The organism is Algicella marina, assembly GCF_009931615.1.
GTDB lineage: Bacteria > Pseudomonadota > Alphaproteobacteria > Rhodobacterales > Rhodobacteraceae > Algicella > Algicella marina.
Window position 1 is genome coordinate 1,996,309 of sequence record NZ_CP046620.1, and the last position, 56,895, is coordinate 2,053,203.

The 56,895-nt window shown below is 60.3% G+C and carries 52 protein-coding genes, 1 tRNA gene and 1 pseudogene (1 of these 54 only partly in view); 30 read left to right on the forward strand and 24 right to left on the reverse strand.

What is annotated here, in order from left to right; translation table 11 throughout:
- A protein-coding gene (locus GO499_RS09935) for a hypothetical protein (protein WP_161862046.1) crosses the window boundary here: on the reverse strand, nt 1-33 show its 5' portion. Its footprint begins 141 nt before the window's first position; only the first 33 of its 174 coding nucleotides appear in the window; the start codon lies at nt 31-33; the stop codon falls past the left edge of the window.
- Between the two features lie 355 nt (nt 34-388).
- On the opposite strand from GO499_RS09935, the gene GO499_RS09940 reads away from it, so the two are divergent.
- Nucleotides 389-1,306, forward strand: a complete 918-nt coding sequence (locus tag GO499_RS09940) for an MBL fold metallo-hydrolase (protein ID WP_161862047.1) — start codon at nt 389-391, stop codon at nt 1,304-1,306.
- A 47-nt stretch (nt 1,307-1,353) separates the two neighbouring features.
- On the opposite strand, the gene GO499_RS09945 is transcribed toward GO499_RS09940, so the two are convergent.
- Nucleotides 1,354-3,012 (reverse strand): NAD+ synthase, encoded by a 1,659-nt coding sequence (locus GO499_RS09945; RefSeq protein WP_161862048.1) that lies wholly within the window; start codon nt 3,010-3,012, stop codon nt 1,354-1,356.
- A gap of 260 nt (nt 3,013-3,272) precedes the next feature.
- Between GO499_RS09945 and GO499_RS09950 the strand changes: the two genes are divergently transcribed.
- Entirely contained in the window at nt 3,273-4,709 is a 1,437-nt protein-coding gene (locus GO499_RS09950) for an MORN repeat-containing protein (RefSeq protein WP_161863911.1), read from the forward strand.
- Between the two features lie 206 nt (nt 4,710-4,915).
- Nucleotides 4,916-6,682 carry a calcium-binding protein gene (locus GO499_RS09955; RefSeq protein WP_161862049.1) on the forward strand — a complete coding sequence of 589 codons (1,767 nt, stop codon included), beginning with the start codon at nt 4,916-4,918 and terminating at the stop codon, nt 6,680-6,682.
- Between the two features lie 36 nt (nt 6,683-6,718).
- Here the strand turns inward: GO499_RS09955 and GO499_RS09960 are convergent, their stop codons facing one another.
- The 4 genes from GO499_RS09960 to GO499_RS09975 all read right to left on the reverse strand — a co-directional run bounded on the left by GO499_RS09960 (nt 6,719) and on the right by GO499_RS09975 (nt 9,737).
- The gene (locus GO499_RS09960; RefSeq protein WP_161862050.1) at nt 6,719-8,230 is read right to left on the reverse strand and encodes a cryptochrome/photolyase family protein; all 1,512 of its coding nucleotides are present in this window, start codon (nt 8,228-8,230) and stop codon (nt 6,719-6,721) included.
- A complete protein-coding gene (locus GO499_RS09965; protein ID WP_161862051.1) occupies nt 8,224-8,898 on the reverse strand; it encodes an SDR family NAD(P)-dependent oxidoreductase in 675 nt (224 codons plus the stop codon). The genes GO499_RS09960 and GO499_RS09965 overlap by 7 nt, the downstream gene beginning before the upstream one ends.
- Nucleotides 8,899-8,971: 73 nt before the next feature.
- Nucleotides 8,972-9,418, reverse strand: a complete 447-nt coding sequence (locus GO499_RS09970; protein ID WP_161862052.1) for an SRPBCC family protein — start codon at nt 9,416-9,418, stop codon at nt 8,972-8,974.
- Nucleotides 9,402-9,737 (reverse strand): ArsR/SmtB family transcription factor, encoded by a 336-nt coding sequence (locus GO499_RS09975; protein ID WP_161862053.1) that lies wholly within the window; start codon nt 9,735-9,737, stop codon nt 9,402-9,404. The genes GO499_RS09970 and GO499_RS09975 overlap by 17 nt, the downstream gene beginning before the upstream one ends.
- A 258-nt stretch (nt 9,738-9,995) precedes the next feature.
- Here GO499_RS09975 and GO499_RS09980 point away from each other — a divergent pair, with 258 nt between their 5' ends.
- Together GO499_RS09980 and GO499_RS09985 are read left to right on the forward strand one after the other, a co-directional pair.
- Nucleotides 9,996-11,546 (forward strand): 2-isopropylmalate synthase, encoded by a 1,551-nt coding sequence (locus tag GO499_RS09980; RefSeq protein ID WP_161862054.1) that lies wholly within the window; start codon nt 9,996-9,998, stop codon nt 11,544-11,546.
- A 63-nt stretch (nt 11,547-11,609) separates the two neighbouring features.
- On the forward strand, nt 11,610-12,131 hold the full coding sequence (locus GO499_RS09985; RefSeq protein WP_161862055.1) for a GNAT family N-acetyltransferase: 522 nt from the start codon (nt 11,610-11,612) through the stop codon (nt 12,129-12,131).
- Between the two features lie 92 nt (nt 12,132-12,223).
- On the opposite strand, the gene GO499_RS09990 is transcribed toward GO499_RS09985, so the two are convergent.
- Nucleotides 12,224-13,027: a hypothetical protein gene (locus GO499_RS09990; protein WP_161862056.1), complete on the reverse strand. Its 804-nt coding sequence runs from the start codon at nt 13,025-13,027 to the stop codon at nt 12,224-12,226.
- 224 nt (nt 13,028-13,251) lie between these two features.
- Between GO499_RS09990 and GO499_RS09995 the strand changes: the two genes are divergently transcribed.
- Genes GO499_RS09995 through GO499_RS10020 form a run of 6 tightly spaced genes read left to right on the forward strand, consistent with a single transcriptional unit; the run spans nt 13,252 to nt 19,752 of the window.
- Nucleotides 13,252-14,292: a rod shape-determining protein gene (locus tag GO499_RS09995; RefSeq protein ID WP_161862057.1), complete on the forward strand. Its 1,041-nt coding sequence runs from the start codon at nt 13,252-13,254 to the stop codon at nt 14,290-14,292.
- A gap of 22 nt (nt 14,293-14,314) precedes the next feature.
- Entirely contained in the window at nt 14,315-15,232 is a 918-nt protein-coding gene (mreC, locus tag GO499_RS10000; RefSeq protein WP_161862058.1) for a rod shape-determining protein MreC, read from the forward strand.
- Nucleotides 15,229-15,750 (forward strand): rod shape-determining protein MreD, encoded by a 522-nt coding sequence (locus GO499_RS10005; RefSeq protein ID WP_161862059.1) that lies wholly within the window; start codon nt 15,229-15,231, stop codon nt 15,748-15,750. Before mreC ends, GO499_RS10005 begins: the two co-directional genes overlap by 4 nt.
- A complete protein-coding gene (gene mrdA / locus GO499_RS10010; protein ID WP_161862060.1) occupies nt 15,747-17,681 on the forward strand; it encodes a penicillin-binding protein 2 in 1,935 nt (644 codons plus the stop codon). Before GO499_RS10005 ends, mrdA begins: the two co-directional genes overlap by 4 nt.
- Nucleotides 17,678-18,817, forward strand: coding sequence for a rod shape-determining protein RodA (rodA, locus tag GO499_RS10015; RefSeq protein WP_161862061.1), 1,140 nt, complete (start codon nt 17,678-17,680; stop codon nt 18,815-18,817). The genes mrdA and rodA overlap by 4 nt, the downstream gene beginning before the upstream one ends.
- Entirely contained in the window at nt 18,814-19,752 is a 939-nt protein-coding gene (locus GO499_RS10020) for a 2-hydroxyacid dehydrogenase (RefSeq protein WP_161862062.1), read from the forward strand. Before rodA ends, GO499_RS10020 begins: the two co-directional genes overlap by 4 nt.
- A 2-nt stretch (nt 19,753-19,754) precedes the next feature.
- On the opposite strand, the gene GO499_RS10025 is transcribed toward GO499_RS10020, so the two are convergent.
- Genes GO499_RS10025 through GO499_RS10035 form a run of 3 tightly spaced genes read right to left on the reverse strand, consistent with a single transcriptional unit; the run spans nt 19,755 to nt 21,662 of the window.
- Nucleotides 19,755-20,525, reverse strand: coding sequence for an SseB family protein (locus GO499_RS10025; RefSeq protein WP_161862063.1), 771 nt, complete (start codon nt 20,523-20,525; stop codon nt 19,755-19,757).
- Entirely contained in the window at nt 20,515-21,126 is a 612-nt protein-coding gene (locus tag GO499_RS10030; RefSeq protein ID WP_284154673.1) for a uracil-DNA glycosylase family protein, read from the reverse strand. The genes GO499_RS10025 and GO499_RS10030 overlap by 11 nt, the downstream gene beginning before the upstream one ends.
- On the reverse strand, nt 21,105-21,662 hold the full coding sequence (locus GO499_RS10035) for a thioredoxin family protein (protein WP_284154674.1): 558 nt from the start codon (nt 21,660-21,662) through the stop codon (nt 21,105-21,107). The genes GO499_RS10030 and GO499_RS10035 overlap by 22 nt, the downstream gene beginning before the upstream one ends.
- A 222-nt stretch (nt 21,663-21,884) precedes the next feature.
- On the opposite strand from GO499_RS10035, the gene GO499_RS10040 reads away from it, so the two are divergent.
- The 6 genes from GO499_RS10040 (at nt 21,885) to kdsA (ending at nt 27,972) form a co-directional block, all read left to right on the forward strand.
- Nucleotides 21,885-22,229, forward strand: a complete 345-nt coding sequence (locus GO499_RS10040) for an ArsR/SmtB family transcription factor (RefSeq protein WP_161862064.1) — start codon at nt 21,885-21,887, stop codon at nt 22,227-22,229.
- Nucleotides 22,222-23,250 (forward strand): permease, encoded by a 1,029-nt coding sequence (locus GO499_RS10045; protein WP_161862065.1) that lies wholly within the window; start codon nt 22,222-22,224, stop codon nt 23,248-23,250. The genes GO499_RS10040 and GO499_RS10045 overlap by 8 nt, the downstream gene beginning before the upstream one ends.
- 75 nt (nt 23,251-23,325) lie before the next feature.
- Nucleotides 23,326-24,624: a Na+/H+ antiporter NhaA gene (locus GO499_RS10050; RefSeq protein ID WP_161862066.1), complete on the forward strand. Its 1,299-nt coding sequence runs from the start codon at nt 23,326-23,328 to the stop codon at nt 24,622-24,624.
- 175 nt (nt 24,625-24,799) lie between these two features.
- A complete protein-coding gene (locus GO499_RS10055) occupies nt 24,800-25,453 on the forward strand; it encodes an ABC transporter ATP-binding protein (protein WP_161862067.1) in 654 nt (217 codons plus the stop codon).
- Nucleotides 25,454-25,501: 48 nt separating this feature from the next.
- Nucleotides 25,502-27,136 carry a KpsE/RkpR family capsule polysaccharide export protein gene (locus GO499_RS10060; protein ID WP_161862068.1) on the forward strand — a complete coding sequence of 545 codons (1,635 nt, stop codon included), beginning with the start codon at nt 25,502-25,504 and terminating at the stop codon, nt 27,134-27,136.
- Entirely contained in the window at nt 27,136-27,972 is an 837-nt protein-coding gene (gene kdsA, locus GO499_RS10065) for a 3-deoxy-8-phosphooctulonate synthase (protein WP_161863914.1), read from the forward strand. The genes GO499_RS10060 and kdsA overlap by 1 nt, the downstream gene beginning before the upstream one ends.
- Before the next feature lie 30 nt (nt 27,973-28,002).
- On the opposite strand, the gene GO499_RS10070 is transcribed toward kdsA, so the two are convergent.
- Nucleotides 28,003-29,184, reverse strand: a complete 1,182-nt coding sequence (locus GO499_RS10070; protein ID WP_348520769.1) for a BaiN/RdsA family NAD(P)/FAD-dependent oxidoreductase — start codon at nt 29,182-29,184, stop codon at nt 28,003-28,005.
- A gap of 108 nt (nt 29,185-29,292) precedes the next feature.
- Between GO499_RS10070 and GO499_RS10075 the strand changes: the two genes are divergently transcribed.
- A tRNA-Gln gene (locus GO499_RS10075) sits at nt 29,293-29,367 on the forward strand.
- 202 nt (nt 29,368-29,569) lie between these two features.
- Nucleotides 29,570-29,917, forward strand: coding sequence for a hypothetical protein (locus tag GO499_RS10080; protein ID WP_161862069.1), 348 nt, complete (start codon nt 29,570-29,572; stop codon nt 29,915-29,917).
- Between the two features lie 319 nt (nt 29,918-30,236).
- Here the strand turns inward: GO499_RS10080 and GO499_RS10085 are convergent, their stop codons facing one another.
- Entirely contained in the window at nt 30,237-30,692 is a 456-nt protein-coding gene (locus GO499_RS10085; RefSeq protein ID WP_161862070.1) for an Lrp/AsnC family transcriptional regulator, read from the reverse strand.
- Nucleotides 30,693-30,809: 117 nt separating this feature from the next.
- Between GO499_RS10085 and rocF the strand changes: the two genes are divergently transcribed.
- Nucleotides 30,810-31,769 (forward strand): arginase, encoded by a 960-nt coding sequence (gene rocF / locus GO499_RS10090; RefSeq protein ID WP_161863916.1) that lies wholly within the window; start codon nt 30,810-30,812, stop codon nt 31,767-31,769.
- Nucleotides 31,766-32,818 (forward strand): ornithine cyclodeaminase, encoded by a 1,053-nt coding sequence (ocd, locus tag GO499_RS10095; protein WP_161862071.1) that lies wholly within the window; start codon nt 31,766-31,768, stop codon nt 32,816-32,818. The genes rocF and ocd overlap by 4 nt, the downstream gene beginning before the upstream one ends.
- A gap of 7 nt (nt 32,819-32,825) precedes the next feature.
- On the opposite strand, the gene GO499_RS10100 is transcribed toward ocd, so the two are convergent.
- Nucleotides 32,826-33,854 carry a hydroxyacid dehydrogenase gene (locus tag GO499_RS10100; protein WP_161862072.1) on the reverse strand — a complete coding sequence of 343 codons (1,029 nt, stop codon included), beginning with the start codon at nt 33,852-33,854 and terminating at the stop codon, nt 32,826-32,828.
- Between the two features lie 227 nt (nt 33,855-34,081).
- Here GO499_RS10100 and GO499_RS10105 point away from each other — a divergent pair, with 227 nt between their 5' ends.
- From GO499_RS10105 to GO499_RS10115, 4 genes and pseudogenes are all read left to right on the forward strand, one after another.
- Nucleotides 34,082-37,432, forward strand: coding sequence for a transglutaminase family protein (locus tag GO499_RS10105; RefSeq protein ID WP_161862073.1), 3,351 nt, complete (start codon nt 34,082-34,084; stop codon nt 37,430-37,432).
- Nucleotides 37,433-37,434: 2 nt separating this feature from the next.
- The gene (locus GO499_RS10110; protein WP_284154675.1) at nt 37,435-39,840 is read left to right on the forward strand and encodes a circularly permuted type 2 ATP-grasp protein; all 2,406 of its coding nucleotides are present in this window, start codon (nt 37,435-37,437) and stop codon (nt 39,838-39,840) included.
- Between the two features lie 74 nt (nt 39,841-39,914).
- A pseudogene (locus tag GO499_RS19860) lies at nt 39,915-40,037 on the forward strand (transglutaminase N-terminal domain-containing protein); the annotation flags it as partial.
- 42 nt (nt 40,038-40,079) lie between these two features.
- The gene (locus GO499_RS10115; RefSeq protein ID WP_348520810.1) at nt 40,080-40,727 is read left to right on the forward strand and encodes a transglutaminase-like domain-containing protein; all 648 of its coding nucleotides are present in this window, start codon (nt 40,080-40,082) and stop codon (nt 40,725-40,727) included.
- A gap of 2 nt (nt 40,728-40,729) precedes the next feature.
- Here the strand turns inward: GO499_RS10115 and GO499_RS10120 are convergent, their stop codons facing one another.
- Genes GO499_RS10120 through hmgA form a run of 6 tightly spaced genes read right to left on the reverse strand, consistent with a single transcriptional unit; the run spans nt 40,730 to nt 46,326 of the window.
- A complete protein-coding gene (locus tag GO499_RS10120) occupies nt 40,730-40,927 on the reverse strand; it encodes a DUF2783 domain-containing protein (RefSeq protein WP_161862075.1) in 198 nt (65 codons plus the stop codon).
- On the reverse strand, nt 40,927-42,537 hold the full coding sequence (locus GO499_RS10125; protein WP_161862076.1) for an FAD-dependent monooxygenase: 1,611 nt from the start codon (nt 42,535-42,537) through the stop codon (nt 40,927-40,929). Before GO499_RS10125 ends, GO499_RS10120 begins: the two co-directional genes overlap by 1 nt.
- A 9-nt stretch (nt 42,538-42,546) precedes the next feature.
- Nucleotides 42,547-43,065, reverse strand: coding sequence for a DinB family protein (locus GO499_RS10130; RefSeq protein WP_161862077.1), 519 nt, complete (start codon nt 43,063-43,065; stop codon nt 42,547-42,549).
- Nucleotides 43,062-44,012 carry an MBL fold metallo-hydrolase gene (locus GO499_RS10135; protein WP_161862078.1) on the reverse strand — a complete coding sequence of 317 codons (951 nt, stop codon included), beginning with the start codon at nt 44,010-44,012 and terminating at the stop codon, nt 43,062-43,064. Before GO499_RS10135 ends, GO499_RS10130 begins: the two co-directional genes overlap by 4 nt.
- On the reverse strand, nt 44,009-44,968 hold the full coding sequence (locus GO499_RS10140) for a fumarylacetoacetate hydrolase family protein (RefSeq protein WP_161862079.1): 960 nt from the start codon (nt 44,966-44,968) through the stop codon (nt 44,009-44,011). The genes GO499_RS10135 and GO499_RS10140 overlap by 4 nt, the downstream gene beginning before the upstream one ends.
- A complete protein-coding gene (hmgA, locus tag GO499_RS10145; protein WP_161862080.1) occupies nt 44,965-46,326 on the reverse strand; it encodes a homogentisate 1,2-dioxygenase in 1,362 nt (453 codons plus the stop codon). The genes GO499_RS10140 and hmgA overlap by 4 nt, the downstream gene beginning before the upstream one ends.
- A gap of 80 nt (nt 46,327-46,406) precedes the next feature.
- Between hmgA and GO499_RS10150 the strand changes: the two genes are divergently transcribed.
- The 5 genes from GO499_RS10150 to GO499_RS10170 all read left to right on the forward strand — a co-directional run bounded on the left by GO499_RS10150 (nt 46,407) and on the right by GO499_RS10170 (nt 50,728).
- Nucleotides 46,407-46,856, forward strand: coding sequence for a MarR family winged helix-turn-helix transcriptional regulator (locus GO499_RS10150; protein ID WP_161862081.1), 450 nt, complete (start codon nt 46,407-46,409; stop codon nt 46,854-46,856).
- Between the two features lie 116 nt (nt 46,857-46,972).
- Nucleotides 46,973-48,598: an FAD/NAD(P)-binding protein gene (locus tag GO499_RS10155; protein ID WP_161862082.1), complete on the forward strand. Its 1,626-nt coding sequence runs from the start codon at nt 46,973-46,975 to the stop codon at nt 48,596-48,598.
- 223 nt (nt 48,599-48,821) lie between these two features.
- Nucleotides 48,822-50,024: a cytochrome P450 gene (locus GO499_RS10160; RefSeq protein ID WP_161862083.1), complete on the forward strand. Its 1,203-nt coding sequence runs from the start codon at nt 48,822-48,824 to the stop codon at nt 50,022-50,024.
- 30 nt (nt 50,025-50,054) lie between these two features.
- The gene (locus GO499_RS10165) at nt 50,055-50,486 is read left to right on the forward strand and encodes an STAS domain-containing protein (protein ID WP_161862084.1); all 432 of its coding nucleotides are present in this window, start codon (nt 50,055-50,057) and stop codon (nt 50,484-50,486) included.
- Nucleotides 50,487-50,515: 29 nt separating this feature from the next.
- On the forward strand, nt 50,516-50,728 hold the full coding sequence (locus tag GO499_RS10170) for a DUF1127 domain-containing protein (RefSeq protein WP_161862085.1): 213 nt from the start codon (nt 50,516-50,518) through the stop codon (nt 50,726-50,728).
- Nucleotides 50,729-50,742: 14 nt separating this feature from the next.
- Here the strand turns inward: GO499_RS10170 and GO499_RS10175 are convergent, their stop codons facing one another.
- From GO499_RS10175 to GO499_RS10195, 5 genes are all read right to left on the reverse strand, one after another.
- Nucleotides 50,743-51,894: a glycosyltransferase gene (locus GO499_RS10175; RefSeq protein ID WP_161862086.1), complete on the reverse strand. Its 1,152-nt coding sequence runs from the start codon at nt 51,892-51,894 to the stop codon at nt 50,743-50,745.
- 151 nt (nt 51,895-52,045) lie between these two features.
- Nucleotides 52,046-53,218, reverse strand: coding sequence for a DegT/DnrJ/EryC1/StrS family aminotransferase (locus GO499_RS10180; RefSeq protein WP_284154676.1), 1,173 nt, complete (start codon nt 53,216-53,218; stop codon nt 52,046-52,048).
- A gap of 308 nt (nt 53,219-53,526) precedes the next feature.
- Complete coding sequence (locus GO499_RS10185) at nt 53,527-55,017, reverse strand: malonate--CoA ligase (RefSeq protein ID WP_161862087.1); 1,491 nt, start codon at nt 55,015-55,017, stop codon at nt 53,527-53,529.
- A gap of 10 nt (nt 55,018-55,027) precedes the next feature.
- Complete coding sequence (locus GO499_RS10190) at nt 55,028-56,344, reverse strand: TRAP transporter large permease (protein WP_161862088.1); 1,317 nt, start codon at nt 56,342-56,344, stop codon at nt 55,028-55,030.
- Nucleotides 56,344-56,892 carry a TRAP transporter small permease gene (locus tag GO499_RS10195; protein ID WP_161862089.1) on the reverse strand — a complete coding sequence of 183 codons (549 nt, stop codon included), beginning with the start codon at nt 56,890-56,892 and terminating at the stop codon, nt 56,344-56,346. Before GO499_RS10195 ends, GO499_RS10190 begins: the two co-directional genes overlap by 1 nt.
- Nucleotides 56,893-56,895 lie beyond the last annotated feature (3 nt).

The window sequence follows — 56,895 nt, forward strand, 5'->3', positions numbered from 1 at the left end:
GTTTGTTTTCTGCTCGTCTCTTACGTCACTCATAGCCATTCCTCCGGCCGTTACATAACGCGAGGCAGTTGCCGGGGTTCCGCCCCTAACTCGGTAAACAGTCCGAAACACCTTGTCTGGAGCATTCCGGCGGCCCTTCTCCGGCAAGATCGGGCCTGATCTTTACAGTACTCTACAACCGTCAAGATAACTGTTTACAAGATTACATTCTGTGAAGATTTGCACCGGATTATGGCTTAACTGGCACAAATACACGGCACGGTTGACTATTCGTTACCGTATATTTCAGCGCGAATATGATCCCGTGTGTACCGATCACGCCCCTGTCAGTGGAAATGCCGCCACCGCGGGTTATCCTTCCGGCCACCGTCAACAGGAGGATACGACCATGAAATTGTCCCGCAGAAACGCACTCATGGCCGGCGCTGCCGCGCCACTGCTCACCGGCCTGTCCGGCCGCACCGTCAGGGCGGAGGCCGAAATGAAGGGCGCCCAGCCGCCAAGCTTCAACCGCTTCACCCTCGGCACAATGGAAGTCACCGCCCTGCTGGCCGGCAATCGCACGGTCGAGGATCCGCAGGGAACATTCGGAATGAACGTGTCGGAAGAAGAATTTGCCGAGGTCTCCGAGGCCAATTTCATTCCGGCAGACAAGACGCAGTTTTTCTTTACCCCCACCCTCGTCAACACCGGGTCGGAACTGATCCTCTTCGATACCGGCCTCTCACCGGAAAGCATCACCGGGCCGCTGGAAGCTGCAGGCTACAGCGCCGATCAGGTCGACACCGTTGTCCTGACGCACATGCACGGCGACCATATCGGGGGCATTGCCTCGGATGCCGGGCCAACATTCGCAAACGCCGCCTACGTAACGGCTGCGCGGGAATTCGATCACTGGAAGACTGCAGGCAACGAGGGGTTCGACGCCAAGGTCGCCCCGCTCGCCGACAGGTTCACCTTCCTGGAGGATGGCGGCAGCGTTACCTCCGGCATTACCGCCATGCTGGCGCCGGGACACACACCGGGCCACACGACCTACATGATCGAGAGCGACGGCGAACAGTTGCTGCTCGCCGCTGATCTAGCCAATCACTACGTCTGGTCGTTGGCCTACCCGGATTGGGAAGTCCGCTTTGACATGGACAAGGCACAGGCCGCCGAATCCCGGCGCAAGGTGCTGGGCATGCTTGCCGCAGACCGCGTGCCGTTCATTGGCTACCACATGCCGTTCCCGGCCCTCGGCTTCGTCGCGGAACGGGATGACGGCTTCCGCTACGTGCCTTCCAGCTACCAGATGATGCTCTGATAACGCAGGGCGTCGGGTACATCCCCGGCGCCCGCCGCCGGCTTTCGTCAGCCGTTGTCGCGCCACCGATTGACGATCGGATAGCGTCGGTCCAACCAGAATGCCTTCTCCGTCAGTCGCGGCCCCGGTGCCGCCTGGAAGCGCTTGTACTCGGAAATGTACAACAGGTGCTCCACCTGCTTCACCGTCTCGCGTTCAAACCCGGCGGCGACAATCTCGGCAACACTGGCGTCTTCTTCGATCAGCATTTCAAGGATCACGTCCAATACCTCATAGGGCGGCAGGCTATCCTCGTCCTTCTGGTCCGGGCGCAGTTCCGCCGAGGGTGGCTTCTCGATCACCGTCACGGGAATCACCTCGCCCTCTGGTCCGGCCATCCAGCTTCGGTGGTTGGCGTTGCGCCAGCGGCATGTTTCGAAGACCCGCGTCTTGTAAAGGTCCTTGATCGGATTGTACCCGCCGGCCATGTCGCCATAGATCGTGGCATAACCCACCGCGACCTCGGATTTATTGCCGGTGGTCAGCAGCATCTCGCCAAACTTGTTGGAAATCGCCATCAGGAACAGCCCGCGCAACCGGCTCTGGATGTTTTCCTCGGTCACACCGGGGTCCGTACCTTCGAACAACGGTGCAAGCGTCTCCAAAATCGCGGCCCGTCCGGCCTTTATCGGCACCGTGTCCAACCGACAGCCGAGCGCCGACGCCACGGCCTCGGCGTCATCCAGCGATCCGTCGCTGGTGTACTCCGAGGGCAGCATTACACATCGCACGTTCTCAGGCCCCAGCGCATCGACAGCGATCGTCGCCACGAGCGCCGAATCAATTCCGCCGGAAAGTCCGAGCAGTACCTTGGAAAAGCCGGATTTGCCGAGATAGTCGCGCAAGCTCTCGACCATCGCGCGGTAATCCTGCTCATACGCGTCGGGCTGTGGTGCCCTCGTGCCCCGTCGGCAGCCCCAACCGTCCGCGTTTCGTTCCATCACTATATGTTCGATGCACTCGTCGAAGGGCGGCAACATCACGGCCAGTTCACCGCCCGGATTCAGCACGAAAGATGCACCATCGAAGATCTGGTCATCCTGCCCGCCGACCATGTTGAGATAGATCAGCGGCACGTCGTTCTCGACCACCCGCGCCACCATGTGACCCATCCGCAAATCCAGCTTGTCGCGATGATAGGGCGATCCGTTGGGCACCAGCAGGAACTCCGCCCCGCTTTCCACCATCGTCTCGGCTACATCCACGTGCCAAGCGTCTTCGCAGATCGGCGTGCCGATGCGGATACCATTGATCTGGAATGGCCCGGAAATTTCCGCGCTCGTATAAAGGCGCTTTTCGTCGAAAACCGCATCATTCGGCAATTCGTGTTTTCGCGCCACGATCTCCGCCGCGCCATCGCGCAGCAGGAAGTAGGCATTATAGTGCCTGTCGTCGTCCCATACCGGCCCGCCGATCAGCAGTGCCGGCCCGTCCCCCAGCCGCGCCGCCAGCTTCTCGACGGCAGCATGGGCATCGTGGGCGAATGCAGGTTTCTTCACCAGATCCTGGATCTGGTAACCGGTGATGAACATCTCCGGCAGTGCTACCAGATCGGAGCCCGCATCCCTGCCCGCTTCCCATGCCGCAAACGCCTTGTCGGAATTTCCCGCCAGATCGCCCACCACCGGGTTGAGCTGCGCAAGCGTAACTTTCAAGCTGTTAGACATGCAGCACTCCCCTTTTCTGCCTGAATGCGGTATAAACGATGGATCGGGGCGGGCAAGGGCGCGACTGCCGCACAAGGGTTGCCCTGTTGCCATTCACTGGCCACATTTGGATATAAAAGACATTGTCATGAAATTTGGTTGCCAATAGTCTCTGCGGCCAAAGGGTTGGATGAGTGAGATCGCGTATCTTTCGTAAATGGGGTGCCGAGCCGCTGTCTGGCCTGTCACCATAGGTGGAACTAGGAAACGCTGTGTTGAACATGAAAAAAATATCGTTTGTTTTGGGTGCAACCCTCGCGAGCACCGTTGCCGCCTCCGCACAGGAAGGTGAAATCCAGACCAAGCAATATGATACCGGCGGCGTCTACACCGGTGAATTCAAGGACGGGAAGCAGCACGGCACGGGCAAGTACACTCTGCCGAACGGCTACGAGTACGAAGGCGACTGGGTCGACGGCCGCATTGAAGGCAACGGCGTCGCGAAGTTCCCCAACGGTTCCGTCTACACCGGCGAATTCGTCAACGGACGTCCCGAAGGTCAGGGCAAGATCGTATTCGCAGATGGCGGCACATATGAAGGCGAATGGCTCGAAGGCAAGATTGGCGGCAAGGGTATCGCTGTCTATGCCAACGGCGTGAAATACGAAGGTGAGTTCGAGAACGCGGTGCACCACGGCACCGGCACGATGACCTCGCCCAATGGCTACGTCTACACCGGCTCCTGGATCAACGGTGTCAAGGACGGCGAAGGCAAGATCACCTATCCCGATGGCGCTATCTACGAGGGTGGAATTGCCCAGGGCGTCCGCGCCGGCACGGGAACGCTGACGATGCCAGACGGTCTCACCTACACCGGCGAATGGTCAGGTGGCCAGATCAACGGCACCGGCACCCTCATCCAGGCGAACGGCGACAAGTACGAAGGTACGCTCGTCAACGGTCAGCGTGAGGGCGAGGGTGTTGCCACCTATGCCTCCGGTGACGTCTACGAAGGCGCGTTCATCGCCGACCAGCGTCATGGTACCGGCGTCTTCACCGGCACGGACGGCTATCGCTACGAGGGCGAATGGGTCGAGGGCCGCATCGAGGGAACCGGCGTCGTCAACTATCCGGACGGCTCCACCTACGAAGGTCAGTTCAAGAACGACGTGGCACACGGCGAAGGCAAGATCACCTATGCCGACGGCTCCTCCTATGAGGGCGGCTGGGTCGATGGCGTCATCGAGGGCAAGGGCATCGCCCGGTACGAGAACGGCCTTGTCTACGAAGGCGAATTCAAGAACGCCCAGAACCACGGCTTCGGCACGATGACCTATCAGGATGGCTTCACCTACTCCGGCCAATGGCAGGAAGGCCTGCGCGACGGCGACGGCACCGCCACCTACGCCGACGGCACCGTCTACGAGGGCAGCTTCGCGCAGGGCCAGCGCGAAGGCACGGGCGTCATCACCATGGCCGACGGCTTCAAGTACGAAGGCGGCTGGAAGGCCGGCGAGATCGACGGTGAAGGTGTTGCCACCTATCCCAACGGCGACCGCTACACCGGTTTCTTCACCAAGGGCCAGCGTCAGGGTCTCGGCAAGATGATCTACGCCTCCGGCGACGAGTACGATGGCTACTGGGCGCGCGGCGAACAGGCTTCCAAGGAAGAGGCCGAAGCCGCCGAAGCGGAAGATCGGTCCAGCGAAAGCAACTGATTCCCGATCATCTATTAATTGCAGAAACAGCCGGGTCGCTCGATCCGGCTGTTTTCGTTCTTGCCATCCTCCATTCGGCCAAAATCCGCCGTCGTCCGATTTCCGCCGAAATCAGGGGGCATTTTGGTGGTTAGCTTGAACGCAACGAAAATCTGCTGTCTCGTCCCGACAATTCCACAAGAGCAGCAAACATCGGAGCAGCCCCCATGCCCCCCCTCCCCACCCGCGGCGACGATTCGATCTACGGCACCGACGATCCTTCCGTCGTCGATCGCCTCACCGGCCTCGAAGGCAACGATTACATCAACGCCGGCGACGGAAATGACTTCGTGTTTGAAGGTGCATGGAACTGGGGTGGCGGCCTCATCGACATGTTCGGCGACATCCCCGAACTCACACCGGGCGAACCGGTGGATTTCGGCGGCGGTGAAGACATACTCGACGGGGGCGCCGGCTTCGATGAACTGAACTATTACGGCTACACCCAGTCGGTCTACATGAACTTCCAGACCAACCGCATCATCCGCAACGGTGAGACCGACATCTTCCGCAATTTCGAATGGGTCGTGCTTTCCGACGCCGATGATGTCGTGATCACCAACGACAACGCCAAGGGCGTCCTGCTTCAGGCCGGAGATGACACGGTAGTCGGCTTCGCCGACATCAGCGAAATCTTCGGCGGCACCGGCATCGACACCGTCGATTGCTCCCAGATGCAGGTTAACATTCTGCTGGACGCCCGCAATGGCATCACCCGGATGGAGGGCGGCTGGGGCGGCACCATCGCCGAGTTCGAGATTTACATCGGCTCACGCAACTACCGAAACACGATCATCACCGATGACGTTTCCTCGACGGTCACCGGCGGGAATGTCCGCGACATCCTGCGCGGCGGCGCCGGCAACGACACGATCAACGGCAAGGGCGGCAACGACACGATCCGCGGCGGCAACGGCAATGATACCCTGCGCGGCGGCGACGGTGACGACAACATGATCGGCGGCGGCGGTCGCAATACCGTTCAGGGCGGCAATGGCGCCGACACGATCCTCAACGAGTCCGCCAATGGCACCATTTCCGGCGGCAACGGCAACGACTTCATCACCAGCAATGGCAACAACAGCACCATCAACGGCGGTGCGCACAACGATACCATCGCAAGCACCGGCGCCGATGTGACGATTGGCGGCGGCAACGGGGCCGATGACATCAGTTCGACCGGCGCAAGGGCCGTCATCCATGGCGGCAACGGCAATGACGTTATCGAGGCCATGGGCACCGGTGCGGAGGTGCGCGGCGGCGGCGGTAACGACGACATCTTCCTCTGGCGCGGGCGTGCCTTCGGCGGTGATGGCGATGATACGATTTCCGTCCACGGCAGCTACAGCGGCAGCACACTCAATCTCGGCGCGGGTGACGATGTCGCCCAGCTTCGCGGCACCGGCAACACCGTCTATGCCGGCTCCGGCGCAGATCTGATCAATGTGCGCGGGCAGGATCATCGCGTCTTCGGCGGTGACGGCGCGGACAGGGTCAACATCGGCACTCGCGGCGGCAACCAGAATCAAACCAATGCCACCGTCCAGGGCAACGGCGGCAACGACAATTTCTTCGTCTTCGCGGGCGCGGATGCCATCCTTGGCGGCGGCGGCGCGGATACCTTCAACTTCTTCACCAACAGCACCAGTCTCACCGGCATTGCCGGTGGCTGGGGTGCCGACCGGTTCAATTTCAACGAATTCGGCAACGACGCCACAGTACGGATATCCGATTTCAACACCGGCATGGACAGGCTCGACATTCGCGGCATCTCCGGCCTCGGGGATCTCGACAGCCTCACGAACCAGAACGGCAACGCCGTCCTGCGCTTCACGCAGGAGAGTCGAACCCTCGATCCCGGTAATGACGTACAGATCACCCTGACATTGGAAGGCGTCGCCGCCGGCACGTTGACGGACGATATCTTCCTCTGACGCACAGGAGGGCGCGCGCAAGCAAGCGTCGCGCCCTCACAGTCCGGCCAGCACCGCGCGCGCGCTGTCCAGTGAGGCTTCCTGCCGGTCTTCGTCCATCCGCTCCCAGGTCCTATACATCTGCCCCATGCGCGGGTTGTCTTCCAGTTTCGCGCGGTTGCGGATCAGGAAATCCCAGTACAGCGGATTGAACGGGCAGGCCCCCTCGCCAGTCTTCTGCTTCACGTCATATTTGCAGCCAGCACAGTGATCGGACATCCGGTCGATATAGACACCGGAAGCCGCGTAAGGCTTGGAGCCGACGACCCCGCCATCGGCGAACTGGCTCATGCCGAACGTATTGGGCAATTCGACCCACTCATAGGCGTCGGCATAGATCGCAAGATACCACTCATGCACAGCCTGCGGGCGCACACCCGCCAACAGCGCAAAAGTACCTGTCACCATCAGCCGTTGAATATGATGGGCATAGCCTTCCCGCAGTGTCTGGCCGATGGCCTCGCGCAGACAGGCCATTTCCGTCTCACCCGTCCAGTAGAAGTCCGGCAGGTCGCGTTCTGCCCCCAGGAAGTTGCCCTCACCATACTCCGGCCCCTTGAGGTCATAGACGCCACGCACGAATTCCCGCCAGCCGAGGATCTGGCGAATGTACCCTTCCACAGCGTTTAGCGGCGCATCCCCCGCTGCGTAAGCCGCCGCCGCCTGCGCGCACAATTCCAACGGGTCCAGAAGGCCGGCATTCAGGTAGACTGACAGCACCGAGTGATACAGAAAGTCTTCGCCTGTCAGCATCGCGTCCTGATAGTCGCCAAACCGCGGCAACGCCTCTTTCATGAATTTGCTTGCAGCACGCCGCGCCCCGCGTCGGTCCACAGCAAACCAGAAATCATTCAGATCTCCCGGATTTTCCGCAAATTCCCGCCTGACCAGCGCCAGCACCTCTTCGGTAATGTCATCATGCGCGTGCCGCATCGGCTTTGGCATGAACAGGTCAGGTTCCGCCGGCTTGCGGTTTTCCTTGTCGTAGTTCCATTCGCCGCCTTCCGGCTCACCGTCTTCCATCAGCAGGCCAGTCTTGCGACGCATCTCGCGGTAGAAATATTCCATCCGCAACTGCTTGCGTCCTTCGGCCCAACCAGCAAATTCCTCCGCGCTGGCGATGAACCGGTCGTCAGGCAGCACCCGAATTTTCACAGGGCAATTTTCCAACGCCTCCCGCAGCCGCCACTCTCCGCACCGGGTTGCCAGCACTTCCTCCGCACCGGTCTCCCGTGTGCGCCGCATCAGCTCCGCGCAAATCGACCGACCCGTCTCCGCATCGTCGTAACGGCTGTAGAGCACCTCCCAGCCATCATCCCTCAACGCCTCGGCGAAGTGCCGCATCGCACTGAAGATGAACGCAATCTTCTTCTTGTGGTGCCAGGCATAACTGGCCTCGTCATGCACCTCCGCCATGACCACCGCATCGCGGCTCCTGTCGGCCTCACGCAGCGCCGACAGATCCATCGTCAACTGGTCGCCCAGCACCAGAACCAGCCGCTTCACCACGCGATCTCCTTGCCGGCCCAATCGTAGAACCCGCCCGAATGTTCCGGTCCCAGCCCCGCCAGTACCCGCAGCAGGTTCCCTGCCGCCTCCTCCGGCGCTACTGAACGGTGTCGTCCGAGGTACTTGCGTGTCAGATCTGTCGCCACCGTGCCGGGATGCAAGGCCACCACCACGGCTTGCCGGTTCCGGCGCCGCAGTTCGACTGCCGCTGTGTGCAGGATCTGGTTCTGCGCCGCCTTTGCCGCCCGGTATCCATACCAGCCGCCGATCCGGTTATCGCCGATGGAACCCACCCGCGCCGAAAGTGACGCGAAAATCGCCGGGCCTTCCTGCCGCAAGAGTGGAGCAAAGTGTTTCAGCAACAGCGCCGGCCCGATGGCGTTGAGTGCAAACTGCGCCGCCATCGCCGCCGGGTTGATATCCGACAGCGCCTTTTCCGGCCCCTGCCCATCGATCTCCAGCGCCCCGGTCGCATCGAAGATCAGGTCAAACGCTCCGGCAACTCCCGCCGCCGCTCGCGCGACGCTGTCCTCGTCTGTCACATCGAGCCCGTCGCGGGAACGGCTCAGCCGCACCAGTTCGCCGGCCTCCAGCGCCGCGCACAATGCCCGGCCAATCCCGCCCGACGCCCCGATCACCAGCACCCGCTTGTCTGAATTTACCTTCATGATCAGCGGAACTAGCGCCCCCGCCGCTCATGGCCAGTACCCGACGGCGAGCGGTGCCGCCGTCGGGGTCGGATCAGGCCTCTTCCGTGCAGTGCGCGGTATCTGCTCCCAGCTTGCGGAGGTCGCCCAGATGCTGGTCCCACCCTGCATCCAACGGCGGAAACAGCGAACCGGCGCCGTCGGGAATATCCGAATGCGTCACCGTCAGCCGTGTGCCCTCCTCGGTTGCCACCAATTCCCAGAGTACCCGCGTCACGGCGCCGTCCAATGCGCCCACTTCGAAGGTCGTCTCCATCAGGCGCGGCGGCTCCCACCGCACAACGTTGCCCCAGACGACGGCGGAGCCGTCTTCCCTCAGCAGCGTGTAGTCCGAGCCGGCGGCAAGATCGGCCTTCACCCTGTTCCACCATTTGTCGAGATTTTCCTTCCGGGTCAGAAAATCCCATACCACCTCCACCGGCGCCTTGATGAAGACAGTCTTCACCATTTCCAGTGTCTTCGTCTCAACCATCGCGTCCATGCTCCATCTCCTTTTCCACTTCTGCTTTCAACCGTGCCAGCCGGACATCCCAGTAGCGATCCAGGTCCGTCAGCCAGCCCTTTACCGCGCGCAATCCCTCGGGTCGAAAGCGGTTCACCCGCTCCCGACCGCGCACTTCCACGCGGATCAGGTCTCCTTCTTCCAGCACCTTCAGGTGCTTCTTCACCGCCGGGCGGGTCATCGCAAAGTTCTCTGCAACCCGCCCGATCGTCATGTCCTCCTCCGCCAACAGCGCCAGAATCGCCCTTCGCGTCGGGTCTGCCAGGGCGCGAAACGCACCCTCGCCTGCCATGTTCATACCGTCATTTTCCCTTCATGAAACCTTTTGGTACTCTTTAATTAGATACCATTTGGTTTCATGGCAAGGTTTTTTCGCAAGTTTCGCGGCTTTTTTCTTGGCCCCTCCCCGCAGCGGCCCTATAACAAGCCCCATGTTCAGCGCCAGCACCCTACGTCTAACCGGTCTCCTTACACGCCCCTGAGCGTGCCGGGACACGGTGCGCGCGCTCAGGGGAGCACGTCCGCACCGCCCAACCAAAGCTGACAGGACATACCCATGACCAACCGAGTCCAGATATTCGACACCACCTTGCGTGACGGCGAGCAGAGCCCCGGCGCAACCATGACCCTCAAGGAAAAGCTGGAGATCGCCACACTCCTCGACGAGATGGGCGTCGACATCATCGAAGCCGGCTTTCCAATCGCGTCCGAAGGCGATTTCGAGGCCGTAAGCAAGATTTCAGCCCAGACGCAAAACGCTGTCATTTGCGGCCTCTCCCGCGCCAACATAGCCGATATTGACCGCTGCTGGGATGCGGTGAAACACGCCAAACGCCCGCGCATTCACACATTCATCGGCACCTCCCCGCTTCACCGCGAATTTCAGGTGAAGCTCGACAAGGAGGCGATGGCCGAAAAGATCCACGCCACCGTCTCACACGCCCGCAACCTCTGCGACAACGTGCAGTGGTCGCCGATGGACGCCACCCGGACCGAGGATGATTACCTCGCCCGCGTGTGCGAAATCGCCATCAAGGCTGGGGCGACCACAATTAACATTCCCGATACCGTCGGCTACACCGCGCCGCGCGAAAGCGCCGACATCATCCGTATGTTGCTGGAACGTGTGCCCGGCATGGACGAAATCGTCATCGCTACCCATTGTCACAACGATCTCGGCATGGCGACCGCCAACTCCCTCGCGGCAGTCGAGGCGGGCGCGCGTCAGATCGAATGCACGATCAACGGTCTCGGTGAGCGCGCGGGCAACACTGCGCTCGAGGAAGTCGTGATGGCCATGAAGGTCCGTCACGACATCATGCCCTATGACACCGGCGTCGATACTCGCAAGATCATGGCCATCTCCCGCCGCGTCGCGTCCGTCTCCGGCTTCGCCGTGCAGTACAACAAAGCCATCGTCGGCAAGAACGCCTTCGCCCACGAGTCCGGCATCCATCAGGACGGCATGCTGAAACACGCAGGCACGTTCGAGATCATGTCGCCGGAAGATGTTGGCCTGACAGAATCCAACCTCGTCATGGGCAAGCATTCCGGCCGCGCCGCCCTCCGCTCCAAGCTGGAGGCACTGGGCTTCCAGTTGGGAGACAACCAGCTCAATGACGTCTTCGTCCGCTTCAAGGCGCTGGCCGATCGCAAGAAGGAAATCTACGACGAAGATCTGCTCGCCATGATGGCCGATAGCACCACCAGCGCTGGCCACGATCATATTCGCGTCAAGTTCCTGCGCGTGATCTGCGGAACCGAAGCACCGCAGAGCGCCGATCTGACACTGACGATCGACGGCACCGACCACCAGATCACCAGCCAGGGCGACGGACCTGTCGACGCGACCTTCAACGCCATCAACAAGCTTTTCCCGCACGAGGCGGAACTGCAACTCTATCAGGTTCATGCCGTTACCGAGGGCACGGACGCGCAAGCCACAGTTTCTGTCCGGATGGAAGAGAAAGGCCGCATCGTCACTGGCCAGGCGTCGGAAACGGACACCGTCGTCGCCTCCGCAAAGGCCTATGTCAACGCACTCAACAAACTCGTCGTCCGCCGCACGCGTGAGGTCGAGAATGCGATGGAGGCGTCGGCAGGTTGATCTGGTCCGGCCGGGCGCCTGCCCTTGGCAAAGCCCGGCCCGCTCTTCAAGGGATCCATCCACATGACCGAGCGCACCGTCTCGATCCGCGCCTTTGAGCCGGAGGACATAGACGCCATCACCGCCATCCTGAATTTGCCCGGAACGCTTTCGGGCACCATGCAATTTCCCTTCAGATCGGTCGCCGAACGCGCCGAACGGCTCACCGGTTATCGCCCGGAGCTCTACCTCGTTGTGGAGAAATGCGGCGGGGTTGTCGGCTTCCTGACGCTGGACAGATACAAAGGGCGGCGCGGCCATTGCGCCGGGCTCGGCCTGTCCGTGCATGACGATCACATTGGTCAGGGCGTTGGCTCTGCACTCATGGGCGCCGGACTCGACAGTGCCGACAATTGGCTAGGCATCCATCGGCTCGAACTTGACGTCTTCGTCGATAATACTCGCGCTGTAGCACTCTACGAGCGGTTCGGCTTTGACGGCGAAGGCGTCGCACGTGCGCGTGGATTACGCGCGGGTCGCTATGTTGATACGCTCTCCATGGCCCGTCTCCGCCCCGGCTGCCCCCCCGCCGCAATGCGTAACTGACGCTTACGATCGGCCGCACGGGCCTCCAGCTCACAGGTCAGAATTCCCTCCTGACGCACGTGCAGGCATGATGTGTCGGCTAAGTCAAAGTCTCAGGTGCGGGGTACGCCGTTGGCGTCGTATCCCGCATCTTCCAGAAGATCGGTCCGCTCAATAGCCCGCAGGTGGACGGCCAGTGCCTCCCAGTTCGACACCCGCTCCGCCAGCGTGCTGGCAGATTGCGGCAACATCTGGCTGGACAGTTCCTCTGCCTTCGCCTCCGATCCCAGAAACGCCAGCAGCCTGTTCAGCGGCTCCGCCTGCAATGTCTCCCGGTAGTCTATGTCGAAGGTTTCGATACCTTCGTCCTTGCGCAACTCTCGGCATATCCGCCGGTGGCGGTTCGTGAAGCCGATCGCGTCCTGCACATGTTTCGGCAGGATCTCCACCTTCTGCTCCCGCAGTGGCTGACCTTCCCGACGCACATACTGCCCCGTCATCTGTGCAGCCACATGCGACACGCAGACTTCCAGCAGCGCCCGCTGCAACAGCACCACTCGGTATCGGCCGGAGAACAGCGCCTTACGCAGGAATTTCCGACCGTCGAGATGCCGCGGAAACAGCTTGAACCCTGTCGCAGCGGGTTTGTTCCGGTCCGCCAATGTATTCAACAGTTCCTCGCCGCGCGCGTCCCTCGCCTCGACTTCCCCCCGTTTCAGTCCGACATCCGCCAATACCTCGGGCGGCAACTCAACCGACTTGCCCTTGTAGATCTCCCCGTAGCACACCAGATCCGGGGCCGAGTTCAGCAGGCTCACGAGGTTGTAGGAGCCGGTCCGTATGGTCGCGGCGATGATGAAGGGACGGCCCCTTTCGGCCGCGAATTCGCCATTTGAACCTGACACCCCATTGCTCATTTCACCACTGCTCCTCGATTCCCATCGGCAGATCGCCGCTGATTTTCCGCGTTTTCGCAGGCTGCAATCCATTCATCTCAAATTGACACGCGATTACGCAACTTCAACCCTGATTCAGCCTGCGTGCACCCCTTTACGGCCCATTTGGGGCGGGATATGAACGCTCAATGGCAGTGATGGGCCAATAATCCCAGACAAACAAGCAGGCACAAGGGCGACAGAGTATGTTCGGAGCACTTAGAAGCTTCATTTCAGCGGATATGGCAATCGACCTCGGGACAGCCAACACCCTCGTCTACGTCAAGGGCAAGGGCATCATCCTGAACGAGCCATCGGTCGTCGCCTACAAGACGAAAGACGGCAAGAAGGAGGTGCTGGCGGTCGGCGAAGACGCCAAGCTAATGCTTGGCCGCACCCCCGGCTCCATCGAGGCAATCCGCCCGATGCGCGATGGCGTGATCGCCGACTTCGGCGTCGCCGAGGAGATGATCAAGCACTTCATCCGCAAGGTCCACAAGGCCGGCAACTGGGCCAAGCCCAAGGTCATCGTCTGCGTCCCCTACGGCGCCACCCCGGTGGAAAAACGCGCCATACGCGACAGCGTCCGCCAAGCTGGCGCCAAGAAGGTCGGCCTGCTGGCCGAACCCATCGCCGCCGCCATCGGTGCCGGCATGCCGATCACCGACCCCACAGGCAACATGGTCGTCGACATCGGCGGCGGCACCACCGAGGTCGCCGTCCTCTCGCTGGGTGATATCGTCTACGCACGCTCCGTTCGCGTCGGCGGCGACCGCATGGACGAGGCAATTATTTCCTACCTCCGCCGCCAGCATAACCTCCTGGTCGGCGACACCACGGCCGAGCGGATCAAGACCTCCATCGGCACCGCCCGCATGCCCGACGACGGCCGCGGCCAGGTGATGGAGATCCGCGGCCGCGACCTGCTGAACGGCGTGCCCAAGGAAACCGAGGTCACCCAGGCGCAGGTCGCCGAAGCCCTCGCCGAGCCGGTGCAGCAGATCTGCGAGGCCGTGATGACGGCGCTCGAATCCACGCCCCCCGATCTCGCCGCCGACATCGTCGACCGCGGCGTCATGCTTACCGGCGGCGGCGCCCTCCTCGGCGACCTCGACCTCGCCCTGCGGGAGCAGACGGGCCTCGCCATCTCCGTTGCCGACGAGACGCTGAACTGTGTCGCCCTCGGCACGGGCAAATCTCTCGAATATGAACAGCAGCTGTTGCATGTTATAGATTTCGGGAGCTGAGAGAGCGAGGCAGTGAAACGGCATGGCCAAGGGCGACGATCAGGTCTCCGCCATGTGGCGCACCATCCGCCGGATCCTGATAACCGGGATCTCGGTGCTTCTGCTTGCCCTGTTCCTGCTCTGGCGCATCGACAACCCGCGGGTTGAGAACATCCGCATCGCCATTCTCGACCGCGTCGTACCCAACGTCGAATGGTCGCTGAACCCGATCACCTATCTCAATCGGATGATCGGCGATTACCAGACGATGGAAGAAGTTTACGCCCAGAACCGCGAACTCCGCCGTGAGTTGCAGCGGATGAAGGGTTGGCGAGAGGCCGCCCTCCAGCTGGAGGAGAAGAATGCACGCCTCCGCGCCCTCAACAACGTCCGCCTCTCGCCCCGCCTCCGTTTCGTTGCCGGAGAGGTGATCGCAGACAGCGGCAGCCCCTTCCGCCAGTCCGGCCTGCTGAACATCGGCCGCATCGACGGCGTGAAGGATGGCTGGGCAGTGGTCGATGGCCTGGGCCTTGTCGGCCGTATTTCCGGCGTCGGCGAAAGCACCAGCCGCGTTATCCTGCTGACAGACATCAATGCCCGCGTCCCGGCGATCATGCCCGAATCCGGCCAGCGCGCCCTCGTCTCCGGAGACAATACCAACGCGCCCTTGCTCGAATTCGTTGAAGACACGGAGACAGTGCGTCCCGGCGACAGAGTCATGACATCGGGTGACGGCGGTCTCTTTCCCGCCGACATCCTGATCGGCACCGTCGCCGCCGGGCCGGACGGCCGCCTCCGCGTCCGTCTCGCTGCCGACTACCGCCGCCTCGAATTCATCCGCGTCCTGCGGGAGGCCCCGACGGAGGAGATTGTTGGCCCCGGTGCGCTGATCACGCCCCCCCAGCCTGCCGACGCCCTTGAATCGATCGAGGAGAGCAACGCAGGGGAGCAGACACAATGAAGAACGCCGCTCTCCAGTCCGTCCTGTTCACGCTGATCGCCGCGACAATCACCTTTCTCCACCTGTTGCCACTGGAGCTGCGGGCCGACGCGGGAGTCTGGCCCGACCTGCTCTTTGCCCTCGCCGCGGCATGGGTGCTCCGCCGACCGGACAGCACACCCGTGGCTCTGATCATCGCGATATTCCTGGCCGCCGACTTCATCCTGTCACGCCCGCCCGGCCTCTGGACGTTTCTGGTACTCATGGCCACCGAGTTCCTGCGCGTGCAGTCGCGCGGTCACCATGAGCGGCCATTCCTGTTCGAATGGATCACCTTTGCCGCCGTTTTCGCTGTGATGCTGCTCGTTCAGTCCCTGATGCTGGCGCTGGCTCTGGTGCCGAACCCGCCGACAGGCCGGATGCTCACCCAGTACGGCCTTACCGTGGGCCTCTACCCGCTCGTCACGTTCACGCTCTACGGCATCCTTCGCGTCCGCGCCCCAGCTGCGGAACATCGCGGCCTCGGAGGTGTGGCATGAGGCGCCCGAACCCAGCTTCCGCCGCCAACATCACCCGTCGCGGCCTTATGTTGCTCGGCATCCAGGGCCTCGCCGTCGGCGGTCTCGGCTACCGGATGCGCCAGTTGCAGGTCGAACAGGCCGACAAGTTCCTGCTGCTGGCCGAAGAGAACCGGATCAACATCCGCCTGCTACCGCCCGCCCGCGGCCTGATTTTCGACCGCAACGGCAAACCCATCGCCGTCAACCAGCAGAACTACCGCGTGACCATCGTCCGTGAACAGGCCGGCGATCTGGAAGAGACACTCTACAACCTCGCCCGCCTCATCCCGCTGCCGCCCGACCGGCAGGAGAAGATTTTGAAGGAGTTGCGTCAGCGGTCCGCTTTCGTACCGGTAACCGTCACCGAGCACCTGACGTGGGAGGAAATCGCCCGCATCGCCGCCAACGCCCCCGCGCTCCCCGGTGTCACCACCGAGGTCGGCCTGACACGCTATTACCCGGAACTGAAGGATTTCGCCCACATCGTCGGTTATGTCGGCCCGGTCAGTGACCGGGACCTGAACAATGTCGAAGACGCCGATCCGCTGCTGCAAATTCCCGATTTCCAGATCGGCAAGACCGGCATCGAACAGAGAATGGAGCGCGACCTGCGCGGCGGCGCCGGCAACTCCCGCATCGAGGTCAATGCCGCCGGCCGCGTCATGCGCGAACTCCAACGCACTGAAGGCACCGCCGGACAGGACCTGCACCTGACTCTCGACAAGGATCTTCAGCGATACGCACTGGAGCGGATGGCCGGCCAGAGTTCCGCCGCCGTCGTGCTCGACGTGAACACCGGCGATATTCTCGTCTCCGCCTCCTCTCCCAGCTTCGATCCGAACTCCTTTGTCTTCGGCATTTCCAGCGGCGATTGGAACCAGTTGCTGAACGATCCTTATCGCCCGCTGTCCAACAAAGCGGTCTCTGGTGCCTATCCACCGGGTTCCACCTTCAAGATGGTGGTGGCGCTGGCCGCGCTCGATGCAGGTGTGATCGGCCCGGAAGAAACCGTCTACTGCCCCGGCTTCTATCAACTCGGTAAGCGTCGTTTCCATTGCTGGCGGCGTGGTGGCCATGGCCACACCAATCTCAACGAGAGCCTGCAATTCTCCTGCGACGTCTACTACTACGATGTCGCCCGCCGCGTCGGCATCGAGCGGATCAGCGCCATGGCCAACCGCCTCGGTATCGGCATCCGCCACGATCTGCCGCTGCCCGCGATCACCGAGGGCCTGACCCCGACCAAGGACTGGAAGCAGCGCGTCCATGACAAGGCATGGCTCGTCGGCGATACGCTGAACTCCGGCATCGGCCAGGGCTTCACCCTCGCCAGCCCGCTGCAACTCGCCCTGATGACAGCCCGCATCGCCAGCGGTCGCAGCATCGTGCCCCGCATCATCCGCGCCGTTGAAGGCAAGCCGGAACCGGCGCCGGAAGCGCCGGACCTCGGTCTCTCGGATGTCCACCTCAACTATGTCCGTCGAGGCATGTACGATGTCGTCAACGCCCAGCGCGGCACCGCTCGTCGTTCCCGCATCACCGACCCGGAAAACCGCATGGCCGGCAAGACCGGCACCAGCCAGGTACGTATCATCACGGCCGAGGAACGTGCGCGCGGTGTCTTCAAGAACGAGGATCTGCCGTGGGAGCGGCGCGATCACGCGCTTTTTGTCAGTTTCGCGCCCTACACCAACCCTCGTTATGCCAGCGCCGTGATCGTGGAGCACGGCGGCGGCGGCTCCACCGCGGCGGCCCCGATCGCACGCGACATCATGATGCGCTGTCTCTATGGACCTGCCCCCCCGCTGGAGGCATACCCAGCCGAGGAACGCGACAAGATCAGGACGTTGCGCGAAAGCACGCCCCCCGAAGCCAGCGACAGCCCCGCACCGGGCAGCGATCGCGCATGACCTTCCTCGATCAGGCCAACCGCGGCATTCCCTCGGGCTTTGCCAAGATCCTGCACATGAACTGGGCGCTGACGCTGCTGCTCTGCACCATCGCGTCCGTTGGTTTCCTGATGCTCTACTCCGTCGCCGGCGGGTCCTTCTCGCCCTGGGCGGAGCCGCAGATCGTCCGCTTTGCCATGGGCCTTGCCGCGATGTTTGCCGTCGGCATGATCCACATCCGCTTCTGGCGCGGCATGGCCCCCATCGCCTATGTCGGCGGCCTCGTTCTCCTGCTGGTCGTGGAATTTTTCGGCTCCGTCGGCATGGGCGCCCAGCGCTGGATCGACCTCGGTTTCATCATGCTCCAGCCCTCGGAACTGATGAAGGTCGCGCTGGTGATGATGCTGGCACTCTATTATGACTGGCTCCCGCGAGAGAAGGTCTCCCGCCCGTTCTGGGTGGCAATCCCGCTGGTACTGACGCTCATCCCCATGGGGCTGGTCCTCCAACAGCCAGACCTCGGCACCTCGATCCTGCTGGCGGCCGGCTCCGGCGTGGTCATGTTTCTTGCCGGCGTGTCGATCTGGTATTTCATTGCCGCCATCTCCGGCGGTGTCGGGCTGGTCACCGTCGTGCTGGAAAGCCGGGGCACCTCCTGGCAGATCCTCAAGGACTATCAGTACCGCCGCATCGAGACTTTCCTCGACCCGTCGCTCGACCCACTCGGTTCGGGCTACCACATCACCCAGTCGAAGATCGCGCTCGGCTCAGGCGGCCTTTCCGGGCGCGGCTTCATGGAAGGCACGCAAACCCGCCTGAACTTCCTCCCCGAGAAACACACCGACTTCATCTTCACGACCCTGGCCGAGGAGTTCGGCTTCGTCGGCTCCGTTTCGCTGCTGACGCTTTACCTTTTGGTGATCGTTTTCTGTTTGGTGTCAGCCATGCGCAACCGTGACCGCTTCGGCGCACTCCTGACCGGCGGAATCGCCGCCACATTCTTCTTCTTCTTCGCCGTCAACATGGCGATGGTGATGGGTCTCATTCCCGTCGTCGGCGTGCCACTGCCGCTCGTCTCCTACGGGGGCTCGGCGATGCTCGTCCTCATGGCCGCCTTCGGCCTGATCCAGTCCGCACATATTCACAGGCCAAGATGACCATCGAAATTCTCTATGACGCAAACCCACGTGAGTGGCCTGCCTACAAACAGGCAATACCCGCAGCGCTCAAGGCACGGGGCATAGATCACAACTTCAGCCGCGCCGTTCTGCCGTCCGATGCGGATTACGTCGTCTACTCGCCGTCGGGGGGCATCCACGACTTTACCCCCTTCACCCGCGCTCGCGCCATTGTCTCCCTCTGGGCCGGGGTGGAAAAAATCGTCGGCAACGAAACCCTCACCCAACCACTCACCCGCATGATCGACCCGGGGCTGACACAGGGCATGATCGAATGGGTCACAGGCCATGTCCTGCGCTATCACCTCGGCATGGATGTTCACCTCGCCAGTCAGTCGGGCGACGTCTGGGCGGAGGACGTGATCCCACCCCTGGCCTCCGAACGTCCGGTCTCCATCCTCGGGCTTGGCGCTCTCGGCGCCGCATGCGGCCAGTCCCTCGCCCGCCTCGGCTTTCCCGTTATGGGATGGAGCCGCAGCCACAAGTCCATTCCCGGCATCGCCTGCACATCCGGTGCCAACGGCCTGAAGAAATGCCTGCAGGGTGCGGAAATCCTGATCCTGCTGCTGCCGGAAACGCGCGAAACCCACAATATCCTGAATGCCCAGACGCTGAAGCTCATGCCCCAGGGTGCCCGTATCCTGAATCCCGGCCGCGGCGGCCTCATCAACGATGATGCCCTTCTCGCGGCGCTCGACAGCGGCCAGATTGCCCACGCCACGCTCGATGTCTTCCGGGAAGAACCGCTGCCGAAACCGCACCCTTACTGGGCGCATCCGCAGGTCACCGTCACGCCGCATATCGCATCGGCCACCCGCACCAGCACTGCCGCCATCGCCGCCGCCGAAACCATCGCCGCGTTTGAGCGGGGCGAGACGCCACCCAATCTGGTGGATCGCAACCTCGGCTACTGACCTCAGATCAGCCGCGGCGGCCTGTTCACGTCGCGTTGCACCGGTGCTGCCAGCTCCGGCTCGGGAATGTCGAACCGCAATCCGACCGTCTCCAGCCGTTCGGCCATTGCCGTGCCGTCGAGAAACAGGATATCCAGCGCCGCCGCCTCCGCGCCCGAATAGGCCAGCGCCTCCGCCACCACGTCGGCCACGGCCGCCTGCCCTTCGTCCAGCACACCGCCAATGGCCAGCAGCACGCCGCGTTGCCCGCCGGCGTAGCGCGCGCCGACCAACCAAGCTGCTCCCGCCAGTCCGGACAACCGCGCAAGGCCTGCGTCCAGTGCCCGCAGCACCACTTCCGGCACCTCCGGGCGAAAGATCTCTTCCGGCACGGCATCGACCACGTCTGGTGCCGACGGTGCCGTTTCGGCAATCCAGTCCACCCCGTCCGCGCCCAGCAGACTGGAGGAGGATGCAACTCCAAGGTTCACCCCCAGCGCCACACCCTGCCCGGCCAGCATTTCCACCAGCTTGCGCCCCGAAAGGCCCAGGTAGGGTGTCGGCGCCTCAACGAACTCCGCCATCCGTGCTTCGGTGTCGAAGGCCAACCCCACCGGCCCGTCCTCCGTTTCCATCACCAGCAATTCCGCCTTGTCACCGACCGGCTCGGCCTCCAGCAGCACGAAAAGTTCCGCCGCCCTCAGGGCAGCATAGAACGCCATCCGCGCCGCCTCGCTTTCCTCGTCCGCCATCATCGCGGCGTGGGCGCGGTCCAGCGCCGTCTCATCCGTCATTCAGTATCTCCGCCACACGGTCCCGCAACCACGGCACCAGTTCGGCCTCGAAGGCCGGATTCTTCTTCAGCCATGCCGTATTGCGCCACGACGGATGAGGCAAGGGCACCTTGTCCGGCGCATGGTCGCGCCACCGCGCCACCGTGGCCGTCACTCCTTTGGCGCCCAGATGCCATTCCTGTGCATAACCACCGATCAGCAGCATCAACCGAACACGGGGCAGCGCCGCCATCACCCGGTCGTGCCAGTTCTGCGCACAGACCTTGGGCGGGGGCAGGTCCGTCCCCTTGGCGTCATAGCCGGGAAAGCAAAACGCCATCGGCAGCACCGCAAATTTTTGCCGGTCATAGAACGCCTTCCGGTCAACGCCCAGCCAGTCCCTCAAACGGTCGCCGGAGCGATCATCGAACGGGATGCCGGAGGCGTGCACCCGCGCCCCAGGTGCCTGCCCGCACACAAGGATCGGCGCATTCGACAGCCACGGCACAGGCCGGGGTGCATGGCCCGTCGCCGTGACCGCAAACCGATCGGCGCAGATCCGGCAGCCTTCAATCTCCCTTGTCAGCGCCGCCAGCGCCGTCATGTCCACTTGATCGAGCATCCCAGCGAAGGCACCTGATCCTGCGGCCCCGTACCTTTCGTCGCGATCTGCCGCATCGCCTCCACCAGTTCCCGAGTCCGCCCATGGGCGTCGCCCCTGCCAGCGTCGTCCAGCCGCCCACGGTACTGAAGTTCGCCATCCGCGTTGAAGCCAAAGAAATCCGGCGTACAGACGGCCCCGTATATCTTGCCGACAGTCTGCGCCTCATCGACAAGATAGGGAAACGCCCAGCCGTGTGCCGCCGCGAAGCGTTTCATTTCCGGCGGGCTGTCAGCCGGATATTCAGCATAGTCATTGGACATCACCCCAAGCACACCGATTCCCTCTGCCATCAGATCCGCCGTATCCTCGGCCAGCCGCTCCGCAATCGCCCTCACGTAGGGGCAATGGTTGCACAGGAAGGCGATCAAAAGCGGTTTCTCGCCGAGATAGTCGCTCATCCGGAACGTCTGCCCGTCCGGATCGCACAGCGTGAACTCCGCCGCCTTCCACCCTAAATTGCAAACGGGAGTATCCAGCAGCATCGTGTCCTCCATTCCATTCGCCCGACGACGCACTTCCCGCGCCGATCACTCGTTCTGATGACAGATGTAGTACTGCCCGCCGCCGGTGACCACGTGTCGAGCAGGGTGATGACTGTCCGAAACCTGATCGAAACAGTCGCAATACGGTTTCCATACCAAAACCATACCCAATCCATATTCGGCAGCGCCATCAAAACGATTGACTCATTTCGACATTTCTCTAATTATAGAATCATGGAAACGAAAACACATCTCCCGCTCGATATCGAGGAAGCCGCGCGGGCCTTCGCCGCGCTCGGCTCCGGTCAGCGACTGGCCGTCCTGCAGGCGCTGGTAGCAGCCGGGCCGGAAGGTCTGGCGGCCGGTGATCTTGCTCAGCGCACCGGTATCGGTGGCTCAACCCTGACCCACCACCTCCGGTTTCTGACACAATCTCAGTTAGCTACGCAACGGCGCGAGGGGCGGTCGATCATCTCTACCGCCGCGTTTGGCCGCGTGGAAACTCTCTCGAACTACCTGCTTCTCAACTGCTGCGCCGAACCGGCCGGCTGCGTCCACAAGGAACATCGCAATGGCTGACACCACGGCCCACGACGTCGCACCCAGTCGCTTCAAGCCAAGCCGCGTCTGGCTTGTTTTTGTTGGCATAATCGCCGTTTGCCTCGTGGCAGTACCGTCGCAGGTGCCCGGCATACTCACCGACACCGCCGGCGCACTGCTGCACACTGCCCCCTTCATCCTTTTCGCCGTTTTCGCCGTCGCCTATCTCAAGGCCACCGGCGCCGAAACCCTTCTGGCCAAGGCTTTCGAAGGCAACCAGACCCGCATGATAATCATGGCAGCCCTCCTCGGCGGCCTCTCTCCTTTCTGCTCCTGCGAGGTCATTCCTTTCATCGCCGCCATGCTCGCCCTCGGCACTCCCCTCGCTGCAGTCATGGCCTTCTGGCTGGCGTCACCGCTGATGGATCCGGCAATGTTTGCCATCACCGCCTCTGCTCTCGGCTTCGACTTCGCCGTCGGCAAGACCGTCGCGGCCGTAGGCCTTGGCCTGCTGGGAGGCTTTGGCACTCGCCTGCTCATCCACACTCCCGCTTTCAGTGACCCGTTGCGGGAAAAGCCACAGATCGGCGGATGCTGCGGCGTCAAAAAACCTTTTCAAGGCAAACCTTTGTGGAAATTCTGGCAGGAAGACGCTCGCCGGGAGACCTTCCGCCAAACGGCGCTGACCAACACGCTCTTTCTCGTCAAATGGCTCTCTCTCGCGTACTTGCTGGAGGCTTTGATGGTCCGGTTCATTCCTGCCGAGTTAATTGCCGGGGCGCTTGGCGGCGACGGTTTCGGCACCATTTTGCTGGCATCGCTCGTCGGTGGACCTGCCTACCTCAACGGGTACGCCGCCGTGCCCCTGCTTGCAGGACTTCTGGAACAGGGCATGGCTCCGGGCGCCGCAATGGCCTTCGTCGTCGCCGGTGGCGTCTCGTGCATCCCCGCAGCCATCGCCGTATGGGCTCTCGTCAAGCCTCGCGTTTTCGCGGGCTACCTCACATTTGCCTTCGTCGGATCACTGATCGCCGGCACGATCTGGGGCGCGATAGTTTGAAGCAGGGACATTATTGTCGCACGTGTTAACCTCCTCTAAAAAAGAACATAACGTCGGCTTCTGGGGAGAACATGCATGTACCGTGTCTGGGGATTTTTGGCGGACTACTCACTACTTCTGGTGATAGGCGCTCTGATCGCGCTCGTCTGGGCGAACGTCGATCCCTACGGATACCACCATTTCGTTGAAACCCCGCTCTGGGCAAACGATTTGGTCGGCGCGCCCTACGATTACTGGGCCAAATCCTACGGTTCCGGTGCGAAGGAGATTATCGCCCCCGGGCCGGAACGCGTGCTCTCGTTGCACTACCTCATAAACGACGTCCTCATGGCTTTCTTCTTTGCCATCGCCGGCAAGGAAGTCTGGGAGGCGGTAGCCCTCAAGTCCGGAAGTTTGCGCGGTCGAAAGGCACTGACGCCACTGGTTGCCACATCCGGCGGCATGTTCGGCCCGATCGCTGTCTACCTCGGTCTCGCCGCCGTCATGGGCTCCTCCACCTTCGATGCCGTCGCGAATGGCTGGGCGATTCCGACGGCTACCGATATTGCCTTTTCATACCTCGTCGGACGTTTGATCTTCGGTGCGGGGCATCCGGCGGTCCGCTTCCTCTTGCTGCTGGCCATCGCCGACGATGCTGCCGGGCTCATCATCCTTGCCATTTTCTATCCTTCCGGCGATCTGGCACCCCAATGGCTGCTCGTATCGTTCGGTGCGGCGGTGGCGGTCTACGTTCTCGCAAACTGGCTGCCTCGGCGGCTGGATCGGGGCAAACAGGACAGGCCCAATTCTACGTTCATGCGCGATAAACTCGGCTTCTGGCCCTACCTGGTTGCCGGAGCGATCTGCTGGTATGGCTTTCAGGAAAGCGGTATCCACCCCGCACTAGGTCTGCTGCCTATCGTCGCCACCATACCCCATGCGGACAAGGCTTTCGGCATTTTCGCCGCTGCCGAGGAACATCTGACAGACCTTCTCAACCACATCGAGCACATGTTGAAATACCCGGTGGAAGTTGTCCTGTTCTTCTTTGGCCTCATGAACGCCGGCGTCGAATTCTCGTCGATGGGATCCGCGACGTGGCTCGTTCTCGCCGGTCTGATCATCGGCAAACCTTTTGGAATTCTTCTCATGGGCTGGTTGGCGGCCGGACCGATGAAACTCGGCCTACCCGAGGGTATGCGTATCGTCGATCTCTTCATCCTCGGATGCGTCGCCGCGATCGGCTTCACCGTATCGCTGTTCATCGCGTCGGTGGCATTCGAAGCCGGTCCTGTTCAGGATGCAGCCAAAATGGGAGCTCTGCTCAGCTTTGCTGCTGCGGGAATATCCTTTGCCGTGGCCAAGGTGATCGGGGTAACCAAACAGGAATCTTAAGAAAACCGGTCATTTTGGCCGATTTTTGCTAATTTTCGCGGCCTTTCTTGCCAAATTGGCCGCGAATTGTTATATGCGCATCAACCCGGACATCAGGTTTTCCGAGAGTGGATTGGCCTGACCTCGGCGGCCGTAGTTTCCGAATAGCGGGACTGGCAGAAACGTACAGCGCAGCATGATAGAATTCACCAACGTCTCAAAGTCGTTCTGGACAGGCAAATCCCGCAAGGTCATTCTCGACAGGGCGACTTTTCGCGTCGATCTCGGCAAGAGCCTTGGTATCCTGGCCCCGAACGGCACTGGCAAGACCACGATCATCAACATGATGGCTGGCCTGGAAAAGGCTGACGAAGGGCGGATTACCCGCACCTCCAAGATTTCCTTCCCACTTGGTGTGGTCAGCGGCGTCAACATGAAACAAACAGCTCAGGAGAACGCCCGTTATATTGCGCGTCTCTACGGCCTCGATCCTGACTATGTCGAATCCTTCTGTCGCTATTTGGCGGATATCAAAGAGTATTTCACGATGCCCGTCGGCACCTACAGCCAGGGCATGCGCTCCCGCTTCACATTCGCTCTGATGCTAAGTCTCGATTTCGATATCTACCTTATCGACGAAGGCATGCCCTCGACCATGGACGCGGCATTCAACAAACGCGCTGGTGCGATCCTGCATGAACGTCTGACGACGGGAACGGTCGTCATCGTTTCGCACAGCCCCAAGATACTCGAAACATACTGTCGGCAGGCCGCCGTGTTGAAGGATGGCCGCCTGCACATGTTCGAAACCCTCGAAGAAGCCAAAGAGCTTTACAACTACGCCAATTGATGGCCTTTGCAGATGCGCGGGCATCACCCCCGGTAAACAGGAAGCTTTATGGCTGACAACGACGACAATCGCGGCGGCACGGGCCGGGGCAATAGTGGCTCCGCCGGCGGCGAATCCTACCCACCTTACGTCGATCCGAAAGGTCGAAAGGTCATGCCCCGTCACCGCAAGATGGCGATGCGACGCGCGCGTGAACTTGGGCTGGAATTTTCCTCACCCAACGAGGCAATGCACCTGGCAGCCAAGCACGGCATCAATGTATTTGCCAACGACGAGTCGATCCTCGACATCGCGAAGACCGACGACGGCAATAATCAGGGTCAGCAAAAAAAGGCTCAGGCAAAACGTTCGGGCGGCGACCAGGCGTCAGCGTCGGCTGCGAACGCCGGTGGCGGTGGCGGTGGCAATCAACTTGTGAAGGCACGTTCGCAGGAGGTTTCCGCAAACGAGGCAGGCTCCTCCGTCATGCGCAGCCCGGATGAGGACAACGCCCTCGCCGCGCCGATGGACCGAATGGACGTGGAGAAGCAAAGGCGCGACACCGAGATCGCCAAGATCCAGAGGGACCTCGTTCGTCGCCGCCGCGCTCGCTTCTGGGCAATGATCCTGCGGATCGCCGTATTCGTCTTTCTGCCCACCACTCTCGTCGGTTACTATTACGTCGCTGTCGCGACGGACATGTACGAAACAAATAGTCAATTCGTGATCCAGACTACGGAAAACCCGGCTGCCGGCGGCGGCCTCGGTGGCCTCCTCGCGGGCACCGGTCTGGCAACTGCGCAGGACAGCACCGTCGTACAGGGCTATCTTTCCTCACGTGAGGCGTTCCTGAAACTTGAGGAAGAATTCGGGTATTCGGCGCACTTCAAGGATCCGAAGATCGACCGGATCCAGCGTCTGCCACAGGATGCCACACTGGATGCCGCCTACGATCTCTTCACCAAAAACGTGACCATCGGATATGATCCGACCGAAGGCATCATCCGCATGTCCGTCATCGCCTCCACCCCGGAGGACAGCCAGCAATTTTCCGAAGCACTGGTAGAATACGCCGAGGAAAGAGTGGACGGGCTGTCTCTGGAAGCTCGTGGTGACCAGTTGAAGGAAGCGCTGGCGCGCCTCGCCACATCCAGGCAGGCTGTAGAGGACGCAACTCAGGAGATCGTCGACCTGCAACAACAACTGGAAGTGCTTAGCCCCGAACTGGAAGTTCAGGGCAAGATGGCGATCATCCAGACCTTGGAACAGGAACGCGAAGTCAAGCAGCTCAACCTGCTCGAACTGGAAGCGAACCCCGCCCCTAACCAGTCCCGCGTCAACATTCTCCGCCGGGAAATCGCGAGGCTTTCCGACCGTATCTCGGTACTGCGTCGCGAACTCACTCAGACCACGGGCGAAAACGAGTCCCTTGCCGGCATCACCTCCGAATTGCGCTTGGCCGAATCCCGGCTGGCGATCCGCCAGCTCATCCTTCAAGAGGCCATTTCATCGGCAGAAACTGCTCAACTGGAAGCCAGCCGACAGACCCGCTACATTTCCATCAGCGTTGCTCCTGTCGCACCGGTGGAAGCCACTTATCCTAAGAAGTTCGAGGGCACGCTGCTTGCATTCATCGTATTCTCGGGCATCTACATCCTCGTCTCCTTGACGATCTCGATCCTGAGGGAGCAGATCAGCGTATGATGAAAACCATAAGTATCGGCGAAACTCTCGCCGTTTCCAATGATGCCCCTCTTACGGTTATCGCCGGCCCCTGCCAGTTGGAGGGACGCGAGCATGCGTTTAATATCGCCCGGCAAATGGTTGAAATCTGCGCGGACAGCGGCGCTGGCTACGTTTTCAAAGCCTCGTATGACAAGGCAAACCGAACGTCTCTGAAAGGAAAACGCGGGCTCGGCATCGAGGAAGGCTTGCGTATCCTTGAAGACGTAAGACGGGAGTTCGGGTGCCCGGCTCTCACTGACATCCACGACGCCGAGCAGGCACGCAGCGCTGCCGAAGTGGTCGATATCATCCAGATACCGGCATTCCTCTGCCGACAGACGGACCTTCTCCTCGCAGCTGGTGAAACCGGGGCTGTGATCAATATCAAGAAAGGTCAGTTCCTCGCACCATGGGACATGCCCAATGTCGCAGCCAAGGTTGCGTCGACCGGCAACGAGCGAATTCTTCTCACAGAGCGCGGCGCATCCTTTGGCTACAATGCGCTCGTGGCCGATATGCGCAGCCTGCCGACCATGGCCAAGACAGGCTACCCTGTCATCATGGACGCCACCCATTCGGTACAACAACCCGGTGGACTGGGCGGCGCATCCGGCGGTCAACGAGAGTTCGCGCCGGTAATGGCGCGCGCAGCCGTATCACTCGGTATTGCCGGGGTCTTTATCGAAACGCATGAAGACCCTGACAACGCTCCCTCAGACGGGCCTAACATGATCCCGCTCGATCAAATGCGAACGCTCGTATCGACACTGATGGACCTCGATAGGATCGCCAAGGCTGATCCAGTCAGGATTTGAACCGGGATCGAGCAGTAAGGTAAGGCTGACTCAACAGACCTGCCCCGCAGCCCAGCCCGAGGACCAGGCCCACTGGAAGTTGTACCCTCCAAGCCAGCCGGTGACATCAACGACCTCGCCAATAAAGTACAAGCCGGGCACGGATCTGGTTTCCATCGTTTTTGAATCCAGCTCCGCGGTGCTTACGCCCCCCACAGTTACCTCTGCCGTTCGATAACCTTCAGACCCTGCAGGCAAAACCCACCAGTGCGCCAGCATGGACGCGAGTTCCGCCAGACGTCTGTCTGACATGTCTCCGATCCGACCTGTCACCGACATTTGTGTCAGCAGGCTGTCGGCCAGCCGCTTCGGTAAAAACTCAGCCAGGGCGCGGGCGACAGACAGTTTTCCGTTGGCCTGCCGCAATGATCGCAACCCTTCAAAGGCCGCTGCTTCCTCCAGCCACTCGACCTGAACCTCCTCACCCTCGCGCCAATAGGACGACACCTGAAGGATCGACGGACCGGAAAGGCCCCTGTGCGTGAAGAGCAACCCCTCTCTGAACGACGCGCCCCCGGAAGAGACGACCGCATCCGTCGACAAACCGGCCAGCGCTTTCATGTTTTCCAACGTCGGTCCGCTGAACGTCAGGGGCACCAGCCCCGGGCGAGTCGGCTCCAGCTTCAACCCATGGGCTTCCGCAACCCGGTAGCCGAAACCTGTAGCCCCCATTTTCGGAATGGACTTTCCACCGGTTGCCACCACAGTTGTCTCACACTCAAGTTCCTGCCCCTCCACGCGGATCAGAAAGCCCCGTTCCGTGCAAACCGGAACACTGACATTCTGTCCTAACCGCAGAACGACCCCCGCATCGCTCATATCGCGCATCAGCATGTCGATGATATCCCGGGCGGAACTGTCGCAAAACAGCTGCCCAAGCGTCTTCTCATGGTAGGCGATGCCCTCTGCCTCTACCCTCGCAACGAAATCCGAAGCGGTGAATCGCTTAAGTGCGGACGTCGCAAAGCGAGGATTGGCCGAAATGAAACGTTCCGGCTCACAAAAAATGTTCGTAAAATTGCACCGGCCGCCACCTGATATCCGGATTTTCTCACCCGGTGCCCGAGCATGATCAAGCACCAGAACCCTGCGCCCGCGCCGTCCGGCCTCGATAGCTGCGAACATTCCTGCGGCACCCGCGCCAATGACAATGCAATCCCATTTCTCCAGCACACAGAGCCCTCCCGTTCCAGCTTGAACTACTGGATGCAGAAGGCCACGAACAAGCGCCCATTCCCCCTTGCAGCCCATTTTCCGAAATTGTATGACCTTCGCCACTGCTGGGGTGTAGCCAAGTGGTAAGGCAACGGTTTTTGGTATCGTGTACCGTAGGTTCGAATCCTACCACCCCAGCCACCTTACTCCGCGCAATGGATGGAAACCCGTCGAAGCCAGCGCGTCCACTGCGGTCGCGGCGGCGGACTTTTTCCAAAGTTAAAGAGTGGGCGATGAGATGATTAGCCCTGAAAGTTGTCTAATACCCAATTTCGCCTTATCCTGAATGTAGGAACAGAACTTATACCGCTCTACGTTTTGTGGGACTGTAAAGGTAGAAGACTTGGACACCGCCCGCACATCACTGGCCGCCGAATTGGCACTTGGCCTGCTTCACGGCAGAGAGAGGGATGAAGCGCAGCGGGAAATGGCGTCCGATCCAGAAATGCAGTTCGATTTCGTTTGTTGGCAGGAAAGCCTTGTAACGCTGCTTTCCGCTACCGAAGCGCCGGCTGTGAAGCCGGCACCTGCGGTCTGGCGTAGCATTCAGGCGGAACTGTTCGGCAGATCCCCGTCGATCTGGCAACAAATTCTGGATTCGGCGAGGGACCCGCACAACCGGGGCCTGCTCGTCATCGTGGCGCTGGCCAAGCTCGCCCTACTGGCCTGGATCATCTACCTGTTTTTTTGATATCTCAGTCGACGGTTTGTTGCATCGACCCGCTGCCCAGCACTCGACCGATATAGGGCACGATAAGAACCGTTGCGAAAACGGTCGAAATCAGCCCGACGAGCAATATGCCTGAGTGTCGGCTAAAGCCTTCAGACAATGCGTAGGCCGCAATTGCCACCAAGGGGATATGCAATAATACAGCGCACACAAATTGTACGCGGAGCTTTATGTTCCGGTTAAACATTGAATTCCTCATTCCGTGACCGTGTTGAAAATTGACCCTTCTGCGCACATTTGACCAACCCAAACGGACATTTTTTAGACAGGCTCGCCCGATTTAGTCCACGCTAACCAAGCGTTCCGGCACACGTGTCGCCATCTGCGTCGCCAAAAGCAGGTTCGTCTCGCTGGTGGTCACTCCGTCGAATTTGCGAATTCGCGTGAGCACCCCATCAAGATCATACAGAGTCTGGGTGCCCAGTTCGACGATCAGATCCCATTTGCCGTTGGTTGAATGCACAGCCTGAACTGCCGGTACGTTGCTCAGCAACCGCGTGATCTTGTCCGCGCCACGCCCCTCGATGCCAAGCATCATCAGGCCTCGCACCGGATGATGCTGCATATCCTCGGCAAGTACCACAGTGTATCCGACAATGACGCCGCTCTCCCGTAGCCTGTTCAGTCTCGCACGAACCGTCACACGCGAAAGCCCGACTTCCAATGCGAGGTTTGAGAGTGATATACGCGCGTCGCGCCTCAAGGCTCCGATAATTCTGGTGTCAAAACTATCCACTTTGATCAGTTTTCCCTTCGTTTTGTATATTTGCCCGATCAATTTATCAAATTGATCGCTTCTCGTCGTACGGTTTCGGAAAGTATCAGTAATAAAGAATTCCCAGAGGATACCCGTATGAAACCGAAAAGATGTCTGTTGATCGGCGCACCAGTTGACAGCGGCAAGCGTCGTCAGGGTTGCATGATGGGACCTGACGCCTATCGCACCGCCAAGCTCGCCGAAACCGTCGCAGCTCTTGGACATGAGGTAAGCGATTTGGGCAACATCAGCCCTGCAACCATCCGTCAGGTCAGCAATTCCAATAAGCAGGTGTATGCTCTGCCTGAAACGGTCGCTTGGGCGGAAGCCATTGCCGCTGCCGGGCAGGAAGCCGCAATGCATGGCTTCCCGATTTTCCTCGGTGGCGACCATTCCCTCTCGCTCGGCTCCGTTGCAGGAATGGCGGCACACGCTTCATCGCAATCCCGCCCTCTGTTCATTCTCTGGCTCGACGCTCATACGGACCTGCACACACCATTGACCAGTGGTTCCGGAAACCTCCACGGTACACCGCTTGGCTATATTTCAGGCGCCGCCGGTTTCGATGCATTCCCACCGATGCCGAAACCGGTCCCAGCGCACCAGATCTGCATGATCGGCTTGCGCTCGGTAGATGCCGCCGAAAAGGCCATGCTGCAGGACAGCGAGATGACGGCGGTGGACATGCGCACCATCGATGAACAGGGCATCGCCCGCCCGCTGGCCGAATTCCTCGGTCGGGTCGCCGCTGCCAGCGGCCTATTGCATGTCTCGCTCGATGTAGACTTCCTGGATCCATCCATCGCTCCGGCGGTCGGAACAACGGTGCCGGGCGGCGCCACTTTCCGTGAGGCCCATCTCGTGATGGAAATGCTGGGCGACAGCGGGCTTGTCAGTTCTCTCGATCTTGTGGAACTCAATCCATTTCTGGATGATCGCGGCCGGACCGCGTCCCTGATGGTCGATCTTACCGCGTCCCTGCTTGGCCGCCGTGTTTTTGACCGTCCGACACAGTCGTTTAATGCCCGAATAACGGGTTTGGAAAACCAATCATGAGCGCACCAGCACCCTCCGACCTCGCCTTCGTGCCGTTTGTCAGTGTCGAGAACATGATGAAGCTTGTTCATCGCATCGGCATAGAAGACATGCTGCGCGGCCTCGCCTCAGCCATCGAAGAAGATTTCCGCCGCTGGGAACTGTTCGACAAGACGCCGCGCATAGCCTCTCATTCACGGGACGGCGTCATTGAGCTCATGCCAACCTCGGATGGCCAAGTGTACGGTTTCAAATACGTCAACGGCCATCCCGGGAACATGAAGGAGGGACTTCAGACAGTCACCGCGTTCGGCCTGCTCGCCACCGTGGATACCGGCTACCCTGTACTGCTCAGCGAAATGACGGTCCTCACCGCTCTGCGCACCGCAGCGACTTCGGCCATGGTCGCGCGCCATCTCGCCCCGCGCGATGCCCGCACCATGGCGATAATCGGCAACGGTGCACAATCGGAGTTCCAGGCTCTGGCCATGAAGGCCATTTGCGGCATCACACACCTTCGCCTCTTTGATATCGACCCGCGTGCAACGGAAAAGACCATGCGCAACCTCGATGGCCTCGGCCTGTCACTGTCCGCCTGTTCAACGCCCGAGGAAGCGATCGAAAGTGCAGATATCATCACTACCTGCACCGCCGATAAGCAGTATGCCAACATACTCACCGACAACATGGTTGGTGCCGGTGTCCACATAAACGCCATTGGCGGAGACTGTCCCGGCAAGACTGAACTCCACCGGGATATTCTGTCGCGTTCAACCGTTTTTATCGAATATCCGCCACAGACACGCATCGAAGGGGAAATCCAGCAGATGCCCGCCGATTTCCCGGTCACCGAACTCTGGCAGGTGATCACTGGCACGGCTCCCGGACGAACGAGCGATAGCCAGATCACCCTGTTTGATGGCGTCGGTTTCGCCATCGAGGATTTCTCGGCCCTCCGCTTTGTCCGCGATCACTTGCAGAGCACAGGCCTTTTTCAAAACCTCGACATGGTTGCGGACCCGGATGACCCGCGCGATCTTTTTGGCATGTTGCAGCGCGCCCGGATCTGAGGCCGCGTCAATTTACGTCCACGGGGCGCGAACGCATCCGCCGCGCCGTCTCGCGCTCCGCCCGCTTGCAGCGGACGGGCGGCAGCCCCCGGTCCATGAGCGCCATATCTTCCAACACCATGTCTCCCATCTCCCTGAAGGCAGTATCCAGTGCCCCGGCCCGATGGGCAGACCGTAGAAACCCATCCAATGTTCGAACCCGGTGGTCCAATGGCATCGGTTCTTCCGGATAAACATCGCTCGCCGCCACAATCTGTTTTGCGGCCACTGCATCCAACAGCGCTTCGAAGTCGACAACATCGGCCCGCGAGAGCAGGATGAAGACCGAACCCTGCCGCATTGACGCGAACTCTTCTGAGCCGAGAAAACCCCGGTTCTCTGAAGTCACCGAGGACACCACAAAGATGAAATCGGATTCCGCCAGCACTTCTCCGAGGTCGGCTGGAGAGACGCCGTGCTCGCGCAGCAGCGAAGGAGGCAACCACGGGTCGAAGACCTTGATATTGCAACGAAAACCTTCGAGAAGCCGTCGCAAGGCCTTGCCAAGATCACCAAAGCCGATGATTCCGACGTCGGATCCGCTCAAGGTACGCGATCCTGAATTGCCATCGCCGCCCCATAGTTCGCAGCCCGCACGAAAGTCATTGTCCGCCGAGACGATACCCCGCGCCAGATTCAACGCCATCGCCAACCCCATCTCCGCCACCGGCAGGGCAAAGACGGCACCGGTCGTCAGCACATGAATACCGCGACGGAAAATTTCCTCATAAGGCATGTTGTCGATCAGGTTGGATTCGACGTTCAACACCGACCGCAGTGCCGTCATGGACGCCAGCGTTTCCTCTGCAATCGGGGGCTGGCCCAGAATATACCGTACCCGCTCGAGCACCTCCCGGCCCATGCTGGCAACTTCATCGGCTGGCACTTCCAGTACTTCGTATCGCGTGTGCAGTTCTTCCAGCTTTTGCGGCTTGAAGATCAATTCCAGAGTTCGCGGCTCCGGTGCGGCCAGCACAAGCGGTTTCGATTCTGGCATCAAAGCAATCCTCCCGGTCTCGAGCCTAAGCCGAAACAAACTGTCCGTCGCGCGATTTCGTTAGCCGAAGCCGTCCGCCACTTTACACGTCGCGACCTTTCCGACTTGCCACAACTGCATCAGAAAGCGGCTTTTTTTTCGTCAGCGTGCACCATTTGCTCTATCGCGCCGTTCTTGGTTGCTGCGTTGCAACAGTTGCGCCATGCTGAACGCGGAGGTACCTGCCATTGTCCATTACAGCCGGAATTTATCACCTTACCCACTACCAATATGATCGCCCGGTCACGCTCGGACCACAGGTCATCCGCCTCAGGCCAGCGCCGCACTCCCGCACAAGGGTCATATCCCATTCTCTGCGGGTGACGCCCGAAAATCACTTCGTGAACCATCAGCAAGACCCATATGGCAACTGGCTGGCTCGTTTCGTGTTTCCAGAACCGGTGCGCGAATTGAAGATCGAAGTCGATCTAGTTGCGGACATGTCGGTCTACAATCCGTTCGACTTCTTCGTCGAGGAAGAGGCTACCGAGTATCCATTCGCATATCCGTCAGATTTTGCCACCGACCTCCGAATCTACATGGAACCGGAACCGGTGACACCTCTCCTTGAGCGATTCATCGCTTCGATTCCCAGGGAGATGAAAGGTACGGTCGACTTCCTCGTTGCTCTGAACAGCTACGTTTCCGACAGGATCAACTACGAAATCCGCATGGAACCAGGCGTTCAGACTCCCGAAGAATCCCTGCAACGCGCCGCTGGCTCGTGTCGCGATTCCAGTTGGCTGCTTGTTCAGGTGCTTCGCAACATCGGCTTCGCCGCCCGTTTCGTTTCCGGATACCTGATCCAGTTGAAACCGGACCTCGTAGCTCTTGATGGCCCCGCCGGCACCGATCATGACTTCACCGATCTGCACGCATGGGTAGAGGTCTACCTTCCCGGTGCAGGCTGGGTAGGGCTCGACCCGACATCCGGCCTCCTCGCGGGCGAGAGCCACATTCCTCTGGCCGCAACGCCACACTACCGCAACGCTGCGCCCATATCCGGCGTCGCCAGCGCCGCGCAGGTCGACTTCAACTTCGACATGCAAGTGACACGCACCTCCGAACATCCCCGCATAACAAAGCCCTTCTCGGATGCGTCATGGGATGCCCTCAACGCGCTGGGCAAGAAGGTTGACGAGAAACTGAAGGCAGGAGACGTCCGCCTGACCATGGGCGGCGAGCCAACCTTCGTTTCCATTGACGACTTCGAGAGTGAGGAATGGAACTCGGAGGCTGTCGGCCCGACCAAACGCAAACTCGCAGACGTCCTCATCCGCCGACTGAACGACAAGTTCGCGCAGGGAGGTTTGCTGCACTACGGGCAGGGGAAATGGTATCCAGGTGAAACCCTGCCACGCTGGACCTTCTCCCTCTATTGGCGCAAGGATGGCAAGCCGATCTGGCACGACCCGGAGCTTCTCGCCCGCGAGGACACGAACGAGGATGTCGGGCCGGAAGACGCGCAAGCGCTCTTGCAGGGCATTGCCGAAGCCTTGGAAGTTCCTCGGGAAAACGTCGTGCCCGCTTTCGAGGATCCGGGCGAATGGATCCTCAAGGAAGGCAAGCTGCCCGATAATGTCACACCTGACAATTCAAAGCTCAAGGACCCTGAGGAACGCGCCCGCCTCGCCAAGGTGTTCGAACGGGGGCTGACAAATGCCGTCGGCTACGTGCTCCCTGTGCAGCGCTGGCAATCGGCGGCCCGAAAGGGAGGCTGGATGTCGGAGGTCTGGAAACTCCGCCGCGGCCGTGTCTTCCTCGTACCGGGCGACAGTCCTGTCGGGTATCGCCTGCCTCTGGGCAGCCTGCCCTACGTTCCACCCTCAAGCTATCCGTTTGTCTATCCGGAAGACCCGACGATCCCGCGCGCACCCCTATCCGATCCACTTGCGCCACAGGGTGGCGAACCGGAGCCGAAACCCGATCCCGAGGCTGTGCAACAGGATGTCGCCCGGTTCACGGCCAATCCCGCCGGGCAAGACAGAGTGGAACAGGTTCTGGGCGATCTCGATGGTCCCGTCCGCACGGCCATCTCGGTCGAACCTCGTGATGGCCGCCTCTGCGTCTTCCTTCCGCCAGTGGAAACGCTTGAAGACTATCTCGAACTCATCTCGGCAATCGAACGCGCGGCAAAATCCATCGGGCGCAAAGTCCTGATCGAGGGCTACGCCGCCCCCTCCGATCCGCGCATCGAGGTCATTCGCGTAGCACCTGACCCAGGTGTGCTCGAAGTGAACATTCATCCTGCCGCAAGCTGGGAAGAATGCGTCCACACGACCGAGACGATCTACGAGGAGGCCCGTCAGACGCGCCTAGGGACCGACAAGTTCATGATCGACGGCCGCCACACTGGCACCGGCGGCGGCAACCATGTGGTTGTCGGCGGCGCTACCGTGCTAGACAGCCCTTTCCTCCGCCGCCCGGACCTGTTGAAGAGTCTGATCCTGTTCTGGCAGCGCCACCCTTCGTTGTCCTATCTATTCTCCGGCACCTTTGTTGGTCCCACGAGTCAGGCACCGCGCATAGACGAAGCACGCCACGACACGCTCTATGAACTGGAAATCGCCCTCGATCAGATCTGGCCGCCTGAGCAGGGCCAGGTTCCGCCGCCGTGGCTGACGGACCGGCTGCTGCGCAACAGCCTGATCGACGTCACAGGCAACACGCATCGCACCGAGATTTGCATCGACAAACTTTTCTCACCGGACGGCCCAACGGGCCGACTGGGCCTCGTCGAGTTTCGCGGCTTCGAAATGCCTCCCAATCCCCGGATGAGTCTTGCGCAGCAACTGCTGCTGCGCGCCATCATCGCCCGATGCTGGGACTCCCCTCTTACGGGGAACCTGACACGCTGGGGCACAACCCTGCATGATCGTTTCATGCTGCCTGCCTTCATCTGGGACGATTTCATGGATGTGCTGGCCGACCTCGCCGAACATGACCTGAAGCTTGACCCGGTTTGGTTTGAAGCACAGTCGGAGTTTCGTTTCCCATTCTGCGGCGAAGTCACTTATGAAGGAATGACGCTCGAACTGCGGCAAGCGCTGGAACCTTGGCACGTACTTGGAGAGACCGGTGCAATCGGCGGGACAGTCCGCTATACCGACAGTTCGGCGGAAAGACTGCAGGTCAAGCTTTCCGGTCCCAATGCCAGCCGTTATCGCGTTACTGCGAACGGTCGCTACGTACCACTGAACCCGTCTCGTACCACCGGAGAACTGGTCGGAGGTGTGCGTTACAAGGCATGGAAACCGCCGCTGTCACTGCACCCGGTCATGGACGTGCACACACCACTGACGTTTGACATCTATGACACATGGACGGGCCGGGCTCTCGGCGGTTGTCGCTACCATGTCATGCATCCCGGAGGCCGCAATTTCGAAACCTTCCCAGTGAACGGCAATGAAGCAGAAGCTCGCCGCCTGAACCGGTTCGAAGCCCTCGGCCATACCGCCAGTCGGTACACCCCCTCCGACGAAACGCCGCATCCGGAATTTCCGATGACGCTGGATCTACGGCGTAGACCGGGCCTCTAACAGTGAGCCGGTCCGGTTCCATGCAGGATGTCAGCCGGTTGCAGCTGTTGTCGGAATACGCGCCCCGCGCAGGCAAGCAGGACGAACTGATGCTGCCAAATGGCGGTATTCGCCCGGTCTGGCGGGATTTTATCGAGCATCTGAGCCGTTTTACGCCCGACGATCTCACAACCCGTTTTGCGCGCGGAAACCAATATCTGCGCGACGCCGGTGTGCTCTTCCGCCACTACGATGATACTGTCTCCTCGGAACGAGACTGGCCGCTAAGCCACATTCCTGTCGTCATAGACGGCAGCGAATGGGAGGAGATTTCGACTGGTCTGGTTCAGCGCGCCGATCTGCTTGAGACGGTGGTGCAGGATGTCTACGGCAACAACGAACTTGTCGCCGCCGGTCACTTGCCGGCAACTCTTCTGACGCAGAACCCCGCCTGGCTGCGCCCTATGGTCGGCGTCAGCCCGGCAGGCGGCAACTTCCTCAATTTCCTGGCCTTCGAGATCGGTCGCGGGCCAGATGGCAAATGGTGGGTCATCTCCGACATGATCGAGGCGCCGTCGGGCGCCGGTTTCGCCATTGAAAATCGGGTGGCCATGAGCCGCGTCTTTCCGAACTTCTTTGCAAACGCGAAGATTCACCGCCTCGCCACCTTCTTCCAGGAGTTTCAGAAAAGCCTTTTCGATTACCGCGGCAACAGCAAAGGCCAAATCGCCGTGCTTTCGCCCGGCCCGATGAACGACAGCTATTTTGAGCACGCCTATCTTGCGCGTTATCTTGGCCTGCTACTCGTCGAAGGCGAGGATCTCACCGTCCAGAACGGACAGGCCATGGTCCGTACCGTGTCCGGCCCCATGCCGCTGTCGATGCTCTGGCGTCGGATATCCGGCCCGCAATGCGATCCGCTCGAGTTCAATGCAGACAGCCAGATCGGCACCCCCGGCCTGCTGGAGGCAGTCCGAAGGCGAAACCTCAGCGTCGTCAATGCCCTTGGTGCCGGAGTGCTGGAGACACGGGCGCTCATGGCTTTCCTACCGAGAATCTCCCGTGAAGTGCTTGGGCAACCACTTCGCATTCCGAATGTCGCAACTTGGTGGTGCGGCCAACCCGGAGAGCAAACTCACGTCATCGAAAACCGCGCCAAAATGATGATAGGTTCAGCTTTCTCGACCACACCGCTAATTTCCGATCCCCATGGTATCATACTGGCCGAGGATCCGAACTTCCGGCAGGACGAAGGTGTCACCGAACTGCTGCGGACAAAGGGGCGCGAACTCGTCGGCCAGGAGGCCGTGACCCTCTCGACTACGCCAGTATGGGAAGATGGACATCTCGTCGCCCGCCCGATGTGCCTGCGTGTCTTCCTGGGTCGCACGTCCGACGGCTGGCGCGTGATGCCCGGCGGTTACGCACGTGTAAGTGCAGGCACTGACACGAAAGTCTTCGCAATGCAGCGCGGTGGCAAGGTCGCCGATGTCTGGGTAGCCAGCGACCGGCCAGTCGAAAAGGCCAGCCTTCTGGCCGTGGCCCGTGAAAGCCATGCGAACCAGTCCCTCAGCCGCGCACTGCCGAGCCGTGCCGCCGACAACCTCTATTGGCTCGGACGCTATGTAGAACGCGCGGAACTCAACATGCGCCTGTTCCGCGCCTATTATGGCCGCGTCCGAGATGGTGCGCCTGAAAACTCTCCCCTTCTCTCTTTCATGCGGGCAACTCTGCTGGGTGGCGCGAAAGCGGACGCCGCCGTTCTGGCCCGTCGTTTCGAGGCACCGCTCGAACGTGCACTTCACGCCGCCGGCAAGGTTGGTGACCGTTTCTCACCGGATGGAATGATGGCACTGAAGGAGCTCGACCAGACAGCAAGCCGGCTGCGAGACATGGACATTCCGCTGGACGAGAAGCCTCGCGACATCAGTCTGCTTCTGCGTCAGATCACCGGGTTTGCTGGCCTCGTCCATGAAAACATGTTCCGTTCGCTCGGCTGGCGCTTCCTCAGCCTCGGCTTCTCGCTCGAGCGCGCCACCAACATGTGCTACCTGTTGCCGGCTCTCGTAAGTGCCGACGCACCCGATGGCGCCCTCGATCTCGCGCTGGAGATTGGCGACAGTACCATCTCCCACCGCGCGCGGTACTCAGTCACGGCATCGCCTCGCAGTGTGCTCGACCTTCTTGCGCTCGATGAACGCAATCCTCGTGCAATTCACTATCACATCTCCCGCGCCCGCAGTCATGTCTCCGAACTTCCCGGCAACTCCCGCGATCACGCCATGACCGACGTCGCCCGTAAGGCATTGCAACTCGAAACAAGTCTCGCGGTGGAAACATCCGAGACTTTCGAACCCGACAGCCTCCACACTCTCGAAAGCGAGCTCCGAGACTTCTCCGAACTCATTTCACGCGCACATCTGGTATAGGCACCGTCATGCTCTACGATGTCAGGTTGAACATAACGCACGTCTACGAAACGCCTGCGGCCGCCAGCCGACATATGATCCGTGTTTTGCCAAAAACATTTGCCCCCCGCCAACGCGTCAACGCCCACTTGGTGGAAATCCTGCCCGGGCCATCAGAACGCAGCGAGCTCCGGGACTTCTTCGGCAACACAGCCACCTCCGTCGCCCATTTCGCACCTCACTCCCGAATGGAAATTCGCATGGCATGCAGGGTGGAGGTTCAGGATCCCGGTGCCTTCATCGACCTCTCGCCGGATCTGAATGCCATACGCACTGAAATTGCCCAACGCCGAGACCTTGGGCCAAATTCGCCGATGCATTACCTCGGCCCGTCACCGCGTCTCACGCCCAATTCCGAAATCTCTGCCTTCGCCGCCGGTCAAGTTCTGTCGAGCGATTCCGCTGCCTCCACGGCGGTCCGTCTGGGCCGGGCCCTCCATGACGAAATCACTTTCGACGCCACCGCCACAACCGTAGACACCGATCCGCTGGAAGCCTTTCGTCTGCGACGCGGTGTCTGTCAGGACATATCTCACATCATGATCATCGGCCTTCGGTCACTGGGCATCCCGGCTGCTTACGTCAGCGGCTACTTGCGCACGTTGCCACCCGAGGGCGGCGTACGACTTGAAGGCGCGGATGCCATGCATGCCTGGGTCAGCGCATGGTGCGGCGCCAATCAGGGCTGGATCGAATACGATCCCACCAACGCAACCCTCGTTGGCGCCGATCATATCGTCGTTGGGTACGGCCGCGATTACGGCGATGTCAGCCCTGTGATCGGGCATCTGAGAGCATCCGGTGGACAACGCAGCAGCCAGTCAGTGGATGTCGCGCCGGCGCACTGACTTCAATTTCCGTAACTTGCCGCCGTCTCCAGCAGGGCGCTCAACCGCCCGGCATCTCCTATTTCATTCGCCATCAGCAGCACCAATCTCGCATTCAGCGCGTGGCTTTGCTCCTCGCTGCGACTTTCGTGAGCCCGCATCAGACCCTCATAAAAGTCGTCCCCCGCAGCCCCCAGGCCATCCGCCATAATCTCTCGCATCAGACCGTTTCCTCTTCCTTTGCTATTCTCAGGCAGCGCGAAACCGCCGCGCCGACACCCGCCTTTGTCGGAGTTTCGAATACTGCGATCACATGACCGTCCGGACGGAAGAGGAAGGCCCGACCCGTACCGTAACGCGCCTCTGCCAAACGGCCGTCATCTGCCAGACAGGTGTAGGGTTTGCCGCTTTGCCCAATCCCAATTCGGCGTACGCCGGCAACATCGGGCAAGACAACCTCACCGAAGCCGACCAGAGTGAACCCGCCGTGGACATGGTGGATCAACCAATCCCCCGCCACCGGTAAATCAACCGCTGCCATGCCCGGGATGATGGCGCATCCGTCGATCCCTGCATCTTCCATCCCCGGCAAGATACATGGCACGGACAGCCGGCCCGAGTTGATCAAGCGCCGCGCAAATGGCTGATCATGCGCCATGCGCAGCGTTTCGGCTCGAAACAGCGCCTCCACAGGCGTTTTCGGCGTCATGAAATTGGTCGCGCGGGCTGAATTTGCTATGTTCTCATCTGCGGCAAGCCCTCGTTCGCGATCATAAGTTTCCAACAAATCGAGACCTGCATCCCCTCTCACCACGGCCGCCAGTTTCCAGCCGAGGTTATCGGCGTCCTGTATCCCTCCGTTGCCGCCTCGTGCACCGAAGGGCGATACGACATGCGCACTGTCCCCGACAAAAAATACGCGCCCGTGCGCGAAATGAGCTAGGCGGGCGCAACGGAAACGATAGACGCTCATCCAGTCCAGTCGGAAGTGTCGATCCCCGACGATTTCACGAATCCGCGGCTTCACACGTTCCTCTGTTGCCTCTGTTCTGGCATCCGTGCCGCGCGACAACTGCAAGTCTATCCTGTAGATATCGTCTGGTTGTCGATGCAGCAACGCCGACTTACCGTCATGAAACGGAGGGTCGAACCAGAACCAGCGTTCCGGCGGTCCGTCGCCGAAGGGACTGTCGGGCATCTCGATGTCTGCAATCAGGAACTCCTCCTCGAAACTCTGCCCCTCGAAAGCCAGCCCCATCCGCTGCCGTGTCGGTGAGTTCGCGCCGTCGCAGGCGACCATCCACTCGGCATCCATCACGTATTTGCCCTCGGGAGTTTCTACGCTCAGCCGAACATGCGGACCCTGATCTTCATGGTCGGTTACGCGAGACAAAAATCGCAAGTCTATCAGGTCCGGGAATTCAAGCGCCCGCTCGATCAGATACTCTTCGACATAGTATTGCTGAAGATTGATGAACGCCGGATACCGGTGGCCGTCTTCAGGCAACAGGTCAAAGCTGCAGACTTCATCGTCTCCATGAAACAGCCGCCCCACCTGCCACGTCACGCCTTTGGCAAGCATCCGTTCGCCCACGCCAAGCCGATCGAAAATTTCCAGAGTACGCTTCGCCCAGCAGATCGCCCGTGACCCGACAGAGACGACATTGTTGTCGTCTAGAACAACCGAAGAAACACCACGCTGCGCCAGATCGATCGCCAGCGTCAGCCCGACGGGACCGGCGCCAACGATCGCAACCTTGTGCGTCCCGCACCAACCCTCCATTTCCGGCGGGCGAACGAACGGTCGCGGGGCGTAGGTGTATGCCGGCATCGCCTGTCCTCAGTTTATCCAGACCTTCGCCGAAGGTACTCGCCCATATTCGAGGTGAAAGTCGTCAAGTTGCGGCGGTTTGACCCCGGCATCCTGCAGCTGAACATGTGCCTGTCCGCGATGGTGCACCTGGTGCTGGAACAGATGCAGTAGTAACGCGTCCACCCTCTCTGCCACCCTGCCGCTATCGCGCACAGTATCGCGCATCTCCGTCAGCGATCCATCCGTCAACCCCTCGCACAGCGCAATCAGCCGCGCGTCTGCCGACGCCTGTTCGGCGGCCATCGCCGCAGGGTCCTCGACGTCCGGTCTGTCGAGTTCCCCATAGGATTGCGGCGCCCCTTCAAGCGCCGAAAGATAGAAGAAATCCACCAATAGAATATGATTCAGCGTCGCACACAGAGATGGAAAGAAACCCGGTCGCGGCGCCGTGAAGTCAACCAAGCTCAGTTTGGCAACCGCATCATATAGGGTCGCGTTCGCCCAGGCATTGTTCTTTGCCATGAGCACGAAATGCGCCGTACTCATCCCTGCAGCGCCTCCCACATGGCGGCGTCACGCTCGGCAGTCCAGATGCGCGGCGTGTCCATCCCCAGCGCCTCGTCATAGGCCCGGGCCACATTGAATGGCAGGCAATGTTCGTAGATCGCATAATCACCGAACTTCGGATCGCATATCTGCCGACAGGCCGCCATGGCTTCTTTCAAGCTGCCTTGTCGATACGCCACGGGGGCAACGGAGCGATAGGTTGAAGTCACGAAGTCGGCCGTACTGTCCAGTGCCGCGTCCACCATCTCTCGCCCGACCAGCGCATCGCCCCGCCCCGGCGCGATTGCATCGACTTGCCGTGCGCGTATTCGCTCCAGCGTTGCCGGCCAATCGCCATAATGTCCATCGCCGCAATAGCAGGCGGAGTGGTACTCCACGATGTCGCCTGTGAACATCACGTTCTGATCACCGACATAAATCACGGCATCTCCCGCTGTATGCGCGCGACCAAGCTGCATGATATCAATCCGCCGCTTGCCGAGATAAACACTCATCGACCCGGTGAAAGTGGATGTCGGCCATGTCAGCCCGGGTATTTCCTCATGCCCCTGGAACAGTCGTGGAAACCGCGTGAATTCGCTTTCCCAGTCTTCCTTACCCCGCTCGGCGACCATGGATCGCGCGGTATCCGACATGATGATCTGCTCTGCACCATATTCCGCGGCTCCGAGAACCCGAACGGCGTGATAATGTGTCAGCACCAAATGGCTGATCGGCTTGTCAGTCACACCGCGCACGCACTCGATTACCTTTCGCGCCAGCCGCGGGGTCGCCTGCGCCTCGACGATCATAACGCTGTCGTCGCCGATGATCACGCCGGTGTTCGGATCGCCTTCAGCGGTGAAGGCATAGAGGCCGCGGCCCACTTCAGTGAAACTGATCTTTTTTTCACTCATGTCACCCTGCGACGCGAAAACCTTGCTCATATTGCCTCTACCTTCTGCGAAATTCTGCCAAAGATGGTGCGGCCCTCGCCGTCCTCCATCCACATCTCCACCTGGTCGCCAGGATGAAGGAAACGCGTCTTCGGGCCACCATGCAGCAGCGTTTCCACCACTCGCTGCTCGGCGATGCATGAATAACCACGTCCACCCTCAGACACTGGCCGTCCCGGCCCGCCGGCTTCCTTGTTGGAAACGGTGCCGGAGCCGATGATCGTACCCGCCGCCAACGCGCGCGTCTTCGCCGCATGCGCGATAAGCGTTGGAAAATCGAACGTCATATCCTCTCCGGCTTCTGCCCTTCCGAACGGTATTCCGTTCAGGTCAATGCACAACCGCCCGTGCATTCGCCCGCCATCCCAGCCTGGCAAGATGTCCGGTGTCACAGCCAATGGCGAGAAAGCACAAGCCGGTTTTGATTGGACGAATCCGAAGCCCTTGGCCAACTCTCCCGGAATCAGGTTACGGAGCGATACGTCGTTGCACAGCATAACAAAGCGGATCGCATCCGCCGCTTCCGTTACACTGGCCCCCATTCGCACGGGCCCGGTGATCACGGCAATCTCACCCTCGAAATCAATCCCCCATTCGGGGTCTCCGACAATTGCCTGACAAGGTCCGAGGAACCCGTCAGAACCGCCTTGATACATCAGCGGGTCGGTCCAAAAACTATCGGGCATGGTCGCGCCCCTTGCCTTTCTGACAAGTTCCACGTGGTTCACATAGGCCGACCCATCGAGAAACTGGTAGGCGCGCGGCAGCGGCGCTGAGCAGTCCGCCGCATCGAAAACCACCTCCTCGCCGACCGCCTCCACCGGCGCCCCGTCCAGCACCGCTTGCAAGCTTGGTGCGCTTGCCGGACGGGCCGATAGCAGATCATCGGCCACTATCACTAGTCGTCCGTCCGGTGCGCCGTCCTGTCGAAGGGTCGCGAGTTTCACATCCCCTCCGGCGTGCCGTTGAAATGCTTCTTCAATCCGTTCCAGCAGTCGATGTAATCATCCTGCAACGGCGCTTCCTTCGCAGCGAATTCCGTGAGGTGCTGCGGAAACCGTGTCTCGAACATGAATGACATGGTGTTTTCCAGCTTGCCCGGTTTCAAGTCCGCGTTGCTTGCTCCTTCGAACGCATCTTTATCTGGCCCATGCGGCAACATCATATTGTGCAAACTCATGCCACCGGGGACGAAACCCTTTGGTTTGGCATCGTATTGGCCATAGATATTGCCCATCAGTTCAGACATGACGTTCTTGTGGTACCACGGCGGACGGAACGTATTTTCCGCCACCATCCATCGATCGCGAAACAAGACGAAGTCGATGTTAGCTGTGCCCTCCACCCCGGAAGGTGCCGTCAGCACGGTGAATATAGATGGGTCCGGGTGGTCGAAGAGTATGGCTCCTACCGGACAATAGGTGTTCAGGTCATACTTTACCGGCGCATAATTGCCATGCCATGCGACCACGTCCAGCGGTGAATGGCCGATCCGTGTCTCGTGAAACTGGCCCTGCCATTTGACAGTAACGGTACTATCCGCGTCCCGGTCTTCGAATGCCGCCACAGGCACCTTGAAGTCGCGACGGTTGGCCATGCAGTTTGCGCCGATCGGTCCACGACCGGGCAAGGCGAACTTCTGGCCATAGTTCTCGCATACGAAACCGCGCGCCGGCCCGTCGATAACTTCCACCCTGTACACCAGACCGCGCGGCAGAATGACGATTTCGCCCACGGCGATCTCGATTACCCCAAGCTCGGTACAAAACCTCAACTGTCCATCCTGCGGCACCACCAGCAATTCACTGTCGGCAGAATAGAAATAGGCGTCCTCCATCGACGCCGTGACGAGATAGATATGGCTCGCCATTCCCGCCTGTGTGTAGACATCGCCTGCGGTCGTCATTGTTCGCATGCCCGTTAGCCACGTCAGGGTCTCCTGACTATGCGGCACAGGATCCCAGCGATATTGGCCGAGCGACGTGACATCTTCCAAAACATGCGGTGCCGATTTCCAATACGGCATGTCGATCCGCCGGAACCGTCCAGTGTGCTTTACGGACGGCCGGATCCGATAGCACCATGTCCGCTCGTTCTGGTGGCTTGGTGCAGTGAAAGCCGTGCCGGAAAGCTGCTCGCCGTACAGGCCATAAGCACATTTCTGAGGGCTGTTTCGCCCTTCTGGCAATGCGCCCGGCAGCGCCTCGGTCTCGAAGTCATTCCCAAATCCGGGCATGTAGCCTTCGTGAAGGGCGGAAATTCCCGACATCCGGGTCAAACCTGAAATCCTGCTCTGATCGTTCATTGCAGCCTCCCTCTGTAGTGCGTTGCCCTCTCGTCGGCTTAATAGTAGATTTTGTAACTAACAACGTTAATGTTGACTGCATGACCGACCCCGTCGAACCCTTCGATCTGACAGATTTCACGCCCTATTTGCTTAACATTGCGGCCGAGGTTGAAAGCCTCGAGTTCTCGGCAACCTACAAATCCCGCTATGGAATGACCCGACCGGAATGGCGCGTCCTCTTCCACATCGGTCGCTACGGTGACATGACGGCCAAGGACATCGGCATCCGCGCTCGCATCCACAAGACCAAGATATCCCGCGCTGTCCGGGCACTGGAAGAGAAACGTTTCCTGACGAGGCGGACATTGCCCGATGATCGCCGCTTTGAGTTGCTCAGTCTTCGTCCGCCCGGTCGCACCGCATACCTTGATCTTGCAAATGCGGCAGCCGCCTTTGAGACGGCCCTTGTCGCACGCCTCGGCCAACGAGATGCCAAGACATTGAAACGGGTACTACGCAAACTGGCAGATCATGGTGACAGTGAATAGTCTGAGCCCATCGCCTCGCTGCATGTTCACGCTATAACCAATGCAACACCAAGGCCATTCCGGCCGTCCGGCACGTCATTCAGCCTGCCGCCGGAGGGACACTCAAGGAACACAAGATGGAAGTCGAAACTGGAAATAGCGACGTCGCTATCATCGGCATGGGTCCGCGCGGCCTCGGAGCGCTGGAAGCATTGGCCAGTTCGCTCGCGAAAAGCGGAACCCGCCTTGGGATAGACATCTTCGATCCTGAGGAAAAACTTGGGGCCGGTCCCAATTTTCGCCCAGATGAGTCCCCACTCTGCCTGCTCAACATTCCCGTCCGTGCGGTAGACATCGACCCGCACGATCCTTCACTTTGCGAAGTCGACTTTGCCAGTTTTCTGAACTTGCCGCACGACAGCGACCATTACCCTGCACGGGCCCACCTCGGAGCCTACCTCGAGATGCGATTTGATGAGCTTTCATCCAGCGAAGTCCTCCACCTAAGGCACATCGCAACCGAGATCGAGACGCTGGAACAGGATGCCTCGGGCTGGTGGCTTCAGTCGCGCGGAGGGCGCTACGGCCCCTACCGCGAGGTGTTGCTTACCCCCGGTCAGCCACAGTCTGAGCCTGATCCCCAACTCTCCACATGGCAGGATCACGCTGCGGCAACCGGCAAGGATCTCCTACCCGCCTACCCGGCGCGCGACTTGCTTTCCGCCGCCCATCAATGGCAGGGCAAGAACATCGCCATCCGTGGCTTGGGTCTTTCAACTCATGACGTATTGAGAATGCTGACAACAGGCGTTGGCGGCAGGTTCGAGGATGGCAGCTATATCCCTTCCGGCGCGGAGCCCGCCCGCATCCTGCCCTTCTCCCTTAACGGTCACCCGGCTTTTCCGAAACCGGACGGTGCAGCGCAGGACGCCTTGTACGACCCGACTGAGGCCGAAACCGAAATATTCGAGGCCGCCCTCCGTGAGGCCGTCGGCAAATCCAGCGATGACGCGCTACGCATTGCCACCGCACCGCTCGTGGCCCCGGTTCAGCGCATTCTTTCCGCCCTGAGCGGCGATGGCGACGCGGAACACTGGTTGGCAGCAGAGCGACAGGAACCGGGCAGCCTTGAAACGGACGGCCCCACAGAAACCCTACGCCACGGTATCGCCATGGCCGAGGGTCGCCAGCCGCCAACACCCGGCTACGCCGCCGGGCAAGTCTGGCGGAAGTGGCAGAACGCCCTGCGCCGCGGCTTCAACTCCCCACCCTTTTCGCCAGCAACAGCAGAGACGATCATAGGCTTCGACGAGGCCCTCAAGCGTTACTCCTACGGCCCGCCCGTCGAGTCGTCGCGCGAGTTGCTCATCCTCGTCGAAGCGGGACTCGTCCATCTCTGGGCGGCCGATGATCCGGACATCGAAACCACCACCGATGGCTGGTCCCTGACCGAGAACGGCGGCACTGTCACTGTCTCGGCAATGATTGATGCCGTCCTGCCCTCACCAGACATTTCTATCATCACCCAACCGCTCCTGCGCAGCCTCATCGACGATGGTCTGGTTCGCCCTGTTCGTGACGGTCTCGGCGCACAGATCGAAAGTGACGGCCAACTCGTCGGCCGCGACGGAAATACCCGCGACGGTCTCTGCCTGCTTGGCCGCATGGCGCTCGGCAGCATTATCGCGGTCGACTCGATCCATGACTGCTTCGGCGACGCAACCCGCCGCTGGGCCAACGGGGTCGTCTCGCGCATCGGTTGACCCGAGAAACCAGCGCCAAACCTGTGCCATCCGTCACAATTTCGGGGGTATTCAAACGCTGGAGTCGCCCGCCCCCGCCGGTGTTACCACCACGAAACCCACGCTGGCTTCCACGTCTGCACCCCAATTCCTTCCCATCCGGGCCGGCCCGTCGCTGCATGAAGTCATGCCGGCGGGTTGCGTCCTTATGCATCAAAGTATTGGGGAAAAAATGTATCACAAAATGCCTGCAACGACCGCGCCGCTGGTCGATCCCGCCATCCTTGCACAGGCGCCTCACAACGAGTTCGCGGCCCTTCGACCGCACCATGCCGTCATCAGTCTCGGGGAGCGTCAATACATGGCTTTGCGCGCCACCGATGTACAGCGGCTGCTGAAGGATGACCGTACCATCCAGGTGGAAGGCAGCACCTTTTGCCAACTTCAGAGTATCCCCGACGGCGCGACACGCCGCCTGCTCAGCGATTTCTTTCTGCTGTCAAACGGCAAGCCGCATAGGGACCGGCGTGGGTTGTTTGCCCGGACCTTTGCCTACAGCGCCATGCAGTCTGAAACCGCCAGAATCCGCAGCATCGCCGATCAGATAGTATTCAGCCTCCCGCGCAACACATCCTTTGATTTCGTGGACACCATGGCGGCACAAGTTCCCGCCAAAATGACCGCTGCGCTTCTGGGCCTGCCTGAAGTCACCGTCCCCTATTTCACCCATGCCGCCTATTCCATCTCCCGCGCAGTGTCACCAATTTACCCAATCGATATTCATGGAGAGATCGAGCAGGCGACATCAGAACTCTTCGGCTTTGTTGAGGATCAGTTGCATGAGCGGATACAAACTCCGAAGGACGACCTGCTTACCGGCCTCGTCGCGGACTGGCAGGAACATCGAAACCTTTCCTTTGAGTCTCTCGTTCACCAGATTCTCGGCCTGATCGTCGGTGGCACCGATACGACAAGAGCGGCCTTTGCTGTGCTTGTATATCTTCTGCTGGAAAGGCCTGATCAATGGCAGGCGGTCCAGTCAGACCCGTCACTGATCCCTGGGGCCGTCGCCGAAGCGTTGCGGTACGAACCTTCCGTAGGTTCCATAACCCGCTTCACGGTTGTCGATATCCAAATCGGTGACACAATGGTGCCCAAGGGCTCGCTCCTGCGTCTCAGCACCATGTCGGCGATGCGCGATCCCGCACTCTACGCCGACCCGGAACGTTTCGACATACGTCGAGAGGATCATCCGCGCCTGCACACGGTCTTCGGTGATGGCCCACACCGCTGCATAGGTGAAATGCTGGCTCGGATCGAGTTGCAGGAAAGCCTTACAGCCCTCATTGCCGGCGCCCCCGGCATCACTCTCGAAGCACCACCACAACTTATCGGCTTTGGCGGTATCCGCCAGATCACCCCGATGATCACCCGCATCCCGGCCTGAGCGCCGACAGTTCGTCATAGGTAACGTACCATGCAAGTCCAGTTCGCCCAAACCCGCGATACGACTATCGTCCACATCGAAGGTCCGATGAACCTACTGGCCGCCGGCCATCTCTACGAACGGCTGCTCTTCGCCCTGCCCCGTGGCAGCGACAACTTCATCGTCGACTTGGCAGCCGTGCCCTCGGCAACCCGCGCAGGTCTCCGTGGCATCATTGTCGCCGCCAAGCTGATGCAGCGTCGAAGAGGGCAGATGCTGATCTCCGGCGCCAACGCCAACGTCACCGCTCTCCTTCGTGGATGCGGTATCGACAATCTCCTGAAGTTCGAGCCGACCCTCGACGCCGCCGCCGCACGGTTGTGCGAGGAAGCATCGCATCGCCATGTCCTGCTTCGGCTATCCGATGACCGGTCGCAGGGTGCCAGACCTCAAATCAACCAACCCCTTGCCGCCATCGGCTGATCGCAAGTCCAAACCAAAAGGAAACTCAAGTGTCTATCGTAGCGATTTCCAATACCGGGCCGTCACGCCCTCTCCCTAAGCCGCGTTCTGTCTTCAGCCGCTTCCTGGCCATCCTCGTGGAGTATGACCGGCAGCAGCGCGAGGCAGAAAAACTGCGCCAAATGTCCGACTGGATGCTGGACGATATCGGCCTCACCCGTGATCAGGTTGGCTATCCGCGGAAGTTCCTGCCCTTCGGCTGAACGGCAATTCCAGTTTAAGCTAGGCGGGAGCAAGCGATCATGTGCTCCATCCTTCGCCGGAACGTCACTTCGAAAGAATTCTCCAGTGCGAAGCCGCGTGCCACGCGCGCGGCTTCGATCAGTGCGTTCCGGTCAGAGTGCAATTGCGCGATCCGTGCCGCCAGCGCCTCCACGTCTCCCAATGGCGTTACGAAGCCGCTGCCCGATGTATCGACCACCCCTTCGAACGCCTCGTTCCCGAAGCCGACAATCGGCACACCACAGGACATGACTTCCGGGTATGTACTCGACGGGTCGCCCTGCGGATGGCAGCAGACGAAAAGATCGGCCCCATCCCGCAACGCCGCCGTCCAGCCTGTCCGAAAATCCAGTGCTCCGCGCAGCATGACGCAACCACCGAGTTCGCGTGTAGCAATGTCATTCCGCAACTTCTGTTCCAGCGGTCCGTTGCCGTAGATTTCCATCGTGAACGGAATATGCCGACGCCGCAGAGCCTCTGCCACCAAGGGCAGATAACGTACCCCCTTCATGGATATTAACCGCCCACCGAACACCAGTCGCAACGGGCGTTTTGCCGCCAGTACCCCGGCTTTTCTTTCCAGGTTCACCTCGGAAATGACATCTGTCGTGCGAACCCGATTGTCGAAAAACAACAGCGCATCCGGCTTGATGTTGTGAAATTGCCGATAAGTCGGCGTGCCTGAACATTGCAACCCCGCAGATATCCGCAACGATGCCCTGCAGGAGCGCTGCGCGTTCCACATCCAATGTTTACGCCGGATGCGCAGTATCGGGTTGGCGGTCGTCGCATTGATGATCTGCCGTTCCGTCCTGTGGGAATACTCGCTGGTAAACACCAGTGGTACGCCAATCCGATGAAACATCTTTGCCGTAGGTCCTTCCTCGCGGCAGAGATACGTCAGCGCTCCGGCCGAATTGCGCACCCGATCCGCCAGTGCGTCGAGGTTGCCAGGCCGTTCTTCTATTCCCGTACCCATTTCATCGGGCGTCACCTCGATATGATCAAGATCCGTGGTTCGTGTCGGCGAAACTTCAAAAAGAGACGTCACCGGCCCCGGCCAGGTCTTTGCAAACTCCGCAGCGCCTTCCATGTACTTTCGAGTAATAACCAAGCCGCCACGCTCGCCCCGGTTCGCCTTCAGCATGGGAAGGAGTATCAACTCGTTTCGCAGCATCGGTGTCGGTCACGTCTTCCATTGGGGCATTCGCTATAAGCAGAAAATAACTTGAGAGAATGCGTCTTCATTAATCCATTTGGTCGATATCAAGCGGTCCCAAACGGGCCCAGCGCATCGGTCAACGACCGAACTGCCGTATCCTGTCTATCACCCGTTGCTGATCGGCACGGCCGATGTCCGGGTAAAGAGGCAGGCACAAGATGCGCTCCGCGATGGCCCGCGCCGCACTCAGTCTGCCTTTTCCACCAGACGGCAAGTCGCGATATCCCTCCATGTCGCAGACCAGCGGATGGAAGTAACGTCGTGTCACGATCCCGGCCTCCTTCATCCGCAGCCACAACTGGTCTCTGTTCAGCGGATAAGCCTCGCCAAGCAGGATGGGCATAGCATAATAATTGTGCCCCTCGGCATTTTCCGGACATATGCATCTGATACCGTCCACCTCCCGAAATGCAGCGCAATATCGCGCCGTCACCTCGGCCCGCCTTTTGATTTCCGCGCCGACATAAGGCAATTGCGCAAGCCCAACAGCCGCATGCAGCTCGCTCATCTTCGCGTTGAGCCCCACAAGCGCGATCTCTGTCTCGCTCTCGAATCCGTTGTTGCTGAACTGGTCCAGCCGCCGCTTCGCAGCCGCATCCTGGCAAACGACGGCGCCGCCCTCGAACGTATTGAAGACCTTGGTCGCGTGGAAGCTGAGTACCGAGTAGTCGCCGAAAGCTGCCAACCCCTGCCCGCGATGCCGCACCCCGAACGCGTGCGCAGCGTCATAGATCACCGGAATGCCGTGCTTCCGGCCCAATGCCTCCAGCCCGTCCACATCGCATGGCACCCCGAAGGCATGCACGGCGAGGATTGCCCGTGTGCGCTCGGTGATCAATGGTTCAACTGCCGCTGGCGAAAGGTTCAGCGTAAACGGGTCGATATCGGCAAATACCGGCTCGTGCCCGGCAAAGCGGATAGCATTCGCCGTCGCCACAAAGGTAAACGGCGTGGTGATCACCTCACCCGCCGCGCTCATGCCCTGCTGGCTCTCCGCCACTTTCATCGCGGCGACCAGTCCCAGCGTAGCGTTTCCCACCAGCGCCAGATGCTCTACCCCGAGATAGTCGCACAGCGCAGCCTCCAAGCGTCCGTGCAGAGGTCCGGCATTGGTAAGCCAGCGGCTGTCCCAGATTTTTTCGAGATACGGCTGCAAGTCGGCCAGCGGCGGCAGACTGGGGCGAACAAGCCTTACATCCCCCGTCCCACTGTCGTCGTCCGGAGTCATCGCCTTGCCCTGTTCAAACATCGGTCAGCCCACCCAAACTGACGCCCGCATCGGAAGACACACTTCCGCCTTGTCGTTGTCCTGTCACCGTTCACACTCGTCACATTCGGTCCCGTCCGACGCACCCCACCCCGCGACGTCTTGGGGAATCATAAAACTCACTTACGAAATAAGCACCTTTTGCCACATTATCGGCCCTTGCGTCAAAATTTTGCCGCAATGTCACTCAGGACAATAGGTCGTCACTCCGACATCGACAGTGATGAACGTGACATTACTTTAAAATTCACGCGACGGCAGTGTTCATTGCCGCTGTTTCGGGCAGTAGCTCAGGAAAACTTCTGCCGCAACGCCGCCTTCTGCACCTTGCCCATTGCGTTGCGCGGCAGTGCATCCAGCAATTCGTAACGTCGCGGATGCTTGAAGCGGGCCAACCGCGTCGAGATCAATGCGTCCAGCGCCTCAATGTCGGGCGCTGTGCCAGCCGCCGGAACCAACACCGCCACCACACTCTCCCCGAAGTCGGCATGTGGCACACCGATGACTGCGCTTTCCAGCACATCCGGGGACTCATCCAGCACGGTCTCTATCTCCTTGGGATAGATGTTGTAGCCGCCAGAGATGATCAGATCCTTGTTACGTCCCACGATCTCCACATAACCGTCCGGACCGATCCGCCCGAGATCCCCGGTGATGAAAAAACCGTCCGCGCGCAATTCCTCGGCCGTCTTCTCCGGCATCTGCCAGTAGCCCTGAAACACGTTGTCTCCACGCACCTCGATCTGTCCGATCTCCCCTTCCGCCAGTGTTTTCCCTGATGCAGGATCGGTGATCTTCAATTCCACGCCCGGCAACGGAAGCCCGACGGTCCCGGCTCGCCGCTCGCCCTCATAAGGGTTGGAGGTGTTCATGTTCGTTTCGGTCATCCCGTATCGCTCCAGGATGCGATGGCCCGTGCGTTCCTCGAACTGCACGTGCGTTTCCGACAAAAGCGGCGCAGAGCCGGAAACGAACAACCGCATATGCCCCGTCAGGTCCCCATCGAAGCGTGGATCGCCCAGTAGCCGTGTATAGAAGGTCGGCACGCCCATCATGGTGGTGGCCTGCGGCATCAGCCGGATCATCTCGTTGATGTCGAACTTCGGTAGGAAAATCATTGAGCCGCCAGCCAGCAGCGAGACGTTCGTTGCCACGAACAGCCCGTGTGTGTGGAAGATCGGCAAAGCGTGAAGCAGAACGTCATCTTCAGTGAATCGCCAGTAATCTACCAGGACCTGCGAGTTCGAGAGCAGATTGCGCTGGCTCAGCATCGCCCCCTTTGAACGTCCCGTCGTACCGGAAGTGTAAAGAAACGCAGCAAGGTCATCCGGCTGTCGCGCGACAGTCTTGAATGTGGTCGGCGCCCTGTCCGCCAACTCTGCCAGCGATGCCGCACCTGAAAGCGCGATGAGGCGCGTAGGCTCACCTGCCGCCGACTGCAACTCTTCCAGACGTGCCGCCTCGCAAACGAAGACTCTCGCGCCACTGTTGGCTATGAAATAGCCCAGTTCGTCGCCGGTATATGCAGTGTTCAGAGGCAGAAAAATCAAACCCGCCTGCACGCAGGCCGCATAGACAGCCAGTGCATCGGCACATTTCTCAACCTGCATTGCCACCCTGTCGCCGGCAACCGCGCCTAGCTCTGTCAATGCATGCGCAAATTGCGCCGCCCGCGTCACGAACTCTGCGTGGGTCAGCGTCTGCGCATCCGCTAGATGCAGAAACACGCTCTCCTTGCCCGCGTGTACGCCGAACAGACTATCGTACAGTGGGTTGGTCATGACGTCCCCTTCAGATCGCTCCGCCCATTACCGCATTCGGTAACCATGTCGCGATACCGGGAAACAAGCACAAAAGCACGATACCCAACACCATGCAGGCCACAAACGGCAGGGAGCCGAGCAGGATAGTCTTCAACGAGATGTCGGGCGCGATGCCGTTGATCACGTAGAGGTTCAGGCCGACGGGCGGAGAAATCAGCCCGATTTCCATATTGATCGTCAGCACCACGGCAAACCAGATCGGATCGAATCCCGCCGTTGTGATGATCGGCAACAGGATGGGCGCCGCCATCAGGATCACCGCCACCGGCGGCAGAAAGAACCCTGCGATCAGCAGGAAGACGTTAATCGCCCCCATCAGCACCCAGCGGTTTACGTCCAGCGTGCCGATCCATTCGGCGATGGATTGCGTGATGAACAGGCTCGAGAGCATGTAGGAAAACACACCCGCGGCGGCGATGATGAACAGGATCATCACGCTTTCCTTGGTGCTGTCCCGCAGCACCACCCACAGTGCCCGCGGGTGCCAAAGCTTGTATATCACGACCGCGATCACCAGGCACAAGAGCGCCCCCACAGCGGCAGTCTCCGATGGCGTGGCAACACCGCCATACATTGCGTATAGCACACCAATGATGATGGCGAGGAACGGCAGCACCCGTGGCAGAATCTCGAACTTCTCCCGCCAGCTGTAGCTACGCTGAGAGAGTACACCTGTATCGCCCGACTTCCATGTGGAGTAGAGCGACCATGCCATGAACAGCATCACCAGCATCAGCCCGGGAAAAACACCTGCCAGAAACAGCCGTCCGATCGAAGTCTCGGTTGCAATGCCGTAGACAATCATGGTGACGGATGGTGGGATCAGGATGCCCAGTGTGCCACCCGCCGCGATAGACCCGGCCGCCACTCCGTCGGGATAGCCACGCTTACGCATCTCCGGAATGCCCATCTTGCCAATTGCAGCGCAGGTCGCCGGACTGGAGCCGGACATCGCAGCGAACAATGCACAGGCCCCGAGGTTGGAAATCACCAAGCCGCCCGGAACCCGCGTCAGCCAACGCTCGAGTGCCTCGTACAGGTCGGCTCCAGCACGCGTAGAGGCAATGGAGGCACCCATGATGATGAACATCGGGATGGAAAGCAGCGCAAAGTTATCCAGCTTTCCGAACAGGATTTCAGGCATCAGTTCCAGAGAGCGCATGCCGTCGAACACGATCAGAAATCCCGCCGAAACGATCAGCAATCCCATGGCGACCGATACGCCTGAAAACAACACCAGGATGGTGACGAGCGCAACCAGACCGCCCAAAAGTAACGGGTCCATTAGCGCTCCTCGAGACCGAATGGCTGGTCAATCCCAAGCAGCACAGCCACGAGGTCGGCAACCAGTTGCAGCCATAGCAGGCCCAGTCCAACAGGCAACGACAGATAGGGGATCCACAGCTTCACCCCCCAAACGGTGTCCGATCGCCAGCCCCGCTCCCAGGCGAAATGCCAGAACTCGTAGCCATACCAAAACAATACCGAAACCATACCAATTCCAGCTACCAGAACCACGAGGTACAGCGCCATCCGCAGCTTCGACGGAAGCGCCAATGGCACCAGATCCACATTCACATGACCTCTCAGCCTCTGGACGTATGCAAGCCCCAAAAGTGTCGCCGCGATGACCAGATAGATCACAGCTTCGGTCTGCCATATGGTGGAGTCGTTTAACACAAAACGGACGAAGATCATTTGGCAAGTGATTGCAACTGCGGCAACAATCATTGCCGCCGACACCCAGCCGGAAACCGTGGAGATCGCTGCCACTGCCTTCAGGAAAAGGTTGTCGCCGACGGGTGCAACCGTAGCGCGGGAAAGACCGGCCATTCG

What these genes read in the sequence shown, in the direction of transcription:
- GO499_RS09975 (WP_161862053.1), bottom strand. Translation starts at nt 9,737, where the DNA reads ATGAACATGGCAGGCGAGGGTGCGTTTCGCGCCCTGGCAGACCCGACG.
- GO499_RS10100 (WP_161862072.1), bottom strand. Translation starts at nt 33,854, where the DNA reads ATGCCAGAATCGAAACCGCTTGTGCTGGCCGCACCGGAGCCGCGAACT.
- GO499_RS10185 (WP_161862087.1), bottom strand. Translation starts at nt 55,017, where the DNA reads ATGACCAACCCACTGTACGATAGTCTGTTCGGCGTACACGCGGGCAAG.
- GO499_RS09955 (WP_161862049.1), top strand. Translation starts at nt 4,916, where the DNA reads ATGCCCCCCCTCCCCACCCGCGGCGACGATTCGATCTACGGCACCGAC.
- GO499_RS10180 (WP_284154676.1), bottom strand. Translation starts at nt 53,218, where the DNA reads ATGTTTGAACAGGGCAAGGCGATGACTCCGGACGACGACAGTGGGACG.
- GO499_RS10160 (WP_161862083.1), top strand. Translation starts at nt 48,822, where the DNA reads ATGCCTGCAACGACCGCGCCGCTGGTCGATCCCGCCATCCTTGCACAG.
- GO499_RS10175 (WP_161862086.1), bottom strand. Translation starts at nt 51,894, where the DNA reads ATGCTGAAGGCGAACCGGGGCGAGCGTGGCGGCTTGGTTATTACTCGA.
- mrdA (WP_161862060.1), top strand. Translation starts at nt 15,747, where the DNA reads ATGAGGCGCCCGAACCCAGCTTCCGCCGCCAACATCACCCGTCGCGGC.
- GO499_RS10030 (WP_284154673.1), bottom strand. Translation starts at nt 21,126, where the DNA reads ATGCTCGATCAAGTGGACATGACGGCGCTGGCGGCGCTGACAAGGGAG.
- GO499_RS10130 (WP_161862077.1), bottom strand. Translation starts at nt 43,065, where the DNA reads ATGAGTACGGCGCATTTCGTGCTCATGGCAAAGAACAATGCCTGGGCG.
- mreC (WP_161862058.1), top strand. Translation starts at nt 14,315, where the DNA reads ATGGCCAAGGGCGACGATCAGGTCTCCGCCATGTGGCGCACCATCCGC.
- GO499_RS09940 (WP_161862047.1), top strand. Translation starts at nt 389, where the DNA reads ATGAAATTGTCCCGCAGAAACGCACTCATGGCCGGCGCTGCCGCGCCA.
- GO499_RS10045 (WP_161862065.1), top strand. Translation starts at nt 22,222, where the DNA reads ATGGCTGACACCACGGCCCACGACGTCGCACCCAGTCGCTTCAAGCCA.
- GO499_RS09995 (WP_161862057.1), top strand. Translation starts at nt 13,252, where the DNA reads ATGTTCGGAGCACTTAGAAGCTTCATTTCAGCGGATATGGCAATCGAC.
- GO499_RS10195 (WP_161862089.1), bottom strand. Translation starts at nt 56,892, where the DNA reads ATGGCCGGTCTTTCCCGCGCTACGGTTGCACCCGTCGGCGACAACCTT.
- GO499_RS10120 (WP_161862075.1), bottom strand. Translation starts at nt 40,927, where the DNA reads ATGCGAGAGATTATGGCGGATGGCCTGGGGGCTGCGGGGGACGACTTT.
- GO499_RS09985 (WP_161862055.1), top strand. Translation starts at nt 11,610, where the DNA reads ATGACCGAGCGCACCGTCTCGATCCGCGCCTTTGAGCCGGAGGACATA.
- GO499_RS10040 (WP_161862064.1), top strand. Translation starts at nt 21,885, where the DNA reads ATGGAAACGAAAACACATCTCCCGCTCGATATCGAGGAAGCCGCGCGG.
- GO499_RS10165 (WP_161862084.1), top strand. Translation starts at nt 50,055, where the DNA reads ATGCAAGTCCAGTTCGCCCAAACCCGCGATACGACTATCGTCCACATC.
- GO499_RS10135 (WP_161862078.1), bottom strand. Translation starts at nt 44,012, where the DNA reads ATGAGCAAGGTTTTCGCGTCGCAGGGTGACATGAGTGAAAAAAAGATC.
- GO499_RS10025 (WP_161862063.1), bottom strand. Translation starts at nt 20,525, where the DNA reads ATGACGGATGAGACGGCGCTGGACCGCGCCCACGCCGCGATGATGGCG.
- GO499_RS10190 (WP_161862088.1), bottom strand. Translation starts at nt 56,344, where the DNA reads ATGGACCCGTTACTTTTGGGCGGTCTGGTTGCGCTCGTCACCATCCTG.
- GO499_RS09990 (WP_161862056.1), bottom strand. Translation starts at nt 13,027, where the DNA reads ATGAGCAATGGGGTGTCAGGTTCAAATGGCGAATTCGCGGCCGAAAGG.
- GO499_RS09970 (WP_161862052.1), bottom strand. Translation starts at nt 9,418, where the DNA reads ATGGACGCGATGGTTGAGACGAAGACACTGGAAATGGTGAAGACTGTC.
- GO499_RS09965 (WP_161862051.1), bottom strand. Translation starts at nt 8,898, where the DNA reads ATGAAGGTAAATTCAGACAAGCGGGTGCTGGTGATCGGGGCGTCGGGC.
- GO499_RS10050 (WP_161862066.1), top strand. Translation starts at nt 23,326, where the DNA reads ATGTACCGTGTCTGGGGATTTTTGGCGGACTACTCACTACTTCTGGTG.
- GO499_RS10035 (WP_284154674.1), bottom strand. Translation starts at nt 21,662, where the DNA reads ATGGAGGACACGATGCTGCTGGATACTCCCGTTTGCAATTTAGGGTGG.
- GO499_RS10005 (WP_161862059.1), top strand. Translation starts at nt 15,229, where the DNA reads ATGAAGAACGCCGCTCTCCAGTCCGTCCTGTTCACGCTGATCGCCGCG.
- GO499_RS09950 (WP_161863911.1), top strand. Translation starts at nt 3,273, where the DNA reads ATGAAAAAAATATCGTTTGTTTTGGGTGCAACCCTCGCGAGCACCGTT.
- GO499_RS10060 (WP_161862068.1), top strand. Translation starts at nt 25,502, where the DNA reads ATGGCTGACAACGACGACAATCGCGGCGGCACGGGCCGGGGCAATAGT.
- GO499_RS10125 (WP_161862076.1), bottom strand. Translation starts at nt 42,537, where the DNA reads ATGCCGGCATACACCTACGCCCCGCGACCGTTCGTTCGCCCGCCGGAA.
- GO499_RS10155 (WP_161862082.1), top strand. Translation starts at nt 46,973, where the DNA reads ATGGAAGTCGAAACTGGAAATAGCGACGTCGCTATCATCGGCATGGGT.
- GO499_RS10020 (WP_161862062.1), top strand. Translation starts at nt 18,814, where the DNA reads ATGACCATCGAAATTCTCTATGACGCAAACCCACGTGAGTGGCCTGCC.
- GO499_RS10055 (WP_161862067.1), top strand. Translation starts at nt 24,800, where the DNA reads ATGATAGAATTCACCAACGTCTCAAAGTCGTTCTGGACAGGCAAATCC.
- kdsA (WP_161863914.1), top strand. Translation starts at nt 27,136, where the DNA reads ATGAAAACCATAAGTATCGGCGAAACTCTCGCCGTTTCCAATGATGCC.
- rocF (WP_161863916.1), top strand. Translation starts at nt 30,810, where the DNA reads ATGAAACCGAAAAGATGTCTGTTGATCGGCGCACCAGTTGACAGCGGC.
- ocd (WP_161862071.1), top strand. Translation starts at nt 31,766, where the DNA reads ATGAGCGCACCAGCACCCTCCGACCTCGCCTTCGTGCCGTTTGTCAGT.
- GO499_RS09945 (WP_161862048.1), bottom strand. Translation starts at nt 3,012, where the DNA reads ATGTCTAACAGCTTGAAAGTTACGCTTGCGCAGCTCAACCCGGTGGTG.
- GO499_RS10150 (WP_161862081.1), top strand. Translation starts at nt 46,407, where the DNA reads ATGACCGACCCCGTCGAACCCTTCGATCTGACAGATTTCACGCCCTAT.
- rodA (WP_161862061.1), top strand. Translation starts at nt 17,678, where the DNA reads ATGACCTTCCTCGATCAGGCCAACCGCGGCATTCCCTCGGGCTTTGCC.
- GO499_RS10115 (WP_348520810.1), top strand. Translation starts at nt 40,080, where the DNA reads ATGGCATGCAGGGTGGAGGTTCAGGATCCCGGTGCCTTCATCGACCTC.
- hmgA (WP_161862080.1), bottom strand. Translation starts at nt 46,326, where the DNA reads ATGAACGATCAGAGCAGGATTTCAGGTTTGACCCGGATGTCGGGAATT.
- GO499_RS09980 (WP_161862054.1), top strand. Translation starts at nt 9,996, where the DNA reads ATGACCAACCGAGTCCAGATATTCGACACCACCTTGCGTGACGGCGAG.